Genomic DNA, 55,854 nt, shown 5'->3' with positions numbered 1-55,854 from the left:
GCCCTCGGCCTTGACGTCCTCGCCCCACAGTGCCCGCATTGACTGGACGAGGCGCCGCGGCGGATCGACCTCAAGGTTTTCGCCTTCGCCCAGGGGCGCACCCGCCTTCGGGTTGCCCATCACGAACCGGCCACCGGGGGACCAGTCCGCCTCGATGGTGTTCCCAAACTGGTACTTGCTGCGGATATCGCTGTTCGTGATGGCTTCCCACAGCCGTTCGGGCGTGGTCTTGATGTAAATCTCGAAGATCTTTTCCATGGGACTTTCCAATCTGGATTTGAGGTCGCTGAGGGCAGCGGCCCATGGTTCTGCGTATTTGCTGACCCAGCGGTCGTGGACCAGGCGGATGGGGACCGGATTCAGGAAGTGCAGCTTTTCACGTCCCCGACGGCGGGTCACCACCAGGCCTGCGTCCTCCAGGATGCGGAGGTGCTTGGCGATCCCGAACCGGGTCATGTCGAACCGTGCTTCAAGGGCGCTCAGGGTCTGGCCGTCCTCGCGGAACAGCTTGTCGAGCAGGTCCCGGCGGGTGGGGTCGGAGAGTGCCTTGAACACGTCGTCCATGCCAGCAATGATAGGTGACTGAATGGTCACATATCAAGGGTTTGCCGCCGTCCGATCAGTTGCGCGACGCCAGGTTCCTGTCCCGCTCCTCGAACACCTCGTCGCCGGGACCCGTGAAGGCCCGGGACCGCTCCACTGCCTCGATGGAGCCGGTGAACAACTGTGATTCATGCGGATCTGCGGGCGCGCGGTAGCCGTCGGCAGAGGGCGAACCCAGCCCGCGCAATGGTGCCCTGCGACGGTTGGCGGTGCCGGCGTCGTCCGTTGCCTGCTCCCAGCGCTGGTGGGGCAGGGCTTCCGGATGGTGCTGCTGCAGGAACGTGACCATGGTTTCGCGGACCAGGCAGCGCAGGTCGAAGAGCGCGGCACTGTCCGCCGCGCTGACCAGGATCCGGACCCGGACAAAACCGCCCGTGGCGTCGGTGATCTGCAGGACGCCCACCCGTTCGTCCCACAGTCCGGTTCCGGCGAGGACGCGGCGCAGTTCGGTGCGCATGTCCTCCACGGGGGCGCGCCAGTCGAGGTCGAACTCCACCGTGCCCATCACCTCGGACTGGCGGCGGGTCCAGTTCTCGAAGGGCGTGGTGGTGAAGTAGGTGGACGGCAGGATGAGGCGGCGGTCATCCCAGAGATGCACCACCACGTAGGTGAGGGTGATCTCCTCGATCCGGCCCCACTCCTTTTGCACCACCACCACGTCGTCCACCCGGATGGCATCGGTGAACGCCAGCTGCATGCCGGCGAAGACGTTCACCAGGGACGTCTGCGCGGCGAGGCCGGCAACGATGGAGATCACGCCGGCTGACGCCAGCAGTCCGGCGCCCAGTGCCTGGATGGCCGGGAAGGTCAGCATCGCGGTGCCGGCGGCGAGCACCACCACCAGCGCCACGGCGATCCGGCGTGCCAGGATCATCTGCGTGCGCAGCCGCCGTGCCCGCCGGTTGTCCGCCACGTCCACGCTGTGCCGGTTCAGCACCACGGCTTCCACGATGAGCAGTACTGCGGTGGCCAACCAGGCCACCGCACCTATGAGCGCAATCAACAGGAAATGGTCGACGCCGGCGTGCCAGCTTTCGTGGTCAGCCGTCAGCCCCAGCGCGGTACGGACGCCCGCCAGGCACAGTGTCAGGCGCAGCGGCCGGCGCGCCACCCGGGAGGTGGCCTGCAGCTCTGGCCGTTTCCGGTTCAGCCTCAGGACGACCTTGCGGAGCAGCCAGGACAGCGCCAGTCCGGCCACGACGGCAAGGACAGTGGCGATGAAGGGCAGGGCGGGATTCAGGACGTCTAGCATTCCTTAACCTTTACCAAGCCTGTTACCGGCCTTCGAAATCGGTGGACTGTGGCGTGGCGCCAAACCCTGTCGCCAAGGTTGCCGCTGGTGGGTAGCCTTGGGCCCATGCAGAAGATATCGATCGATGCGCTGGCCCGGCAGCAGCTCGAGGCCGCCATCGGCTCCACCAACGGCAGGGCTGCGGACACTGTGTACGGCGGCCACGAGAAGATCCTTCGCCAGACGGTGATGGCCATGACGGCCGGAACCCAACTGAGTGAGCACCAGAATCCGGGGGACGCCACCGTGTTCGTGATCCAGGGCTGCGTGAGCCTTCGCGCCGGCGGGGAATCCTGGCAGGGCAAGGTGGGCGACCTGCTCATCGTCCCGCCCGGCCTGCACAGTCTTCACGCGGAGGAGGACTCCACCTTCCTGTTCACGGTGGCCAAGTACCGCGACTAAGTCCCATCGATTGCTCCGCAATGGTCGTTTTGAGCCCTGAAAACGACAGGTATGGAGCACTCGATGGTGTTCTGCGCATAAAGTTCGACGGCGGCTGCCGGCTTTCGTTCCGAAGTCCCGCGGTCGTTCTGGATGCCTGCGGATCAGCGTGCCGTGCCTGGCTTGGCCTTGGAGGTGGGAGGCGTCGAGTGTGTGTCCGGCCGGTCTGCCGTCCCTTTGCCGCCGGCCTTTGGTTCGGTGGCATCGATGGCGGGGGCGGCGGCCCCGCCTGCCTCCGGAGGAGTGGCACTGCCGCGTGGTCCTGCGGCCCTGGTACCGGCCCCAGCCTCGCTGCCAACATCTGCCGGCACGCTTGTCGTGGCACTCAAAGGAACCTCCGGTGCATCCGCGCCCCGCTCGTGTAGATCCCGCTGTTCGGCATTAAACGGGGTGGCGGACTGAGCGGGTTCCGAAAGAGGAGCAGGCAAAGGCTCACGGATCAGCGCAGCAGGGGGCATGTCTGATGCAGGAACGGAAACCACTGCGGGCCCGGGCATTGGCGGTTTGGCGGGAAGGGTGGGTGCAGGAGTCGCAGGGGTTGGAGGCGAGAACCAGTCCATGACGGCGCTGACGCTTCCCCCAGCTTCACGGCGGACGTTCTCGTTTCCTGCCGCGGCGCCGCCGGCAATACCGAAGGAAGCGGCCACTGCGAGCGTAGTGATGACGACGTGCTTTTTCTTCCGGGGCTTGCCCGGTTCCAAACAGGTCACGTCGGCCGTTTCGGACCCTCCCAAAAGCGCCGCAAGCTCGGCTGACGGAGCGGGGACTTCGGAAACCCGGAGCGCCCGCAACTGCAGCAACGCTGTCCGAAGTCCCGGGTCGTCCGGGAAGCCTGCCTCTGCCAGCAGGACCTCGACGGATCGTTCGTCGTCTAGCCTGTGCTTCTGCCGGGCCTTGTCTTCAGCCGTCATTACCGTCCTCCCGTAATGGGGTACAGAGTTTGCGGAGGCGGGAGAGGGCCCGGCGCTGCAGTTGTTTGATCGCACCCGGGGTCTTGCCCATGATCTCCGTCGTCGTCTCAACCGAAAGGTCCGCCACGATCCTCAGCGTGATCACATCCTGTTGATCCTGCTGCAAATCACTCAGCAGCGCTTTGACGTTGCCCGAGCTTTCCACCGCCAGCAGATCGTCCTCAGCCGAACTGCTGCAGCGCGGGTCCTGATCGGGGTCGTAGTCCGTGGTGTGTGGCGTCTTCAGCCTGCGCCTGTGCTCGTCTACGTAGCGTGCATGGGCGATGGAGAAGACCAGGGACTTGACGCCCCTCATCCCGCCGCGCACGTCCCCAAGCTGCGGAACGAGGGCCAGGAAGACCTCCTGGGTCAGGCCCTCGGGGTCCTCAACGCCACGTGAGCGCAGGTAGCTGAGCACCCCGGGCGAGAATTCGCGGTAAGCAGCACAAAAGATGCTGTCGTCCGTCTCTCCGGACGGCTCTGCCTCGTGCTCAATCCTTTGCATCCGCCCCCCCTGCGGCAGACTTCCCTGCAACACTCTCCAGATTGGCTGCTGCGCCGGGACGGTAAGCCCGCCCCGGCGCAGCCGAACCATACGACAGCTACCGCTGGCCGTTGTTGGAGTGCTTGGCGCCGTTTCCGGCGTGGTGCCCGGCGCCGTCGGAGGAGGCTGCGCCCTGACGCTGCTCCTTCACCGGCTGCTGTTGCTGGTCCTGCCCTGTTGTGGCAGGCGAGTCGCCGCTCTCAGCGTCATCGCTTTCCGGAGCCGCAACAGTGGCGCAGTAAGCACCGACGCCATCCTCCCCGCCGGCAGCCTGGACCAAGGCGGTGTAGGCCGTGGACGTGGTGCTCAATCCGCCGTTGGTAAAGGCATTGCACAAACCGAAGGCCGCAGGGCCGGTGGCGTCAGGTCCCGCGGCCGTGGATGTAGGCGACGGCTCGGGGTCAGCCGTTTCCGTGGGAGCAGGTTCTGGTGACTCCGTTTCTGTTTCTGTTGGCGTAGGTTCCGGCGCTTCCGTCTCCGTTTCCGTTGGCGTCGGCTCCGGCGCCTCGGTTTCGGTTTCCGTAGGAGTTGGCTCGGGGGATTCGGTTTCCGTTGCCGTGGGGCTTGGCGACGGCGATTCCGTTTCTGCAAGGACGGACGGTGTGTCCGGCAGCGACTCGGCCATGGCGGCCACGCCCGTACCGCCAACCGCCAAGGCTCCTGCTGCAAGGACAGTCATGGCGAGCTTGTTACCCGAAAAAGTGAAGAAAGACATGAGACCCTCCGTTGACGAATTTTATGGATTGCGATCAACTGCGCGGGTTGCCCCGCACTTAGTGGATCGAAACCCCGGTCACAAAGGTTACGGGTTTGCGAAAAACTTTTGACTAACTTGTCATCCCAGCGCCCATCGATTGCTCCGCAGCTGCCGTTTTGGGCCGTGAAAACGGCAGCTGCGGAGCAATCGATGCAGGAATTAAGCCCGGTCCTTGACGCTTTCCTTGATAGGGCGGGGCTCCAGCCAGATGCGTTCGCGGGGGCCCGGCGGGTAGGCGTACCGCTTCCCGGCGAGCGTAATCACAAACGCGGCAACCACGGGTACCGCGGCCGCGGCCGGGACCAGCAGCGGGCCGCCCACCACCAGCGCCGCGGAACCGTACAGCGCACCAACGGTGATGCCCAGCTGGATGGTCAGGACCGTGAGCCCGTTCGCAGCCTCGCTGTACTCGCCGCCGGCCCGCAGGATCGCCGACTGGTTGTAAATACCGATCGCGCCCAGGCCGGCACCCCAAATGGTCATCAGGACCAGGGCCAGGGGCAGGTTCCCCACCGCGAAAGGCAGGAGGAACATCGATGCGGCGATGGCCGCCGTCGTGATCAGCAACGAACGGCGCGGCCGGGAATCCACGGTGAGTCCCGCAACCCAGATGCCCAGCAATCCGGACCCGCCCAGCACCGTGAGGGAGAGGCTGATGGCGTAATCCGGCAAGGCTGCCTCGCGAATGAAAGGCGCGATGTAGGTGAACAGCGCGAAGTGGGCCAGGACCAGCAGCGGCCAAGCAACGGCCACGGACTTCACGCCCGGCTGGCCGATGGCCTTGCGCAGGGACGGACGGGCGGCGTCACTGATGCGCTGGACGCGGGGGAGCAGCCAGAACGCAAGCACGGTCAGGAGCACGCCGAACCCGGCGAGCACCAGGAACGCTGCGCGCCAGCCCAGGAATCCGCCCAGTGCTGTACCCACGGGTGCGCCGATGGCCAGGCCCAGGCTGTTGCCACTGAACACGATCGCCAGGGCTTTGCCCACCTTGTCCGCCGGGACCACGCGGGATACGAACGGCGCCATGGTGGTCCACAGCAGCCCATGCGCCAGGCCGCCTACCAGGCGCGCGATCATCGCCGCGGTGAAATCCGGTGCCAGTCCCACCATGGCATTACTCAGTGCGAAGGTCAGGACCAGCCCCACCAGCAGGGCGTGCCGGGGAATCTTTCCCAACAGTCGGGCAGCCGGAACCACCGTGACGACGATGACGGCGGCGTAGGCGGCGGCAAGGTAGCCGGCCACCGGTTCGGAGACCCCCAGCCCGGTGCTGATCTGGGGCAGCAGGCCGGACGGCAGGAGTTCGGTGGTGATGGCAGTAAAAGCGATGGTGGCAAGGACCATCATGGCGGCATACGGAAAACGGGCAGGCACGGGCGCGGAAGTCGCGGAGGACATTGGGGGTGTGGATCCATTCAAGGGGGAGGGGCGGAATGCGGCGCTGCTCGCCTGACAATTCCTCCCTTAAATTTACCGGATCGAAGGGCCTGTCACGGACATGACACATTGCCCCGCTCCTGCTGTGCGGAGCCACCACACGGTCCCCGAACCGCCCCTCGCAAAGGATGCCTTACCGGCGGCCGAAGTCGGTGTCCGTGTACGAACCTGGCCGGACGGAATCAGCGGCCTGCCGGTTCCGTTGCCTTCAAGGTCTGGTTAAGGCGCGCGTCCAGCAGGCCTGCTGCGACTGCGGGGGCCAGGCCGGGCGCCAGCGGAAGGCGCGGGACCACAAGGCAGTGCCAGAGGTGGTAGATGTCCGCCTTGCCCGACCACACGGTGGACGTGACATTGCCATGCTCGTCGAGTTCCTGCTTCCAGGAACCATGCTCGTAGTCGATGAACCAATCGCGGGCGTGGTCCCAGATCCGCTCGTACCAGTCCGCATACTGCTTCTCCCCGGTGGCGATATACAGCGCTGCCGCACCTCCGATGGCCTCCGCGGGGACCCAGCGGATGCGGGTGGTGACCACCGGCTTGCCTTCCCAGTCCACCGTGTACACAAAACCGGGATTGCCGTCCGGCTGCCAGGCGTCGCGGATGGCGGCGTCGAACAGACCCCGGGCGTCGTCGAGCAGCCAGGCGGGGACGTCCTGGCCGCGGGCTTCGAGTCCGGCCCGGAGGTGGAGGAGCAGACGGGCCCATTCCACCCAGTGGCCGGGGGTTCCGCCGTAGGCACGGAACTGGCTTGCCCGGTCGTCAGTGTTGTATTCCGGCATCGGGTTCCACTCGGGGTCGAAGTGCTCGAATACCCGGTAGTTGTTGTTGCGCGCAAATTTGTGGATGAGCACCTCCGCGATGTGCAGGGCCCGTTCCAGCCATCGGTTCTCCCCGGTTACGTCGGCGACGATCAGGTAGGCCTCGACCGAGTGCATGCTTGCGTTGCCGCCACGGTAGGCCTCGGTTTCCGTGAACTCCCGGTTCCACGAGTCGAAGCACATGTTCGCCTCGTGGTCCCAGAACTTCGTGTCGGCTATCCGGAGCGCCTCGTCCAGTAATTGGCGGGCCCCCGGCCGCCCTGCGGCTACGGCACTGGCAGCGGCCAGGAGTACGAAGGAGTGCTGGTAGCCGGACTTCGTATCGTTCACGGGACCGTTCCCGTCCACCTCGGCGTACCAGCCCCCGAACTCATCATCGTGGAGGGGGCCGTTGAGCGCTGCGATGCCGTGGTCCACAAGGAGTGCAGCGCCAGGCCGTCCCATCAGTGCGGCCACAGCGAAACTGTGCGTCATCCGGGCGGTGATCCAAAGATGGGTGGGCTTATCCGCGAACACTTTGCCGTAGTTATCCAGCCAGCCGAATCCCGTGGGGACCTTGGAAGCCTCGGCGAAGTTAATTAGCCGGTCGGTTTCCGCCTCGAGCCATCGTGCGTGGGCGGCATTGTCGAGCCACGTCATGTTGTTTCCTCTTTCTTTACAGGTGCGGATGTGGGACGGGTGCAGCAATTCTCAGCCAACGGCGTCGAGCACGCCGCGGATGATGGTGGCGGCCGCTCCCAGGTACGCCAGGACGATCAGCAGGATCTGTGCGGCGCGGGCGGGAACGTGTTTGGAGGCAAGATCGCCGAGCACAAGGCCAGCCAGGCAGGCGACGGCCACGGCCACCCACATGGCCAACGGCAGCACGGGGAACGAGGCAGGTGCCGTGATCGCCTTGGAGATCAGGGAGAACGTGCCGATGGTGAAGAAGTACGGCTGCATGGTGGCGGCAAACGATTTGTGCTGCCAGCGGGTGGCAATGGAGTACATGCTGACGGCCGGGCCGCCCACGCCCGCCGCCGTGTTCATGAACCCGCTCAGGCTGCCGGCGGTCAGCAGGTAGCGGCGGTGAGCAGGCAGGGTGGCCGACTTGAGGACCAGCAGGACGGTCAGGCCGACGGCGAGGATCACGCCGATGGAGATCTCAAGGACCGCAGGTGGTATGAAACGGATCAGGATGGCCGCCGGAACGATGCCCAGGAGTGCCGAAGCCGTCAGCGCCCCATAGCGCTTCCAGTCGATGTCCCGCACCACCCGGAAGATGATGGCCCCCGCGGTGACGGCGCCGCACACGTTCACCAGCACCACCCCCTCCACCGGGCCCAGCAGCAGGACCAGGAAGGGCGCGGCCACCAAGGCGAACCCCATGCCCGTGACGCGCTGCATCCCGGCGCCCATCACGACGGCGCCCAGCACCAGTCCGGTTGTCAGCATTTAAGGTCGCCAGGCCACGTACTGGACCTCCTCGAACTCTTCGAGGCCCAGGCTTGATCCTTCCCGGCCAAGGCCCGACTGCTTGGCGCCGCCCATGGGGGCGAAAGCAACGGAGGGCAGGGGATCGTTGACCCCCACAATGCCGGCTTCGAGGCGTTCGGGGATATCCCAGCCGCGCTTGGGGCTGCTGCTCCATACGTAGGCGGCCAGGCCCATCTCCGTGGCGTTGGCCTTGCGGACGGCGTCCTCTTCCGAGGAAAAAGTGACGACGCCGGCCGCCGGGCCGAACACTTCCTCGGTCACCAGTGGCGCGTCGTCGGGGACGTCCGTGAGCAGCGTGGGTGCCATGAAGGTGCCCTGCCCGGGGACATCGGTCCGCTGCGTGACGCGCCGGGCGCCTCGGCTGATGGCGTCGTCCACCAGTGCCTGCACGGCCGATACCCGCTCGGCGTCGATGACGGGACCCAGATCGGGGACCGGTGCGCCGCCGTCGGGAACGCCGTGGCCGATGGTCATGGCATCAAAGCGGGCGCCCAGCTTCTGCGCGAACTCCTCCGCGATGCTCTCCTGGACCAGGAACCGGTTGGCGGCCACGCAGGACTGGCCGGTGTTGCGGAGCCGGCCCAGGACGGCACCGTCGACAGCGGCATCAATGTCCGCATCCTCGAACACAATAAAGGGCGCGTTGCCGCCAAGTTCCAGCAAGGGCCGGACGACGCGCTCTGAGGCCGAAGCCATGATTTGCCTGCCCACGCCCGTCGAACCGGTGAAGCTGACCGCCCTGACGGCCGAATGGGACATCAGGGCGGCGGTGATTTCACGGGAGGGGCCGTGGACCAGGTTGACCACCCCGGCGGGGAACCCGGCGTCGTGCAGGACCTCGAACAGGCCTGTGGCGGCCAGCGGGGCCTTCTCCGACACCCTGCCCACCACGGTGCAGCCTGCGGCCAGCATGGCGGCGAGCTTTCGGGCCTGGATGGAGACCGGGAAGTTCCACGGGGTGAGGCTGAGGGTCACACCGATGGGTTTGCGGGTGCTGAGGTGGCGGCGGCCGTGCAGCTCCGGCGGGCTGACGGTCCCGGTGGCGCGGCGCACTTCCTCGGCGAACCAGCGGAAGTACTCAACGGAAAAGTCCACCTCGCCCTGCGCTTCCGGGAGCCGCTTGCCCGCTTCGAGTGCCAGGGTGTGGGCGAGTTCGTCGCGGCGTTCTGCCAGGAGGTCGGCGGCGTTGCGGAGCAGATCCGCGCGGTTGCGGACCGTGGTGCGGGACCAGGAGCCGAACGCGTCCGCCGCGGCGCCGGCGGCTTTGGTGGCGTCCCCGGCGGAACCCCAGGCCACCTCGCCCACGGTGCTTCCGTTGCCCGGGTCAGTCACGTCCTTGGCGCCTCCGGTGGTATGCCAGCTGCCGTTAATGAGGTGCCGGGCTGATTTGAGATTCATGAATCGTGCCTTTCGTTGGCTGGAAGGGGACTGCCGCCAGCAGAGCCGCCCGTCGTCGTCGTACTCATCCCTTGCTCGCGCCGGCGGTGATGCCGGCAACAAAGTAGCGCTGCAGGAAGACGTAGGCGATCACCACGGGCAGGGATGCCAGGATGACTCCGGCGAACAGCAACGGGTAGTTGGTTTGGAACTCGCCCTGGAAGCTCAGCAGCGCCAGCGGCAGGGTGCGGTTACCCGGAGACTGGATGAACAGCAGCGGGTACAGCAGTTCGTTCCAGTGGATGACGAACAGGAAGATCGCGGCGGCGGCGATCGAGGGTGCCGACAGCGGCAAGGCGATGGAGGCGTAGGTCTTCCACGGCCCGCTGCCGTCGATGGAGGATGCTTCATAGAGTTCCTTGGGCAGTGTCCGCATGAACCCGCCCAGGATGAACACCGCGATGGGCAGCGTGGACACCACGTTGGCCAGGACCAGGCCGGCCAGGCTGTCCAGGAGGCCAAGCCGGCCGAAGAGCACGTAGAGCGGCACCATGTTGGCTTGCGCCGGGATGGCCATGCCCAGCACCAGGAACCCGAAGATGGCCCAGGCCATGAAGCCTTTCAGCCGGGACACGGCATATCCGGCCAGGCTTGCCAGGAACAGGGTCAGGGGTACGGAGATGCCGGTGACAATGGCGCTGTTCATGAAGGACGAGCCCAAGTTCTGGCCACCCACCACTTCTGCAAAATTATCGGGCGAGAGGGAGTGCGGCAGGCTGAACGGCCCGGCGAACAGCTCTTGGGTCGATTTGAAACTGCCGAACGCCACGACGGTCAGCGGAACGATGATGATGACCGCATAGATGGCCAGGATGGCACGGCGGCTTAGTGAGGCGAGCATGCTGCTAGTCCCCCTTCGGGGTCAGCCGGAGCAGGCGGCGCTGGAGCCACGTGACCAGGGCGATCATCGCCATGAAGATGATCGACTGGGCGGCGGCGTAGCCGAACTCCGAGTTGGCAAAGGTGCTGTAAATGCGGGTGGACAGGATGTCCAGCGAGCTCTTGGGCGGGTTGCCCGCGATGCCCAGGATCAGGTCGAACGCCTTGAACGACTGCACGGTGGTGTAGGCCACCACGATGGATGTGGCCGGGGCCACGAACGGCCAGGTGATGGACTTGAACTGTTGCCATTTGTTGGCGCCGTCCATTTCCGCAGCCTCGTAGAGTTCCTTGGGGATGGACTGAAGGCCCGCAATGTAGACCACCATCATCTGGCCGGAGTGGAACCACACCTGGGTGACGGCCACCCAGTACAGGGCCTGGGCGTCGTTGCCGAGGTAGGCGCCGCCGTCCACCCCCACCGTCTTGAGGACGGAGTTGGCCAGGCCGAAGTTGGGGTCGTAGATGAACTTCCAGATGAAGGCCACCGACACCGAGGACAGGATGGTGGGGAAGAAGAACAGGGCGCGGAGCAGGATGCTGCCGCGCGAGTTCTTGGTCAGGAGCAGTGCCAGCACCAGCGAGAACAAGGTCTGGGCGATCACCACCAGCAGCACGAACTTCAGGTTGTTGGTCAGTGCGTTGGTGAACAGGGAGTCCTTGGTGAACGCCCGGACGAAGTTGTCCACACCCACGTAGTTGAAGGCCGCCGAGAAACCGTTCCAGTCCGTGATGGCGTACTGGAAGGCCTGCAGCGTGGGCATCACCAGGAAGAAGGCGACGACGGCGACGGCGGGCAGCGGGAAAAGGTACAGTGCCGGATTCACCCGGGTAGGGGAGCGGCGGCGCACCTTGGCAGGGTTTGCGGGTGCAGGGCTGTCCGGCGCCTTGTGCTTGGCAGCCGTTCCGGGATGGATGCTCATAGCCGTTCGTCAACAATCTTCTGGGCGGCAGCGGCTGCCTGCTCCGGGCTGGTGCCGGAGATGACGGCCGTGGCACTGGCCTCCACCGCGTTGCGGACATCGAGGTTGTTGAACTGGAACCGGGCTGCGAGCGCCGTCTTCTTCTGCAGCCAGGGGCTCAGCCGCTTCAGGTCCGGGTTGGTGTACTCGACCTTGTCCACAGACACATGCTGTGCCGTCTGGTTGGCGTAGTAGCCCGCGTTCTCGGGTTCGGAGAGGAAGTCGATCCACGCGGCCGCGGCGGCCTGGTTCTTGCTGGCCGAGTTGACGCCCAGAATGAAGGTGGCGTTGTAGGCGCCCTCGTACTTGCCGTTGCCGTCGGCTGTGGTGTTGGGAAACACCAGGTCGATGGGGAACTTGGCGCCCAGCCCGCGGACCGCGGCGATGTGGTAGGAGCCGGTGGCCAGCATCGCGGCCTTGCCCTGGGAGAACAGGTTTTGGGCCGGCTCCACCGCGGTGCCGGTGGCATTGGGCTGTACGAACGGGGCCAGGTCCTTGTACTGTCCCAGCATCTTCAGGAACCAGTCATCGGTGCACTTGAGCTTGCCTTGCTCAATCTGGGCGCACATGTCGTCTACCGGGGCGTTGTTGGCGATCATGCAGTTGAACAGCTGCCCGCCGTTTCCGACGTCGCCGCCGGGCCAAGAGATGGGGATGACACCGGCGGAGGCGAGTTTCTCGCACATGGCCAGGAAGGCATCCCAGTTCTTGGGGGCAATCTCGGCGCCGGCCTTGTCGAAGAGGTCCACGTTGGCCATGGGCATGGGGAACACCACCTGGTAGGGCAGGCCCAGCTGGCTGTCGCCGTTCTGTCCGGCGGACAGCAGCCCCTTCTGGTAGTTCTTCACTGCCTGGCTGTCTTTCAGCTCAGTGTAGATCCCGGCTTCGGTGAAGTTCTTGAACTGGGCGCCGCGGAAGGTGGCGAAGGCGTCGCCGATGGAGCCGCCGCGCAGCTTCTGCAGGGCCTGGGCGTTGTAGTCGTTGGAGGTGGAAATGTCCTGGGCGATCTCCACGCCGTCGTGCTTTGCCGCGAAGCGCTTGATGAGCTCGTCAAACACGGCTTTGTCCTCGCCGCGCCAGTGCGCGAAGGAGACCTTGCCGGTAATCGCGCCCGTTGACGGGGCGGCCGGTCCGCTGGCGCCTCCGGGTGCGGTGGAACCGCCTGGCCCGGCGCACGCCGCCGCGGTGGCGCCGAAGCCCAGGGCGCCGAGAATGGCCATGGCCTGCCTGCGTGAAATCTGACTCACAATAATCTCCTCGTTGAGTGTTTGCTGTGCCTTGTTTGCTTGCTACAGAGAGGGGTTGCCCCGGCTACGTTTCGGCGCTCCAACCGCGCCTAGGCGTGGGTCCGTTGGCTGGAAACGACGTCGTCCACCACGGCGCAGAGGCGCTGCAGCCGCCGGACGGCGTCCGTGGAAAGGGATTCGACGACGTCGGGGGCCCCAATGCAGGAGGCCCACACGGCGCGTCCGGAGAGGAAGCCGCTGGCGCCTTCCAGGCAGGCCCAGCGGACGGCGTCGGGGAAGACGTCTTCGGGGACACCCGAGGACAGGACCACCCAGGGCCCGTCGATGGCCTTGGTCAGTTCGGCGCACGCGGCGCGGACCTCGGCTTCGGAGGCCTGGCCCTTGAAGGGGACCTCTGCCTTGTAGAGGTCGGCGCCCAGGCTGCCGAGTTCCTTGGCAGCGGCGAGGATGCCGGCGTTCCAGTCGAAGTCGCCGCCGGCAAGGGGCTTGCGGGAGACGGGTTCGATGATGCTGATCAGTCCGGCGGACCGGCAGCTCTCCACGAATTCGCGGACCATGGACACCCGGCCCTCGGCGGGCTCGTCGGGGCGGTAGAGCACCAGCAGCTTGAGGGCCTTGGCGCCGAGGGCCTTGTACTTGTGCGGCTCCACCAGGCGGTCGATGGTCACTTCGCCCACCAGCTCGTCGTGCGCGGACTCGAAGTGGTCCGCCGAGGCGATGAGTCCGCAGCCGGGGTCCACGACGCCGGCCTCGATGGCCTGGTCAAGGGCAAACTGCCGGTCGATGAGGATTCCCGAGGCATAGGGGCTGAGGATCCGTGCGGCCTCCAGCTTGAAGTCCTGCAAGTCCTGGTCGGTAACGGGCTTGTCCGTGTGCTCGGCGAACATGTTGCGCATGGCTTCGCGCTGGTCCACGGCGAGCATCGCGAAGGCGCCTGAGGGGCGCTGCAGGGGGGAAAGGTCGGTGTGGCTCATGGGCTGCTTCTTTCTGCTTGCTGGTGATTGGCTAGGCAGGTTGGTTGGTGGCAAGTTCGGAGGTGGCGGCCTGGTGCGGGATGGCCGAGCGGCCGTCCAGCCCGGCGCAGGATGCGGCGGCGGTGCGGCCGGCGAACGCGGCGGCCTCCACCAGCGGGAGCCCGGCCGCGACGGCGGCGAGGAGCGCCCCGTGGTAGACGTCGCCGGCGCCCAGGGTGGAAACGATCTCTGCCGGCGTGGCCGGCACGTGGACGGGTTCGCCGCCCCGCTCCAAAACCCAGGCCCCGTCTGCGCCGGCGGTGGCGACGACGGCGGAGGCGCCGTCGTCGACCGCCTTGCCCAGGAGCGCCGCGGGGGAGAGGTCCGCGCCGTACTCGGCGGCGAGCCTTTCGATGGTGGGGACGTAGAGTGCGACGCCGCGGGGGCTGAAGGACGGTATGGGGTTGCCGGCGTCCACGCTGATGTTCAGGGCGGGGGTGCCGTCCAGGGCGTTCCAGCCCAGGTGGTCCGTGTGGACCCATGCGGCTGATTCGAGCAGTTCGAAGAACCGGCTCCCGGCGGGGAAGCTGACCGGGGGCACCGGCCGGGTGACGATGGCGCGGCTTTCGGTGGCCCGGCTGACGATGATCACGCTGGCGCCGGTCTTCACGCCGGGATCGCGGATGACGGCGGAGGTGTCCACGCCCTCGGCCTCAAGGCCGTGGATGATGCGGTCACCCTCCTCATCGGTGCCCAAGACGCCTGCAAAGGCTGTCCTTGCCCCTGCCCGGGCTGCTGCCACAGCTGCGGTTGCCGCCGGGCCGCCGCCGGCCGTCGCAAAGTCCGTGGCAACCGTGCGGCTGTCCGCGGCGGGATAATCCTGCACCAGGGCAATGGAGTCAAGAGTGGCGCATCCTACAAAGAGCAGGGTTCCAGTTGACGGTTGGGGCACGTTCCACCTCGTTGTAGTTCCGGCTGGTACTGAAGAAATATACACACGCCATGTTGGAAAAACAACACTTTCTGTATAGTTGTGTTTGGGATGCAACGCCGCGGTCCCCCCACTCAACTTAGAGAAACGGAGCAGCTCATGTCATTGCCTACTGCGGAATCAGTACGGACAATCCGGTACGGCCTCATCGGAGCCGGCCACATGGCCCGTGAACATGTCAGGAACCTTGCCCTGATCCCGGGAAGCCAGATCACCGCAGTTTCGGATCCCACGCCGTCGTCCCTGGAGGAGACGGTCAAGGAGATCGGCTATGAGGTCCAGACATTTCCTTCCCATCAGGAACTGCTGGCATCAGGGCTGGTGGACGCCCTCGTGATCGCCAGCCCCAACGACACCCACCTGGGCATCCTCAAGGACATTTTCGCCAGCGGAACCAACCTGCCCGTGCTAGTGGAGAAGCCCGTGTGCACCAGCGCGGAGCAGGCAGACGAACTTGAGGTGCTGGCCGCCAACTACTCCGCACCCGTATGGGTTGCCATGGAGTACCGGTATATGCCGCCGGTGCAGGAGATCATCCAGGCGGCCCACGGCGGCAGGCTTGGCAATATCCACATGCTCTCCATCGTGGAACACCGCTTCCCGTTCCTGCACAAGGTGGACGCTTGGAACCGCTTCTCCGAACGGACCGGCGGCACTCTGGTGGAAAAATGCTGCCACTTCTTCGACCTGATGCGGCTGATCCTGCAGGACGAGCCGGTACGGGTCTATGCCAGCGGCGGCCATGATGTGAACCACATGGACGAGGTCTACGAAGGCCGGGTCTCGGACATGGTGGACAACGCTTACGTGATCGTCGACTTCAAGGGCGGTCGCAGGGCCATGCTGGAGCTGTCCATGTTTGCCGAAGGATCCAAGTTCCAGGAACGGATCTCCATCGTGGGGGACGCTGCCAAGATTGAAACCCTCATCCCGGTAGCCGCCAACCACTGGATTCCCGGAGATGAGGCTGAGGCGACTGTTGAATTCAGCCCACGGTCCCCGCTGGGCCCCGAAAAGCATGAGGTTCCGGTCGATGAGGCTGTCCTGGCGGCCGGCGCGCACCACGGCTCCACCTACTATGAGCACCTGGGCTTCCGGAAGGCCATCCTCGGTGAAGGTCCGGTGGAGGTCACTGTGGCGGACGGCCTGCAGTCCGTTCGGATGGGCCTCGCTGCTGAACGTTCTATTACGGAGGGCCGCCCCGTTGAGCTTGGCACTGCCGCCGTCGGGGTACGTTCGTAAGAAGATACGTGTTGGAATTGCAACATCCCGCCAGGCTCCTGCCCGGCGCATTGGGGAGGGAGAACGGCCGATGAGTACCGCACATGAAGAGGCGCCGCTGACACCCCGCCAGCGCACCATCCTGGACGAGCTGGGCCGGAGGGGGTTCATTTCGACGAACGACCTGGCGGAGACATTTGCCGTTTCCGACATGACCGTGCGGAGGGACACCCGCGTCTTGTCCAGGCGTGGACTGGCCCGGGTGGTCCACGGTGGCGTTAGTGCCGTGGACGGGCATGGGCAGAACGCAAACTTCGCGGCGCGCGTCCGTGAGGACGCCGACGCGAAGCTGCGGGTGGCCCGCGCCTGTCTATCGCTGGTGGGCGAGCGGGATGCCATCATCCTCGATGCCGGCACCACCACCTACCAGATCGCGCAGGAACTGCCCACGTCCTTCACCGGCACCATCATCACGCACTCCGCGCCCGCCATTCAGCGCTGCCTGCAGCTGACGGCGGCACGCACCATCTGCCTGGGTGGGGAGTTGCTGCTGGACAGTCAGGCATTCAACGGCCCCATGACCATCAGCGCCGCCGCCGGGCTGCGTGCCAAGACAGCCTTCATCGGAGTCAGTGGCATCCATGATGAGGCCTTCTACATTGAGCGCGATGTTGAGCGCGCCACTAAGATCGCCCTTATGAATTCAGCGGAACAGGTGGTGGTGGTGGCAACCCATCAGAAGATGCTGCGGTACGCACTGGCGCGGCTGGAGGGTTTCGACGCCGTGGACATCCTGGTGACGGATGCGCCGCCGCCGCAGGAAATCGAGAATGCCTTGAGGGCCGCCAACGTCAAGCTGATGGTGGCCGCATGACCGCCCGCCTGCGCGTCTGCCTGCCCGCCCGGAACCTGATGGACGCACTGGCGCCGATGGACGGCGTCGACTTTGTCCTCTGGGACCTGACCGGGCCGGCGCCGGAAGGTCGGCTGGACCTGCTCGTGCCCGGGTACATGGGCAAACCGACCGCGCTCGCCGCGCTGGAGGGCGTCGACGTCGGGCTGGTCCAGAGCCAGTCCATCGGGTACGACGGCGTCGCCTCGGTGTTGCCGCCAGGGGTCACCTTCGCCAATGCGGCGGGAGTCCATGAAACGTCGACGGCGGAACTCGCCGTGGGTATGATGATTGCCGCCCAGCGCGGCATTCCGGACTTTGTCCGTAACCAGGAGGCTGGTGCCTGGGACAACAGCCAGCGGCCCAGCCTGGCCGACCGGCGCGTGCTGCTGGTGGGTTACGGCGGAGTGGGCAAGGCCATCGAGGCCCGGCTCCTGCCGTTCGAAACCGAGGTCACCCGGATGGCCAGCCGCGCCCGGGACGATGAGCGCGGCACCATCCTCGGAATCGACTCGCTCTACGACCAGCTGCCGCTCCACGAGATCGTGGTGGTCAGCGTCCCCCTGAGCGAAGACACCCAGCAGTTGGTGGACGCGAAGTTCCTGGCTGCCATGCCGGACGGCGCCCTGCTGGTCAACGTGGCCCGCGGTCCGGTAGCGGACACCGGGGCGGTGCTGGCCGAGACGTCCAGCGGACGCCTCCGGGCAGCGCTGGACGTCACCGATCCCGAACCGCTGCCCGCTGACCATCCCTTGTGGACAACCCCCGGCGTGCTCATCACTCCGCACGTGGGCGGCGCCAGCTCGGCCATGTTCCCCCGGATGGTCCGGCTGCTCCGGAAGCAGATCGGTCTGCTGCTGGAGGGCAAGGACCCGGTGAACGTGGTCCTTCCTTAACCGCTGCGGCTCCGGCCCCTATGCTTGGCCCATGTCCACATTTGAAGTCCGCCGCAGTACCGTCATCCCTGCCGCCGCCGAAGAGATTTTTCCGCTGGTCAACAACTTCCACGAATGGACCGCATGGTCCCCCTGGGAAACGATCGACCCCGGCATGAGCCGCCGCTACTTCGGCAGTGACTCCGGTGCGGGGGCCGGGTACGAATGGAGCGGCAACCGCAAGGCGGGCAGCGGCACCATGGAGATCGAGGAGTCCCTGCCTTCGAGCCTGGTCCGGATCCGGCTGCAGTTCACCAGGCCCTTCAAGGCACTGAATCCCACTACGTTCAGCTTCACCCCTGTCCAGGGCGGCACCGAGGTGACTTGGCGGATGACCGGGGAGAACAAGGGCCTGGGCAGGGTGTTCGCGCTGTTCATGAACATGGACAAGATGGTGGGTGGCGACTTCGAGCGGGGACTCGCAGCGTTGGCTTCCACCGTTGCGGCACGGAAGAGCTGAGGCGTCCAGGTGGGCGCTGTGGACCAGGCGCTGTCCCAGGTTGAGGAACCGGACCGCAGCTGCCTGCAGCACGTGGTGGAGCTTGCGCGGTCCCTGGCGCCCGACGCCACGGAGGGCATGAGCTACGGCATGCCCGCCCTCAAGCTGGACGGAAAACCACTGGTGGCCGCCATAGCCACGGCAAGGCACCTCTCGATCTTTCCGTTCTCCTCCACCGTGGTGGAGGCGGTGGCGGACCGGCTCGAGGGGTACTCGCTGTCCAAGGGAACCATCCGCTTCACCGCGGACCACCCCGTACCCGACGACGTGCTGGCGGACATCGTCCGGCTGCGGATCGCCGAAATCCGGAAGTAGCAGTGCTGCAGGCGGGACCTATGGTCCTTCCCGCGCGGTGCCTGCATGCCTAGCCTGTTGCCATGGCTGACACTCTCGCGTCCCTTGCAGACTCCTTCAAGAACATGGGCGTTGCCCGCGCATACCGCCCGCCAGTGAACCTGGGCGGGGAGGACATCGTGCCGGTGGCGCTGGTGTCCTTCGGCTTCGGCGGCGGTACGGAGTCGGACCAGGGCGCATCTGGCGGCGGGGGCGGCGGCTTTGTGGTTCCGCTGGGGGTGTACCGGACGGTTAATGGACGCGCTGCTTTCCGCCCCAACACCATCGCCATGCTGGTGTTCCTCGTCCCCTTGGTCTCTGTCGCCGGTGCGGCGATGCGTAGAGCGGTGCGGGCCGCCCGGAAATAGGCCCCCGCCACGTGCCCGGTGACGGTCAAAAAATCCCCTATATCGCCCCGGCGCATTCGGTTCCATAATGGCCTCGTAGACTTCGGGAACCTCCCGCCGCTGTCCTGTGCCACGGCGGAGCCAGAGGTTCCAGGCGGCCGCCCCGGCAATCGGCGGGAAGGACGGCCACGAGGCCCGGCGGGGCACGGCCGGACTGGTTCAGGGGGAGAGCAACGCCATTAACGCACAAGGAGTCCGTCATGCTCAAGGATCTGCAAGTCATGCCTGTACTGCCCGCAAAGGACATTGACAGGGCAAGGGAGTTCTACCGGGACAAGCTGGGCCTCGAACCCACCCAAACCATTGACAACGACAACCTGGTCTACCAGTGCGGCAACGGTACCGGGTTCCTGCTCTACCGGACGGACAATGCCGGTTCGGCGAAGAACACGCAGATGGGCTGGGGAGCCGAAGACGTGGAACGGGAAGTTGAAGAGCTGCGGAGCCGCGGCGTCGTCTTTGAAGAGTACGACATGCCGGGGCTCAAAACCGAGAACGGCATCGCGACCATGGAAGGCATGGGGAAGGGTGCGTGGTTCCTCGACAGCGAGGGCAACATCCTGAACATTTCCTCCATCCCCGTCACGTAGCCAACCCCCCCGCCACCAGGCGCATACTCGAACACCTGGCAGCACAGACAGAATGACGACGCCGGCACTTGCCGCCTAAAGCACCCGCACCCGGGTGCCTGGCAGCGGCAGGCCGGCGCCGCCGTCGTAAGCGGCCTTAAAGGAAGGCACGGGCATGGGTGTGGAAGAAGTGACGCCGGAGACTAAAGGCGTCTCGGTGGAGTTGCTGGCGACCGTTGACCTTGACGGCGAAATCGAAGGAATGGAAGGCCGGCAATTGCGGATGCGGAGGGTCACGATCGAGCCCGGCGGGGTCTTCGGTCCCCTGCATGACCACGTGGGGCGGCCCGGCACTGTGTACATCCTGCAGGGATCCATCACCGACCACCGCGATGGCGAGGCCCGGGAATACGGGCCCGGAGTGGGCTGGCCCGAGGACCGGAACACCAACCACTGGTTGGAGAACCGGGGAACGGTTCCGGCGGTGGAAATCTCCGTGGACATCGTCAACAAGCCTCCGTCATAAATCCACGGGTTGTAGAAACCGGTGGCCTAACGGCTTTGTTCTGGGTATCTTGTCCATACCCGTGGTTGAGCAGTCAGCTGGCAAGTTACTCATGGGAGCTGATGATGGACGCCGCTGCTGACCGACCACCTGCCGGAACCATTCGTGCCGGCGCCCACGCACAGGGCAGGGTGTTCCATGCCTTCCGCCGCTGGCCGCTCGTTCCGGCCGCCGATCTGCTCCTGCTGCGGCACGCACTCGAAGACTGCGATGTCTCCCTGGAACCGGACCAGTCCTACGCCCTCCGATGCCTCGTTGAGGACGAGCTCATGCGCCGCTCGGCGCTTCCGCCCACCCCAGGCGACTAGACCGCCGTGGGCCGGCGACGCGTGATGTTGGGGGACCGGCCCACGGCCAAAACAGAGAACCACGAGCCCGCCGCACGTCAAACGGCGGGCTCGCGGCGTCCCAGCGCCATCCGCAACGCGCCCAGGAGGGTGAGCCGGTTCCGCCTGGTGACCGCAAAAACGGCCGCCATGCCGGCCAGCAGCACCACGACTCCACCGCAGGCCACGGACCAGCGGGCGCCGAACTGGCTTCCGATCCAACCGACCAGCGGCGAACCCAGGGCGGTGCCGCCCTGCAGGATGGCCAGGTACAGGGCCAGCACGCGCCCGCGGAACTCTGGCTCCACGGATAATTGGATGCTGGTGTTGCAGCTGTTCAGGAAGGTGATGGATGCCAGCCCTACGGGAATGAGGATGATGGCGTAGACCCAGAAAGAAGGGGCCACGCTGCCCAGGATCGTGAAAATACCCAGCCCCAGCGCGCCGCCCAGCAGGAACCTCAGCCGCGGACGGGACCGGCGTGCCGCCAGGAGGGCCCCGGCCAGCGTTCCCACCGCCATGATTGACCCCAGAAGCCCGAATTCGCTGGGGCCCATGCGGAACTCGGTGGTGGCCATCAGGGAGTTGATGACGGGGAAGTTCATGCCGAATGCGCCCAGGATGCCCACCAGGACCATGATCAGCATCAGGTCCGGCCGGCGGCGCACATACCGGACACCCTCGGCCACCTGGTGCTTGTTCCGGTCGCCTTTTGCGGGCGTGGCGGGCTGGCTGACGCGGATCCGGAACAGCGAGACCAGGACTGCCGCGAAGCTCGCCGCGTTCAGCAGGAACACCGGGCCGGTACCCACCCAGGCGATAAGTACCCCGGCAATGGCGGGGCCGGTGAGCCGGGCGGTGTTGAAGGATGCGGAGTTCAATGCCACCGCGTTGGAGATGTTCTCCTGCCCCACCAGTTCCGAGACAAAGGCCTGGCGCGCGGGCGCGTCCACCGCACTGGCGACGCCCAGGCAGAAGGCCGCCACGTACGCGTGCCACAGTTGGGCGGTCCCGGTGACCACCAGGAGGCCGATGGCGAGGCCGGTGAACGCCATGGCCAGCTGCGTCCACATGAGGATGATGCGCTTCCTGTACCGGTCGGCGAGCACACCGCCGTAGGGGCCGAACAGCAGCATGGGCAGGAACTGCAGGCCCGTGGTGAGGCCGACGGCGGCGCCGGAGTGGTCGGTGAGGACGGTCAGGACCAGCCAGTCCTGGGCCACGCGCTGCATCCAGGTGCCGATGTTGGAGACGATCGCGCCGCTGGCCCAGATGCGGTAGTTGGGGTTCTCGAGGGCCCGGAACATCGCACTCATTTGCCGCTCATTTCCTGCATGATGCGGGCCGCCCGGCTGAGGGTGAGCCGGTCTTCCTCGCTGAGCCCGGCCACGCGCTGGGCCAGCCAGGCCGTGCGCTGGTTGCGTGCTTCCGCGAGGACCGCCCTTCCCGCGTCGGTGATGTCCACGCGGACCTGCCGGCCGTCGTCGGGGTCGGCGCTTCTGGTAACAAAGCCCTGGTCGGCGAGCGCGTTGACGATCCTTGTCATGGACGGCGCCTGGACGTGTTCACTTTCCGCAAGTGCCCGCAAGGTGCTGGGGCCGCTGCCGTTCAGCAAGGCCAGGACGGTGTACTGGCCCGGGGTGATGATGTCACCGGTTGCCTCGACGCGGAGCCTGCGGGACGTGCGCATCACGGCGGTGCGGAGATCGATGGCGAGGGTGTCCGGGGCGGTGGGGTCTGCAGCTGTCTTGTTCTTCGTTTCGGTAGGGGACATGTATTCGGGTGCGCCTCCTGTTGACGTTCCTTAGCAGTGCTAATTAGTTCTGCTAACTATTATGGTCCGCTTGCTTATCATTGGGCAACAGTCGGTGGAGTGGGTTTGGCAACATTTTCCGTGAGCCGCGGGGGTGATGGCCGTGCCCCCGGCTCTGGCCACTCAGGCTTCGCGGGCGTAGGCTCTGTCCACCATGACCGAGCAGCAGCCCTATGAGTTGATCCGGCGCTATCCGCATTTCGAACTGCGCCGGTATCCGGAGTACGCCGTGGCCGAAGTGACGGTCACGGCGGACTTTGACCGCGCCGGCAACGCCGCCTTCCGGCATCTTTTCAACTACATCAGCGGCAACAATGCTGCCCGGCAGAAGTTGGCCATGACCGCCCCGGTGCTCCAGGAGCCGGGACCACAGAAGTTGGCCATGACCGCCCCGGTGATCCAGAGCGGCCCGCTGCCCGGGTCTTCGGCGCCCGCCGAATTTTCGGTGGCCTTCGTTCTTCCGGCTGGAGTGACTGCTGAAACTGCTCCAGTACCTACGGATCCCAGGGTCAGGGTACGTGCTGTGCCTGGTTCCCTTGCCGCAGTCCTGGGTTTCTCGGGCAGCGGGTCCGCAGCGGCCTTCCAGAAGCGCAACGAGGGACTGCAGGCGGCGCTCACCCTGGCCGGGCTGTCGCCTGCTGGTGCGCCGAGGTTCGCCCGTTTCGACCCGCCGTTCAAGCCGTGGTTCCTGCGGCACAACGAAGTGGTCCAGGATGTGCTCGAGCCTGCACCTGGTGGAGCGGCGCCGCGCGCCTAGCCGGAAGTAGCGGGGCCCTTTCATCCCACCCCAATCCGATACTTTCCTTTATGCTCCGGAAAGATCGGCGGCAGGACAGGTCTGCCCCTAACGTCACCATTCCCATTCAGGGTCCTTTCATGCTGTTTTTCTGCGCCTTCGTCTGCCGCGGCCTGCGCTTAGGAGTCTTCTCCCACTTCTTTTTTCCTGTTGTTATTGCTGAAACTTTACGATAGTTTCTCACTGTGATGCAGGTCGCACTGGTGGGAGCCCGCGGCCAACATGCCAACCAAAGGACGATGATGACCAGCGAGCACAGCATGAGTACCTCGGAACACCGCCTCAAACACCTGCACCAACGGCTGGGCGGCATCGCCTATGGGGGCGACTACAACCCCGAACAGTGGCCCCGCGAGGTGTGGGACGAGGATGTCCGCCTCATGAAGGAAGCGGGCGTCAACCTGGTCACGCTGGCCGTCTTTTCCTGGAGCCGTCTTGAAACGGAGGACGGCGTCTACGACTTTGGCTGGCTGGACGAGATCATGGGCCTGCTGCATGCGAACGGGATAGGCGTGGACCTGGCCACTCCGGACGCCGTCCCGCCGGCCTGGCTGATCACCCGGCACCCGGACATCCTGCCGGTCCTGGCGGACGGTTCCACTTTTGGTTTCGGCTCCCGGCAGCACTTCGATGTCTCCCACCCTGTCTATCGGGAAAAGTCCCTGGCCATGGCGGAGAAGATGGGGGAGCGCTACGCTGCCCATCCGGCCCTGTGCATGTGGCATGTCAACAATGAATACGGGCCGGTGTCCTACGGCCCGCACGCAGACCGCGCCTTCCGGTCATGGCTGCAGGCAAAATACGGGGACCTGGAAAACCTGAACCGCGCCTGGAGCACCGATGTATGGGGCCAGCGCTACTCCGACTGGTCACAGGTCAACGCCCCTGCCCAGCCCCGCACCTGGTCCAACCCGTCCCGCCGCCTGGATTACCACCGCTTCACCTCAGACAGCATGCTGGAGCATTACAAGGCCGAACGGGACATCCTGCGCCGGTACACGCCGGACCTGCCGATCGTCACCAACTTCATGCGCTTCTACAAGAACAACGATTACTGGGCCTGGGCTGCCGAGGAAGACGCTGCCGCCCTGGACATCTATCCGGACCCACGCGAAGAAGACGCCCACGTGGCTGCGGCCCTGAACTTCGACCTGATGCGTTCCCTTCGCCGCGGCCAGCCCTTTCTGGTGATGGAGCAGGCCACCGGGGCAGTCAGCCAATGGCCGGTCAATGTCTCCAAACTCCCCGGCAAGATGCGGCTGGGTTCCTACCAGGCCCTCGCCCAGGGGGCTGATTCCATTCTTTTCTTCCAGTGGCGCCAGGCCAGTGGCGGCACCGAACGCTTCCACTCGGGCATGGTCAACCACGCCGGACCCAATACCCGCATCTTCCGGGAAGTGTGCGAACTGGGCCAGGAACTCAAGGGCCTGGGCAGCATCACAGGGACCCGCTCCAGCGCCAAGGTGGCCCTTGTCTTCGACTGGGACTGTTGGTGGGCCCTGGAATTGGGTAATTCCCCGCGCTCTGACCTGAACTACACCCAGGAAGTCCTCCGCCTTTACCGGCACTTCTTCGACGCCAATATTCCCGTGGACTTCGTGGACACCAAGAGCGACCTCAGCCAGTACACTCTGGTGGTCCTGCCGGCGTCGTACCTGCTGACCGACGAGTCTGTGAACCGGTTTGAGGACTACGTTGCCGGCGGCGGCCATCTGGTGGCCAGCTACCTCTCCGGCATTGTGGACCCGGACAACACCATCCGCCTGGGTGGCTACCCCGGAGCGCTGCGCAACGTCCTGGGGGCCTGGAGTGAGGAGATGCATCCGCTGTCCGGTGAGGGCGAGGCAGTCAAGCTTTCAACAACCGACGGCGGCACGGCCTCAGCGGATTACTGGACCGAACACCTGCACACCACCACGGCGGACGTAATAGCGAGCTACGCCTCCGGCCGGCTGGACGGCTCGCCCGCTGTCACACGTAACAGCTTTGGCGCCGGTACGGCCCTGTACCTCTCAGCCCGCGTGGACAGCACCTTCCTGGCGGAACTGCTCGACGCCGAATGCAGCGCCGCGGGGATCCGTCCCGAACTCGACGCGCCGCTGGGAGTGCAGGCCCGCCGTCGTGCCGGCAACGGACGCAGCTTCCTGCTGGTCCTGAACCACAACGACGCACCCGCCAGGGTGGACGTGAAGTCAGGTGGCAGAGACCGGCTCACCGGAGCGGACATCACCGGCACAGTGGAACTCGCCGCCAATGGCGTCCTGGTGCTGGAGGAAAAACCCATAAACGACGCAACCGCAGGAACGGGCCGGTAGGAGGCAGTCATGGCCATGCGATTGGAAGTACCTCCCGAGGCGGCCTCCGCGGACGCCGACGCGGGAACCGACAAACCGCGGAACAAACCCGGCGGCTGGAAGCTGGCCATCAAACGGGACTGGCGGCTCTACACCCTGGTGCTGCTGCCGCTGGCCTACTTCGCCATCTTCCGGTACCTGCCCATGGCCGGCAACGTGATCGCTTTCCGGCAGTTCCAGCCCGGCGGGAGCATCTTCGGTGAGAAATGGGTGGGCCTGAAATACGTCACCCTGTTCATCGACGATCCCAGCTTCTGGCAGGCATTCCAGAACACCATCATCCTGGGTGTGTTGACGCTGCTGTTCTGCTTTCCCATGCCCATAATTTTCGCGCTGATGCTCAACGAACTGCGCTCGCAGAAGTTCAAGAAGTTCGTCCAGACCGTGGCGTACCTGCCGCACTTCATGTCCGTGGTGATCATCGCCGGCATGATCCTGCAGAACTTCTCCATGACGGGCACGGTGAACCAGATCGCCAACACGGTGTTCGGCACCACGGTGAACTTCACCCAGGACGCCGCCTGGTTCCGGCCCATGTACATCAGTTCGGAGGTTTGGCAGACCATGGGCTGGGGCGCCATCCTCTACCTGGCGGCCCTTACCAGGGTGGACGAGTCCCTGTATGAGGCGGCCCGGATTGACGGCGCGAACCGCTGGCAGCAGACCTGGCATGTGACCCTGCCTGCCATCCGGCCCACCATCATTACCCTGCTGATCCTTAACATCGGCACGTTCATGGCCGTGGGTTTCGAGAAGATCGTGCTCATCTACAACCCGCTGAACTACGAGACCTCCGACGTCATCTCCACCTACCTGTACCGGGTGGGCCTGGAATCCAGCAACTTCAGCTATGCAGCGGCGATCGGCATGTTCGAATCCGTCATCGGCCTCACGCTGATTCTCTCCGCCAACGCCATTTCCAAGCGGCTCGCAGGAACGAGCCTCTGGTGAAGGGGGCAACTGTGAAAGGGACTGCCGTGAAAGCAACCGGCGTGAAAGCAGCACCAAAGGACACCGGTGTCCTGATTAAGGACATGAAGGTTTCACGAAGCATGCAGGTGTTCCGCGTGGTGAACCTGGCCTTCCTGCTGGTGGTGGTGTTCCTGACCGTGTATCCGTTCCTGAACATCCTGGCGCAAAGCTTCTCCAGCGAGGGGTTCATCAACGCCGGCCAGGTCAACCTGTTCCCCATGGGCTTTAACACCGAGACGTACCAGCTGATCCTGGCCGACTCGACGTTCTGGCGGAACTACGGCAACACGGTCCTGTACACAGTGGTGGCAACAGCCATCTCGATGGTGCTCACCACCAGCTTCGCCTACGCCATTGCCAAGAAGGACCTGAAGGGCCGCAGCGTGTTCATCGGCATCGCGGTGTTCACCATGTTCTTCAACGGCGGACTGATCCCCAACTATGTGCTCATCACCTCGCTGGGAATGCGGGACACCCTCTGGGCCGTGGTGCTGCCCAATGCCATCAGCGTCTTCAACCTGCTCATCATGAAGTCCTTCTTCGAAAACATGCCGCGGGAACTGGAGGAAGCGGCGGCCATTGACGGCCTCACCCAGTACGGCGTGCTTTTCAAGGTGGTCCTGCCCCTGAGCAAGGCCATCGTGGCCACCATGGTCCTGTTTTACGCCGTAGCCAACTGGAACTCCTGGTTCCAGGCGTTCCTTTACCTGGACAACCCGGACCTGTTCCCGGTGACCATCTACCTCCGAAACATGATTGCCGGCGTCACCACGGCAGGCTCTGCCGGCGGTACGGCCGAGAACGTGGGCCAGATCGCCGCGAACATCCAGTCGGTCACCATCGTCCTGACCGTCATCCCCATCCTTTGCGTCTACCCGTTTGTCCAGAAGTACTTCTTTTCGGGCGTCATGCTCGGCTCCGTCAAGGAATAACCCGTTATGAAAGGAAAACCCATGATCCGCAGACGAGACTTCCTCGGCCTGTCCGCGCTCGCAGCCTTCGGCCTGGTGATGGCGGGGTGTGACTCCGATTCCGGCAGCAAGGCCGACACCTCCAAGGCCCGCAATGGCGCGATGGACAGCTTCGGCCTGGGGGATACGTTCAAGGCGACGACCCCGCTGAGCTTCACCTTTCTGTTCAGTGACCAGCCCACCTATCCGTACAAGAAGGACTGGCTGCTGTTCACCAAGATGGCCAGCGACAACAACGTCACGCTGGAACCCACCATCGTCCCCAACAGTGACTACGAACAGAAGCGCAGCCTGCTGATCAGCTCCGGCAAGGCTCCGGAGATCATCGCCAAGACCTACCCGGGACAGGAGAGCGCATATGTGTCCTCCGGCGCCGTCCTTCCGGTCAGTGACTACGTGGACCTCATGCCGCACTACCAGGACAAGATCAAGAAGTGGAAGCTGGAACCTGAGATCGCCGGCCTCACCCAGCAGGACGGCAAGTACTATGTCCTGCCCGGCCTGCACGAGGAACTCTGGCCGGACTACACCCTGGCCTTCCGGACCGACATACTGGAAAAGGACGGCATTGCCGAGCCCAAGACCTGGGACGAGTTCCGCGAGGTGCTGCGCAAACTCAAGAAGAACCATCCCGACGTGGTGCCGTTCTCCGACCGGTTCAACGGCAACAGCGTGCTGAATATTGCCGGTACCGCGTTTGGCACCGTCGCAGGATGGGGCCTGGTGGACGGCCTGACGTTCGATGAGGGCAAGAAGGAATTCGCCTTCGGTGCCGGCAGCAGCCAGTTCAAGGACCTGGTGACCTACTTCAACTCCCTGGTCTCAGAGGGCCTGATGGACCCGGAAAGCTTCACCCAGACCGATGACGCTGCCATCCAGAAGTTCACGTCCGGCAAGTCGTTCGTTATCAGCGCCAACTCCCAGAACGTCATCACGTACCGCACCTCGATGGAACAGTCCCTGGGCAAGGGCAACTTCGCCGTCCGCAAGATCACGGTGCCCGGTGGTCCGGCCGGCGACATCATCGGCGGCTCCCGGCTGGAAAACGGCATCATGCTGAACTCATCCGTCAAGGACAAGGACAGCTTCGTGGCGCTGATGCAGTACATCGACTGGCTGTTCTACAGCGACGAAGGCCAGGAGTTCGCCAAGTGGGGCGTGCAGGGCACCACCTACAACAAGGAAGGGGGCAAGCGCGTCCTGGCCAAGGACATCAACTTCCAGGGTCTGAATCCGGCGGGAACCAAGGACCTGCGCGTGGATTACGGTTTTTCGGGCGGCAACTTCGCCTACGGCGGCACCACGGACCTGCTCCAGTCCACCTTCAACGAGGAGGAGCTGGCATTCCAAAAGGCCATGAAGAGCAAGAAGCCCAGGCCCGTTGCCCCTCCCGTGCCGTTCAGCGACACCGATCGGGAACAGGCAACACTGACCCTCACGCCCCTGAAGGACCACGTCAAGCAGAACACCCTGAAGTTCATCACGGGCCAGCGAAGCCTCTCCGAATTCGACGCCTACGTCAAGGAGCTGGACAGCAAGGGCATGGGCAAGTACGTAGAGTTGGCCAACAAGGCCTACAAGGCATACGCCGACAAGAAGTAGGGCGTACGACGGCGGCCGCGGGCTGTCAGCAGTGACCGAAAGGCAGTCAGTGGTTCAGAAGAAGGCGGAGTACGGTGCCGGCCCCCTGTTCAGGGCGGCCGGCACCGTGGCCGGCGTGATGGTGGGCTCGGCGCTGCTGGTGCTCGCCAACGCACTGCTGCTGGTGGCGCTGCCCGCGGTGCCACTCGTTGGGGCGTGGTTGCCCGTCGTCGCCCTCCTCCCGGCGGGACCGGCCCTGGTCGCATGCATGTATGCGTTCAACCGGCTGCTGGCCGGGCAGGAGACCGGGGTGTACCCGGACTTCCTGCGGGGCTACCGGATGAATGCCGGCCCGGCCGTCAAGATCTGGATGCCCTACCTGCTGGTCCTGGCCGTGGTCGGCGTCAACCTGGCAGGGCTGCCCTTCCTGCTGGGTTCTGCCAATCCCGTCGAACCGGCCCTGCGGCTGGCGTTGCTGGTCCTCGGGCTGCTCGTGGCCACCGCGGGCCTGAACGCGCTGCTGCTGTTGTCCCGCTTTTCGTTCCGAACCAGGGACATTTACCGTCTGTCCCTGTACAGCTTCAGTGCAAGCAAACGCGTCTCCTTGGGCAACGCCGGCATCCTCTTCCTGGCCGCAACCCTGCTGCTGATGACCACCACGTACCTGCTCCCCGTCCTCGGCGGCGCGGTGGTGTTCCTGGTGTGCCTGAACTCCCGGCCGCTGCTGCGCCTGGTGGAGGAGAAGTTCACCGCTGCCTAGGACCTATTGCTGCGTCACCGTCACCGGCGTCAGCATCTCCCGCCCGTAACCCACCACGCGGCGCCCGCCTTGCAGGATTACCTCGTGTGTGTGGACGTCTGCGGTGCTGGAGGTTGCAACATGAAGTTTCACCACGCCCGGCGTCACCACCCGCTTCAGGTCCACACCCGTAAATGATGTGCGGTCGGCGTGCACCCTGAACTCCACCCGGGCCGATGCGCCGGAAGCCAGTTCCACCCTGGCGTAGCCAATCAGCTCGCGGACCGGCCGGACCACCTCGCCCACCGGGTCCTCCAGGTACAGCTGCACCACTTCGGCGCCGTCGGCCGGGCCGGTGTTGGTCACCGTAAGTGCCACCGTGACGGCATCCGCGGTCGACATGGTGGGCGCACTGGCCGCGTGGCCGGAGAACTCGAACGAGGTGTAGGAGAGGCCGTGGCCAAAGCCGAACAATGGCGAAGGGTCCAGTGCGCTGACACCGGATGGTCCGGCCAGTCGGCTGTGCAGATAGGTGCCTGGCTGTCCGCCGGAGGTTCGAGGTACGGAAACCGGCAGTTTGCCGGACGGGTTCACGGCCCCGGTCAGGACGTCCCAAAGCGCTTCCGCTCCCTCCTCGCCGGGGAAAAACCCCTGGATGATGGCCCCGGCCCGGTCCGTGAAGTCGCCCAGGGCGTACGGCCGGCCGCTGAGGACCACGACGACGGAGCGTGTCCCCGCAGCCTGGGCTGCGGAAAGCACATGGTCCAGCATGCGGTGCTGGTCACCTGGCAGTTGAAGGTCCGCTGCGTCATTGCCTTCACCCGATGTGCCGCGTCCGAAGAGGCCTGCGTTGTCGCCCACCACGATCACGCAAGTGTCCACCGAGGCGGCAATGTCGCAGGCCTCCTCAATCTGTTCATCGGTGATGTTCTCGCAGGTGCCGGTCGCCGCGCTGCGCAATGATCCGAAGCGTTCCCTGCCGGCCGCGGCCACGGTGGGAACCCGGATGCCCATGGGTACGTCCGGGTGGGACGCGCCCACATGCGCGTCAAAGGAGTAGCAGCCCAGCATGGCGAACGGATCTTCCGCCAGTGGTCCCACCACGCCAAGTGATGCCAGCGCCTGGGCGGGCAGCGGGAGGCTTGGAGCGCCGTCGTGCATCCTGTTGGTCAGCAGTACCAGGGACTGGGCGGCCAGCTCGCGGGCCAAAACGCGGTTGCCGGCCGGGTCCAGGTCGATGGCTCCGGATGCAAGGACCGGGGGAGCGGGGTCAAAATCCGGTGCGAGCAGCCCGGCCTCCTGCTTCTGCCGCAGCACGCGGCGAAGGGCGGTGTCCACCAGGGATTCGGAAACCTCGCCGGACCGCACGCGTTCCAGCAGTGGCCTGCCGTAACAATTCACCGTTGGCAACTCCACGTCGACGCCAGCTGTGAGGGCAAGGGCAGCTGCCTCCCCCGAATCGGCGGCCACGCCGTGGGTTACGTTCAGGAAAGCGACGCCGAAGTAATCCGCCACCACCGTGCCGGCGAATCCCCACTCCTCGCGCAGCAGCGAGGTGAGCAGGGCGCGGTTGGCGGCTGCAGGGATGCCGTCGGTGTCCGTGTAGGCATGCATCACAGAGCGGGCGCCGCCATGTTTGAGTGCCATCTCGAACGGTGGGAGCATCACGTCCGCCAACTCGCGCGGGCCCATGGACACTGGAGCATGGTTGCGTCCGGCACGCGAAGCAGAGTAGCCGACGAAGTGCTTGAGCGTTGCCACGATCCCGGCCCCTTCCAGGCCGGAGACATAGGCGCTGGCCACCGTGCCCACCAGGTAGGGGTCCTCGCCGATGGTTTCCTCCACCCTGCCCCAGCGCAGGTCGCGTACAACGTCCAGCACGGGAGCCAGTCCCTGGTGGACTCCAAGCGCCCGCATCTGCTCACCAATGAGCCCGGCCATCCGCCGCACCAGCGACGGGTTGAAGGTGGCGCCCCACGCCAGCGGGACGGGGAAAGTGGTGGCCTTCCATGCAGCCAGGCCGGCCAGGCATTCCTCATGCACCTGGGCGGGGATCCGGAAACGGGAGGCAGCCATGATCTGTTCCTGCGCCGCGGCAAGCCGCCGGGCACCCTCAAGTGGTTCCAAAGGGACTGTGCCGTACATCCGCGTGATCTGCCCTAGCCCCGACGCGATCATCTCCTCCCAGGAGCGGGAATCTCCGGCCATCTCGTTCTGCAGCGGCGCCACAGAGTCCCCGTCCGTGGACGCGTTGACCCACACGCCTGCCAACTGGGCCAGCTTCTCCTCCAAGGTCATGTGAAGGACGAGATCATCAATGGAGGGACCTTGGGCGTGTTCACCGGGGTTCTTGCCGACGGTTGGTGAGGGGATGACGTGCTTTTCGGCGGCACCGCTGGTCACGGGCGTCTCCTGTGTTCGTAGGACTTTTCTAAGAAAGTATCAGAAACTTAATGTTAGTTTCTAGGTGTAAAGGCATTGACCCGTACCCAAAAAAGCTCCTACGTTAGAGAGCGGAACCGGTGAAAAAGGCAGGAATGGTCAGTGAAACTTTGAGAACTGCTTGGAAAGTTTCCATTCCCCATTGAGGCAAGTGACCCGGCACCTTCGGACCTACCAACATTCACTGCAACGACGGAGAGAACATGCGGACGTACAGAGTGGCCATTGTCGGAACCGGCGGGATCGCGGCGGTCCATGCGGACAACCTGGCCCGAACGGACGGCCGGGCACAACTCGTGGGCGCCTGCGACGTGGACCAGGGACGGTTGGACGCGTTCGCGGAGAAGCACGCGATCCCAGGCACCTACCTGACCCTGGGCGGCCTCCTGGCAGAGGCCAGGCCGGACATCGTCCACCTCTGCACTCCGCCCATGTTCCACATCGACCAGGCCATCGAATGTCTCGAGGCAGGCGTTCACGTCCTATCCGAGAAACCCCCGGCGCTGAGCCTCGCGGACTTCGACCGGCTGGAGACCGCACAGGCAAAGGGCGGAGCACAGTTCTCCTGCGTATTCCAGCACCGTTTCGGAGATGCAGCTGCCGCGGCGAGGCAACTTATTGGTGGAAGTGAGTTCGGCCGTCCCCTGGTGGCACGATGCGACACACTCTGGTATCGGCCGGACAGCTACTGGGACCTGCCGTGGCGGGGTACCTGGAACGCCGAAGGCGGAGGACCCACCATGGGCCACGGCATCCACCAGTTCGATCTGCTCCTGCACCTGCTGGGGCCATGGGAGGAAGTGACCGCCGTCGCCGCCCGGCAGGCGCGTGCCACGTCCACCGAGGACCTGTCCGCCGCCATTGTCAGGTTCCGTAACGGTGCCGTGGCCACCATGATCAACTCGCTGCTCTCGCCCCGGGAAACCTCCGACATCCGGATCGACTGCGAGTTCGCAACCGTGGAACTGAGCCACCTCTACGGCTACAGCACAGACAATTGGACCATCACCGCGGCGCCGGGCCATGAGGACCAGGTCGCAGGAGCCTGGAACGGCGCGCCCTTGGAACGCGGAAGCGGACACTCGGCGCAGTTCCTGGCCATGTATGACGCGCTCGACGCCGCACTCCCACTCCCGGCCGACGCGGCGTCGGCACGGCAAACCCTGGAGCTCGCAGCCGCCATTTACGCTTCCGCCTTCACCGGGCGGGCAGTGCGCCGCGGCGAAATTGTTTCCGGCCACCCGTTCTACGGCGGAATGGACGGCAACGGGCTGGGCGCGAAGGTCCTGGATTCCACGGCCCTCAACCGGCCCGCCGTCGACGCCGCTGTCTGAACACCACACCCAAAGGAGCCACCAGCATGAGCACCCCCATGTCGACCGCCAGATCTTCCGTGTCCCCCGCCAAACTGAGCTTTGACGACGACGGAACGGCCCTCACCTTCAGTGTCAACGGCCGGCCCGTCGCCACCTATACCTACAAGCCGAAGGACGAACAGTACGAGAGCCCCCGGCCGTTCTTCCACCCGCTCACCACCCTGGGCGGGGACGTAGTGACCATTTCACGCCCCTGGGACCACGTCTGGCACAAGGGACTCTCCTGGGCGCTGCCCAATGTGGGTAAGCACAACTTCTGGGGCGGGGCCACCTACACACGCGCCACTGAGTACGCCAACCTGGACAACAACGGCGCCATGACCCATGGGTCCTTTACGGGCATCGACCAGTCCGGCACCGGCATTACGGCGTCGGAATCCCTGACCTGGACCTCACAGGAAGGGGAACCGGTCCTCGCGGAGAGCCGCCGGTTCAGCCTCCAACTGCTTGACGACACGGTGACGGACGGCAGCGAAACCGAAGGGGCCTACGCCATCCTCTTTGAGACCAGGATGAGCAATATCTCCGGCGAGGAGATCCGCATCGGCAGCCCCACCACGGAAGGCCGGCACAACGCCGGATATGGCGGCCTCTTCTGGCGCGGCCCCCGGTCCTTCACCGGCGGCGGGTTCCGCAACCAGGAGGCCACCGGTATGGATGAATTCATGGGCACCCGCTCACCATGGATCGCCTTCACCGGCACGCATGACCTCACCTGCCGGTCCTCCACCATCGCGTTCGTGGAGGACAGCACCAACCCCGGCGCACCCAACCAGTGGTTCGCCAGGTCGTCCATCTTCGCCTGCCTGGGCTCGGCCCCCTTCTTCAGCGAGGAGGTGCCCCTCCACGAGGGGGCGCCGTTGACGTACCGCTACGCCGTGGTGATTGCCGACGGCGGCGTGGATGCCGACCGCGCCCAGGCGCTGGCGGATGCTGCACAGGCAGCGCTTCGCAGCTGGGCGTAGAGCATGGGCTCCACCTTTCCCGGTGCCACCGGGCTCTCCGAGATCAGCATTTATGACTGGCCGGGCGCTGACGGGACCGCCGGCGGATCGCCGCACCTGCACACTGCGTCCACCGAGGCGTACGTGGTGCTCCAGGGATCCGGCCGGCTGGAGACACTGGACTCCCGCGGCTTCACCTCCACACCGCTGGTACCGGGGGTGGTGCTGTGGTTCACTCCCGGCACCGTGCACCGCGCCATTAACGATTCAGGTGATCTGAGGGTCCTGGTGGTGATGCAGAATGCCGGGCTGCCCGAACACGGGGATGCCGTGATGACCTTTCCGCCGGAGTACCTGGCGGACGCCGCCAGGTACTCCCGGGCTGCCGCCCTCGAGCACAAGGATGCAGATGCCGGACTGGCCGAGGCGGAGGAAGCCGCCCGCCGCCGTCGTGATTTGGCCCTGGAAGGCTACTGGTCGCTGAAGCAAGCCGTGCTTGCCACCGGCCCGGCCGCCTTGGCGGACTTCCACGCTGCGGCTGCCCGCCTGGTCTCGGACAGGACCGGGACCTGGGCAGACGTGCTGGCAGCGGGAGCCGCACGGCAGGCGGAGGTCACCCGGCAGCAACTGGCTTCCCTGGACTTGGCGGAAAGTGCCTATCTGGGGAACGCGCGAACTACGATGGGAAAACGGGAAAACCGCAGAACTTACGGCATGTGCGGCCGGATCCAGACGTGGGAACTTTCCGATAACTAGCACCGGGCGCACGACCCGGGTGAAAGGGCGGTTTCCGTGGTGAGCAAGCAGGACACCAGGCGCGCGACGATCAGTGAAATCGCACGTGAGGCAGGGGTTTCCGTTCCCACTGTGTCCAAGGTGCTGAACGGGCACGCCCATGTGGCGGCCGAGACCCGGGCCCGGGTGGAGGAGATCATCGCACGGCGCGACTATGCCCGCCGCCCCGCCAAACGCAGGCAGAAAGCCGGCCTGGTGGATCTGGTGTTTCCGGGACTGGGCTCGGAGTGGGCGTTGGAGATCATCGAGGGTGTGGAACGCGTGGCACAGGACGCGGGCTACGGAACCGTGGTGAGCAGCCTGAACCTGGACGGCTCGCGCATCCGGCCCTGGCTGGCTAACCTCGCGGAGCGGAAATCGGACGGGCTGCTCATGGCCGTCTACCAGCTGGACGCCAAGCAGATCCAGCGCGTCAAATCCCTGGGCATACCCGTGGTGCTGATCGATCCCGTGGGCCAGCCCGGACCGGACCTGATGACTGTGGGTGCGGCGAACTGGGAGGGCGGCTACTCGGCCACGGACCACCTGCTGCAACTGGGGCACAAACGGATCGCCATGATTGGTGGCCGCGAGGACCTGCAGTGCAGCAGCGCCCGCGAGGACGGCTACATCTCGGCACTGCGGCGCGCGGGCATTGCCCTGGACCCGGCGTTGATGGTTCCCGGCGACTTTTCCATCGAAGCGGGTGAGGCGGCAACGCGGAAGCTCCTGGAGCTGCCGGACCGGCCGACGGCGATCTTCACCGGCAATGACGGCCAGGCCCTCGGTGCCTACCGGGCTGCGCGCTCTGCCGGTCTGCGGATTCCGGAGGACCTGTCCGTCGTCGGCTTTGACGACGTTCCGGCTGCCGAGTGGATCGAACCCGGGCTGACCACCATCAGGCAGCCAGTGGTTCAGATGGCCGAAACCGCCATGCGGGCCCTGCTCCGGCACCTGGATGGGGACGAGGAACTGCCACAGCGGATCGAACTGGGCACGGAGCTGGTAGTCCGGGGCTCCACAGCGCCGCCGGCCAAAAAGTAGCCAGCCCCTCCCGGCGCCCGCTCACTTTTGGCAGCGTTTCCGCCGGCGCCCGCGCACTTTTTGGCAGCGTTTCCGCCGGCGCCCGCGCACTTTTTGGGCAGACGCCTTTATGGTTTGTGCGCGTCCCGGATGTCCGGCGGTGTCTGGCCCTGCATGACCCAGCGGTTGCCGTCGGGATCGCTGAAGTAGGCGAAGAGGACCCCGCCGAGGTCCTGGATTTCGCTGATGTCCGCGCCCCGCCTGACCAGTTCGGTTCGGACATCGGCGATGTCCGGGACCACCAGCTGCAGCCCTTCCAGGCTGCCCGGTGCCATGGTGGTCATCCCGGTGCCGATGACCACTGATGTGGCCGAACCCGGGGGAGTCAACTGGACCACCCTCATGCCCGGGATGTGCTCCACGTCGTGGTCCAGCACGAAGCCCAGCTTTTCGGTGTAGAACGCCTTCGACCTGTCGACATCGGAAACCGGGACCTGGACAACCTCGAGCCGCATCTGCATCCGGCCACTCTATCTTTGCGTCCTGCTCCAGGGAATGGCCGCCGCGTAAACGGGTTTTGGCATTGTGAATGCCACAAATTGTTAGGCAGTGAAACCGTATTGCGTCGGCCTTTCCTCAAGGTTCCATCAAGACTGGCTGAATGTTGACCCAGGACGCATTGGGCACCCGTTTTCAGCCTGCAATGGCCCATAAGCTCATGGCGATGAGTTTGCCGGGCTAAGCAGCAGGCGCGGCAAGTGTGGGGTCCCTTTAGGGGACGCCTCGAAAATGGGGAAAGAATGTCCGACTACGAAACCTTTTCGGGGTTTGTTCCACCTGCGCCGGCACCGAAGCCGCCGCGGAAACCACGCATTTCAACGTTCATTGTTGCCAGCCTCACCGCACTCTTCATGCTCTTGGGATCCCTGAGCGGCGGCATCGGCGGAGCCCTGATATTCCTGGGCATTTCGGCTGCACTCACCGGACTGTACGTCCTGCTGACAGGGCGGCGTTCCTGGGCCTGGCTCCCGGCAAAACGGAAGGCCGGGGCCGTCGCGCTCGCCGCGTCCTTCGCCCTCTTCATTGGCGGAGCTGTCGCGTTGCCGCACGTCGCCGGCGCGGACTTGAAGGCGGCATCCTCGGAGAGCACTGCCAAGGCAGCCCCCACCAATGCCAGCCCAACCGCAACAGCCAAGGAATCGCCGTCGTCCACCCCTACTCCCACCGCTGGCAGCGATGGGGAGCCACTGGACCCGGAGAACCCCTACGTCCTTGCGGCCGGCGTCACCGCCACCGCCCCCAACGCACAGCCCGCTTACGCCACAAAGGCGACCGAGCTACTGGCCACCCTTCCCATCAAGGGCCGGGCGCCGAAGACCGGCTATGACCGGGCGCAGTTCGGCCAGGCGTGGGCGGACGTGGACCGGAACGGCTGCGATACCCGCAATGACATCCTCAAGCGCGACCTCGCCGGTATCACCTACACGAACAGTGTTCCCTGCAAGGTCCAGACGGGGACCCTGGCCGATCCCTACACGGGCAAGACCATAAGCTTTGTCCGCGGCTCGGGCACCAGCACTGCCGTGCAGATCGACCACGTGGTGGCGCTCAGTGACGCCTGGCAGAAGGGCGCCCAGCAGCTGAGCACGGAGCAGCGGACGGCGTTCGCCAACGATCCGCTGAACCTGCAGGCCACCGATGGTCCCATCAACCAGCAAAAGGGCGACGGCGACGCAGCCACCTGGCTGCCACCGAACAAGGCCTTCCGGTGCGAGTACGTGGCCCGGCAAATCTCAGTGAAGGCAACGTACGGGCTGTGGGTCACGCAGGCGGAGCACGACGCTATGGCGCGCATCCTTGGCGACTGCTCCGGGCAGCTGGCCCCGACGAACCAGCAGGCCCCGGCTCCCGCGCCGGCAGTGGCTGAACCGGCTCCTGCCGCGGTTGCTCCTGCTCCCGCACCGGTTGCTCCTGCACCGGCTCCGGTCGCACCCGCTCCTGCACCCGTTGCACCCGCCCCCGTCGCGCCAGCGCCGGTGGCACCGGCGCCTGCCGCCGCTTACTACGCCAACTGCGCCGCGGCGAGAGCTGCCGGTGCTGCGCCGCTCTACGCCGGTCAGGCCGGCTACCGGTCCGCCCTGGACCGTGACTCCGACGGCATCGCCTGCGAGTAGGCCCACCTTGTCCGGATTCTCCGGACGCACCTTTACCACCATCACGCATTCCTAGGGGGAATCATGAAAGTAAATCCCAGTCCTGCACTCACCAGGATGAACAAGACGCTGGCGCTGGCTGTGCTGGCCGGCCTGATGCTGACGGGTTGCGGCGGCAAGGAAGCGGCAACTCAGACCACCGCAACGGCAACCGCTGTGGCTGCGGTTGCGGAGACTGTTGCCGTTCCCGGCGTAACCGGCCTGACCCTGGACAAGGCCACGGAGCAGCTGGAAAAGCTCGGGTTCAAGGTTGAGGCTGTGGACACCGTCAAGGGCAAGTCGATCGTCCTTAAGAAGAACTGGGAGGTGACAACCCAGGACCCCGCCAACGGTACACAGGCCGCGAAGGGCTCCACCGTGCATCTCGGTGTCAGGAACCTCGACGACGTGGCCGCTGAGAAGGCTGCTGCCGAAAAGGCGGCAGCTGACAAAGCTGCGGCTGAGAAGGCTGCAGCGGACCAGGCGGCTGCGGCGAAGGCTGCTGCTGAGAAGGCCGCAGCGGATAAGGCCGCTGCCGACCAAGCCGCCGCCGCAAAGGCTGCAGCTGACCAGGCCGCGCGGAACGCGGCCGCGAAGCTTGCTGCGGATCAAGCGGCTGCTCAACAGGCAGCGCAGAAGGCCGCACCCGTTCAGGCCCCAGCAACTGCCTACTACGCCAACTGCACCGCCGCGAAGGCCGCCGGCGCCGCGCCTCTCTACAGGGGACAGGCAGGATACAGCTCTTCTCTCGACCGCGATGGCGACGGGGTTGCCTGCGAGCGGTAGCCAACCGGGCAGAACTGAGGCGAGCCGCGGTGCCTCCTTTTGGGAGGTGTCCGCGGCTCGTCCAGTTTAAGAACTACTGCAGGACAGGAAGCCCCGGAGGGGGAGAAACGGGGCCAGGCGTTCTGTGCTGCAGCACACAGAAGGGAATTACGACGGCGGGAGGCGGCTTGGGTACCTCGGTGACCGTTTTTGGCCCGGAATTCCGGGGATCTTTAGTCCCCAGGAGCCGATTTGCGGTGGGGGTTGTGTGCGGGTATTGTTTTCTGAGTCGCCGCCGCTGAAGCGGAAAGATAGCGGCCAAACCCCTTACCAGACAGCCTGAAAATGGTTCGCCTCTTGGCGTGCCGGACGTGGGTGGGGCCGGTTTCAGAGTGAAGAAGATCGCGGAAACGCTGATTTGCGAAGCTCGTTGAAACCGGGTAAGTTTGGAAAGTTGCTCCGGAGCGATCCTGAACGAGGGTTTGGGTGGTGCCGGGTGTGTCTGTTGTTTGAGAACTCAATAGTGTGCCAAGTTTGTTGATACCGATTTTTTATAAATTGGTTGAATTTGCCAAGCCGTGCCGCCCCTGTGGTGTGGTTTGGTGTTTTTAGCTGGTTTCAAATTTTGTGCAGCCGTTTCCGCCGTTATTTCCGGTGGTTGTGGTTGTGTCTGTTTTACTTCAACGGAGAGTTTGATCCTGGCTCAGGATGAACGCTGGCGGCGTGCTTAACACATGCAAGTCGAACGATGAAGGGAGCTTGCTCCTGGATTAGTGGCGAACGGGTGAGTAACACGTGAGTAACCTGCCCTTGACTCTGGGATAAGCCTGGGAAACTGGGTCTAATACCGGATATGACCGACTATCGCATGGTGGTTGGTGGAAAGCTTTTGTGGTTTTGGATGGACTCGCGGCCTATCAGCTTGTTGGTGGGGTAATGGCCTACCAAGGCGACGACGGGTAGCCGGCCTGAGAGGGTGACCGGCCACACTGGGACTGAGACACGGCCCAGACTCCTACGGGAGGCAGCAGTGGGGAATATTGCACAATGGGCGCAAGCCTGATGCAGCGACGCCGCGTGAGGGATGACGGCCTTCGGGTTGTAAACCTCTTTCAGTAGGGAAGAAGCGAGAGTGACGGTACCTGCAGAAGAAGCGCCGGCTAACTACGTGCCAGCAGCCGCGGTAATACGTAGGGCGCAAGCGTTATCCGGAATTATTGGGCGTAAAGAGCTCGTAGGCGGTTTGTCGCGTCTGCCGTGAAAGTCCGGGGCTCAACTCCGGATCTGCGGTGGGTACGGGCAGACTAGAGTGATGTAGGGGAGACTGGAATTCCTGGTGTAGCGGTGAAATGCGCAGATATCAGGAGGAACACCGATGGCGAAGGCAGGTCTCTGGGCATTAACTGACGCTGAGGAGCGAAAGCATGGGGAGCGAACAGGATTAGATACCCTGGTAGTCCATGCCGTAAACGTTGGGCACTAGGTGTGGGGGACATTCCACGTTTTCCGCGCCGTAGCTAACGCATTAAGTGCCCCGCCTGGGGAGTACGGCCGCAAGGCTAAAACTCAAAGGAATTGACGGGGGCCCGCACAAGCGGCGGAGCATGCGGATTAATTCGATGCAACGCGAAGAACCTTACCAAGGCTTGACATGAACCGGACCGCCGCAGAAATGTGGTTTCCCCTTTGGGGCTGGTTTACAGGTGGTGCATGGTTGTCGTCAGCTCGTGTCGTGAGATGTTGGGTTAAGTCCCGCAACGAGCGCAACCCTCGTTCTATGTTGCCAGCACGTGATGGTGGGGACTCATAGGAGACTGCCGGGGTCAACTCGGAGGAAGGTGGGGACGACGTCAAATCATCATGCCCCTTATGTCTTGGGCTTCACGCATGCTACAATGGCCGGTACAAAGGGTTGCGATACTGTGAGGTGGAGCTAATCCCAAAAAGCCGGTCTCAGTTCGGATTGGGGTCTGCAACTCGACCCCATGAAGTCGGAGTCGCTAGTAATCGCAGATCAGCAACGCTGCGGTGAATACGTTCCCGGGCCTTGTACACACCGCCCGTCAAGTCACGAAAGTTGGTAACACCCGAAGCCGGTGGCCTAACCCCTTGTGGGAGGGAGCTGTCGAAGGTGGGACTGGCGATTGGGACTAAGTCGTAACAAGGTAGCCGTACCGGAAGGTGCGGCTGGATCACCTCCTTTCTAAGGAGCACCTACAAACACCCTGCCTCATGTATATGAGTGTGGTGGGTTTGTCAGGAAGCAAAGCCCGTTGCGCAGACGCAAGTTCTGCGGCGGGTGCTCATGGGTGGAATATCAGCAAATAGCGGCCGCGTTGTTTCCTTCTTGTCCTAGTACGAGCCAGTGATGGTTCTGGAACGGTGGGTGGGGTGCGGGGTGGGTAGTGTTTGGCACACTGTTGGGTCCTGAGGCAACAGGACCACGGGGTTTCCCGTGGGTTTGTTTGTTTCTGGTTTCCCTGCCATGACGCCTTCACGCATGCTGGCTCCCTTTTGGGGGTTGTGTGTGGGGTGTGTGGTGTGGGGTTGTTGTTTGAGAACTACATAGTGGACGCGAGCATCTTGTATAAGAAGCAATTTCCAAGATAATGAACCTGGATCTGGCTGCGTTGTTGATGCCTCTTTGTGGGGTGTTGGGAGCGTGGTTGGTTTTCATGGTTCTCTCGAAAAATGTTTTTGATCTTTGTGGTCAAGTTTTTAAGAGCACACGGTGGATGCCTTGGCATTAGGAGCCGAAGAAGGACGTAGGAATCTGCGATAAGCCTGGGGGAGTCGATAACCGGACTGTGATCCCAGGGTGTCCGAATGGGGAAACCCCGCTGAGCGCGCGAGTGACTTGGTGACCCGTACCTGAACACATAGGGTGCGTGGGGGGAACGCGGGGAAGTGAAACATCTCAGTACCCGCAGGAAGAGAAAACAATAGTGATTCCGTTAGTAGTGGCGAGCGAACGCGGATCAGGCTAAACCGTTCCATGTGTGATAGCCGGCGGGCGTTGCATGGTCGGGGTTGTGGGACTTTCCATACCAGTTCTGCCGGGCTGGTGGGGTGTGATGTGCGCGCATAGGTGAACGGTTTTGAAAGGCCGGCCAGAGAGGGTGTTAGTCCCGTAACCGTAATGTGTTTGTACCGCCTGTGAGAGTATCCCAAGTAGTACGGGGCCCGAGAAATCCCGTGCGAATCTGTCAGGACCACCTGATAAGCCTAAATACTCCCTAATGACCGATAGCGGACCAGTACCGTGAGGGAAAGGTGAAAAGTACCCCGGGAGGGGAGTGAAACAGTACCTGAAACCGTGTGCTTACAATCCGTCGGAGCAGCCTTTGTAGTTGTGACGGCGTGCCTTTTGAAGAATGAGCCTGCGAGTTAGTGTTACGTCGCGAGGTTAACCCGTGTGGGGCAGCCGTAGCGAAAGCGAGTCTGAATAGGGCGTTGCAGTGGCGTGATCTAGACCCGAAGCGAAGTGATCTACCCATGGCCAGGTTGAAGCGACGGTAAGACGTCGTGGAGGACCGAACCCACTTCAGTTGAAAATGGAGGGGATGAGCTGTGGGTAGGGGTGAAAGGCCAATCAAACTTCGTGATAGCTGGTTCTCCCCGAAATGCATTTAGGTGCAGCGTTGCGTGTTTCTTGCTGGAGGTAGAGCTACTGGATGGCTAATGGGCCCTACAAGGTTACTGACGTCAGCCAAACTCCGAATGCCGGTAAGTGAGAGCGCAGCAGTGAGACTGTGGGGGATAAGCTTCATAGTCGAGAGGGAAACAGCCCAGACCACCAACTAAGGCCCCTAAGCGTGTGCTAAGTGGGAAAGGATGTGGAGTTGCCCAGACAACCAGGAGGTTGGCTTAGAAGCAGCCACCCTTAAAAGAGTGCGTAATAGCTCACTGGTCAAGTGATTCCGCGCCGACAATGTAGCGGGGCTCAAGTACACCGCCGAAGTTGTGGCATTCACATTTTAGCTAAGCCCTTGTGGTTCAGGCGTGTGGATGGGTAGGGGAGCGTCGTGTGGGCGGTGAAGTCGCGGTGTAAACCAGCGGTGGAGCCTACACGAGTGAGAATGCAGGCATGAGTAGCGAAAGACGGGTGAGAAACCCGTCCGCCGAATGATCAAGGGTTCCAGGGTCAAGCTAATCTGCCCTGGGTAAGTCGGGACCTAAGGCGAGGCCGACAGGCGTAGTCGATGGACAACGGGTTGATATTCCCGTACCGGCGAAAAACCGCCCATGCTGAGCGGGGGATACTAACTGCCCGATACCTGCCCGATCACCCTTGTGGTGTGAGGGTTTTGGTGGAGCGCAGGACCTGATCCCGGGAGGCAAGCGTATTAACAGGTGTGACGCAGGAAGGTAGCCGAGCCGGGCGATGGTTGTCCCGGTCTAAGGATGTAGGGCGAGTGGTAGGCAAATCCGCCACTCACATAGCCTGAGATCTGATGGGACCCCCGTTTGGGGGGATTTGGTGATCCTATGCTGCCGAGAAAAGCATCGACGCGAGGTTTTAGCCGCCCGTACCCCAAACCGACACAGGTGATCAGGTAGAGAATACCAAGGCGATCGAGAGAATTATGGTTAAGGAACTCGGCAAAATGCCCCCGTAACTTCGGGAGAAGGGGGGCCCCAACCTTGAAGGAACCTTGCGTTCTGGAGGGGATCGGGGCCGCAGAGACCAGGGGGAAGCGACTGTTTACTAAAAACACAGGTCCGTGCGAAGTCGCAAGACGATGTATACGGACTGACTCCTGCCCGGTGCTGGAAGGTTAAGAGGACCGGTTAGCCGCAAGGCGAAGCTGAGAATTTAAGCCCCAGTAAACGGCGGTGGTAACTATAACCATCCTAAGGTAGCGAAATTCCTTGTCGGGTAAGTTCCGACCTGCACGAATGGAGTAACGACTTCCCCGCTGTCTCAACCATAAACTCGGCGAAATTGCAGTACGAGTAAAGATGCTCGTTACGCGCAGCAGGACGGAAAGACCCCGAGACCTTTACTATAGTTTGGTATTGGTGTTCGGAGTGGCTTGTGTAGGATAGGTGGGAGACGTTGAAGCCCGGACGCCAGTTCGGGTGGAGTCATCGTTGAAATACCACTCTGGTCACTTTGGACATCTAACTTCGGCCCGTAATCCGGGTCAGGGACAGTGCCTGATGGGTAGTTTAACTGGGGCGGTTGCCTCCTAAAAAGTAACGGAGGCGCCCAAAGGTTCCCTCAGCCTGGTTGGCAATCAGGTGTCGAGTGTAAGTGCACAAGGGAGCTTGACTGTGAGAGAGACATCTCGAGCAGGGACGAAAGTCGGGACTAGTGATCCGGCGGTACATTGTGGAATGGCCGTCGCTCAACGGATAAAAGGTACCTCGGGGATAACAGGCTGATCTTGCCCAAGAGTCCATATCGACGGCATGGTTTGGCACCTCGATGTCGGCTCGTCGCATCCTGGGGCTGGAGTAGGTCCCAAGGGTTGGGCTGTTCGCCCATTAAAGCGGTACGCGAGCTGGGTTTAGAACGTCGTGAGACAGTTCGGTCCCTATCCGCTGCGCGCGCAGGAAATTTGAGAAGGGCTGTCCTTAGTACGAGAGGACCGGGACGGACGAACCTCTGGTGTGTCAGTTGTACTGCCAAGTGCACCGCTGATTAGCTACGTTCGGATGGGATAACCGCTGAAAGCATCTAAGCGGGAAGCTCGCTTCAAGATGAGATTTCCATACACCCTCGGGTGTGAGAGGCCCCCAGCCAGACCACTGGGTTGATAGGCCGGATGTGGAAGCGAGGACTAACGACTCGTGAAGCTGACCGGTACTAATAGGCCAACAACTTACACCACACAGATATATACACATTCTGCTTGCGTCCACTATGTGGTTCCCAACCAACAACCCCCAACACCAGGGTTTTGGCAGGAACCAACACAATTGAATAACAACACCACAATGTTGTAACCACACAGTTTTCCCACACCCACCAAGGTGTGCGGACAAAGGGTTACGGCGGTCATAGCGTGGGGGAAACGCCCGGTCCCATTCCGAACCCGGAAGCTAAGACCCACAGCGCCGATGGTACTGCACCCGGGAGGGTGTGGGAGAGTAGGTCACCGCCGGACATAAATTGAGTAGGACCCTGACAAAGGAATGTCAGGGTCCTACTGCTTTAACCCGACATCCACCCAACAAACCCCCACGCCGGAACCCAGGCAAACCCGCAGGAACTGATGAAGCGTTACAGGAAAACCTGTCAAAGGTGAGCGGGCGTCTCGGGGAAGGAACACCCGTCAGAGGGCAGTCACACTCCGTCCCGTGGGCGCCTGGTGTGCATCCGGGAGTTCCGTCGCGTTAGTCTTGCTGCACCACGCGCCGAGTGCGTGACCTGGGAGCAGCGGGCAGGGTTGTAATGAGCTGACCATCCGCCCGCGAGCCCAAGGAAACCGATGCGCCAGCAGTCCACCACCTGCCCCTCAGACCCTGCACCGGCAGGAGAACCCAGCACGCTTCGGCCCCGGAGGAAGCGGACCAGGCATCCACGGCTGGCGGTGGGGGACCGGGTCCGGTTCGCCGAAGGAACATTGGCCGGCACGGGCGTGGTGGATGCCGTCACGTCCGACTACTCCATCATCTGGGTGTGGACGGACGAAGGCCAGGGCCGCCGGATGTTCCTGCAGGGTTACGGAAGCATCGTGTCCGGGCTGCCACACGAATCCGCGGCCCCCGACGAGGACATTTACAGCAGCTGAACGTCCTCCTCAGGCCAGTACTCCTGAATGCCGGCAGCGGCGTCCCGCAGCCGCCCGCCGTCGAGCATCACCGAGGTTTCCGCCAGGCCGAAGTCCGTCCACTGGGCAACCAGCCGGAGATCGCCAGCCGGGGGAAGGGGCCAGAGCCAGAGCGTGCCGGTTCCCGAGAACTCGTCCTCGCCGCCGCTGCCCCCGCCATTGTTCAGCCCCAGGACGGGAGGCTCGGGCTGCTGACCATGTTCCATGAAGACGTGCGGCCCCAGGGCTCCGGTGCTGGCCTTGGAACCATCGGGGAACTGGACGCCGAACATCAGGCCGGTCTGCTGCCCACTGCCGCGGCGTATGCCCATCCCCGGCTGGAAGAACAGGTGCTGCAGGTCGGCCCAGTCCTCGTCGGATTGACTGCTGCGGCGGAAGAGCCAGGACAGGCTGAATACGCAGCCAGTGGAGAACACGTCCGCGCTCTTGACCGCCAGCACCATCCCCGGAGTCCGGGAGACAAACATACCCACGTGCACCACGGCCGGCAGTTCGTAGGCCGGAGCGGCGGCCCAGGGCGGCGGGACGTACCGCTGTGAGCGTGGCCGGGGTGGCAGGGGAGGGACGGTAAAGTCCTGGAAGAAAGTCATGGTGATCCTTGGGGTCCGCTGGCTGCGACCGACCAGCGGAGCAGCGGCACCGCCGCCGTGGATCCCCCAATCCGTCCTTACCGGGCCAGTCTAGCCCTCCGTGTTTGCGTGCCGTCCGTTTGACGTTCAGGACCGGGACGGGGGCGACTCGGCCAGGGCTGACTGCCGCTGTTGGTGGGAGAATGGACCCAGGACAACTGCCACGGGGCCGGCCCGGCACCGGCATGTCCGGCTCAGTCAAACAGGAGGGGATCCTGATGGACCCCACCATTATTGTTCTCGTCGTTCTCGTCGTCCTGCTGCTCATCGTGGCGAAAATGGCCATCCGGATCGTACGCCAATATGAGAAGGGCGTGCTCTTCCGGCTTGGCAGGGTGGTGGGCATCAGGGATCCGGGCCTGCGGCTGATCATCCCGGTCATCGACCGGCTGCCGCTGGTCAGCCTGCGGATCGTCACCATGCCCATCCAGTCCCAGGGCATCATCACCCAGGACAACGTGAGCGTGGACGTGTCCGCGGTTGCCTATTACCGGGTTGTGGACGCAGTGAAGTCCGTCATCGCAATCGAAAACGTGGCCGCGGCGATTGACCAGATTGCCCAGACCACATTGCGCAAGGTCGTGGGCCGCCACACGCTGGACCAGACCCTGTCCGAGACCGAACGGATCAACGTCGACATCCGGGAAATCCTCGATGTGCTGACGGTCGAATGGGGTGTGGAGGTCACCCTGGTGGAATTGAAGGACATCCAGCTGCCCGAAAGTATGAAGCGCGCCATGGCCCGCCAGGCTGAGGCGGAGCGTGAAAAGAGGGCGAAGATCATCGCCGCCGAAGGCGAAGCCATCGCCGCTGCAGCCCTTGGTGACGCCTCCGACACCATGATGGCCCACCCGCTGGCGCTGCAGCTGCGTAACCTGCAGTCCCTGGTTGAAATCGGCGTCGACAAGAACACCACCGTGGTCTTCCCGGCCCCGCTCATGAGCACCATCGGCGAGCTCTCAGCATTCCTGGCCCGCGAAAGCCAGGCCGCGTCCTCCGGCAGCAAGTCACCGGTGAAGGCGGCCTGACCCGTACAGTCCAGCACCAGGAGGACGCTAAGGTCATTTCATGACCACTGCTGCTCTACGTCCTGTCTACTTCCTGTCGGACAGTACCGGCATCACCGCGGAAACACTGGGGAATACGCTGCTGACGCAGTTCCCCGTGGACAATTTTGACCGCGTCACCATTCCGTTCATCACCACCCCCGAACAGGCAAGGTCCGTGGTGCGCACCATCGACGGCCTGGCCGCCGCCGGACCCCGGCCCCTGGTGTTTTCCACCGCGGTCAACGGCGAGATCCGGCAGATCCTGGCCGGCTGCAACGCTGTGATCGTGGATCTGATCGGCACCCACGTGGGCGTCCTGGAACAGGCACTGGGCACGCCCGCCAGCGGCGAGCCCGGCCGGGCGCACGGGCTGGGGAACGCCGCTCGCTACCAGTCCCGGATGGCTGCCGTCGAATACGCCATGGAGCACGACGACGGGCAGAGCCTGCGTGCGCTGGAGAAGGCCCAGGTGATCCTTGTGGCCCCGTCGCGTTGTGGAAAAACGCCCACCACCATGTACCTGGCGCTGCAGCACGGGATCTTCGCCGCCAACTTCCCGCTGGTGGATGAGGACTTCCAACGGGACGGGCTGCCCAAACCGCTGCGGCCTTTCGTGTCCAAGTGTTTCGGCCTGTCCTCCAACCCGCTGCGCCTGAGCCAGATCCGTACGGAACGGCGGCCAAGTTCGCCGTACGCGTCCCTGCGGCAGTGCGGGTTTGAGCTGCGCAGCGCCGAGCAACTGTACGTCTCCCACCGGATTCCCTACCTGAACTCCGCCACCGTCTCGGTGGAGGAAATGGCCGCCACCATCCTGCAGCGGATGAACCTCAAGCACTAGTGGTTGTTTCACAAACGTGGCGTGGACCACATCATGTGGAAAGTACGCTGCAGACCTGAAACTGTTAGCAGGGTTTTTCTTCCGGCCGGCACTACCGTGGCGGCCGGCATTGCCTACGCCACCCACCACTGCAAAGGAGCAGCAATTATGACGACAGACGTTCTGTGGTTCTCTGAACTTGGACTCAAGGACCTGGACAAGGTGGGCGGCAAGAACGCCTCCCTGGGCGAGATGGTGCAGAACCTCACCTCCGCCGGCGTCCAGGTCCCGGACGGCTTCGCCACCACGGCAGACGCCTACCGCCGGTTCCTGGCCGATTCGGGCCTGGACCAGAAGATCGCCGACCGGCTCGTCGGACTGGACACCGATGACGTGACGGCCCTGGCCTCGGCGGGCCAGGAAATCCGCGCCCTGGTCCGGGACACCCCGTTCCTGCCCGACTTTGAGGCACAGGTCCGCGAGGCGTACCAGCAGCTGGTGCACAAGCATGCCGGCTCCGCCGACCTGTCCTGGGCGGTCCGGTCCAGCGCCACGGCGGAGGACCTGCCCGATGCCTCGTTCGCCGGGCAGCAGGAGACGTTCCTGAACGTCCGCGGGATCGGGAACATCCTGCAGGCCATCAAGGACGTCTTCGCGTCGCTTTATAACGACCGCGCCATCGCCTACCGGGTGCACCACAAGTTCGAACACGCCGACGTGGCACTCTCGGCGGGCATCCAGCGCATGGTGCGCTCCGACGTCGGCGCGTCCGGCGTCATGTTCACCATGGACACCGAGTCCGGCTTCCAGGACGCCGTCTTCGTCACCTCCTCCTACGGGCTGGGCGAAGCGGTGGTGCAGGGCGCCGTGAACCCGGATGAGTTCTACGTGTACAAGCCCGCCCTGGAGGCAGGCCGTCCGGCGATCCTCAAGCGCGGCCTGGGCGAGAAGGCCCTGCAGATGACGTACACCAACAACAGCGAGATCGGCCGCACCATCGACTTCGTGCCGGTGGAGGCTTCCCTGCGGTCGCGCTTCAGCCTGACGGACGACGACGTTGAGCAGCTTGCACGCCACGCCATCGCCATTGAGAAGCATTACGGCCGTCCGATGGACATTGAGTGGGGCAAGGACGGCATTGACGGGGGCCTGTACATCCTGCAGGCCCGCCCGGAAACCGTGCAGTCCCGCCGCGCTCCGGGCAGCCAGAGCCGCTTCCGCCTGAACGCCACCGGCCCTGTGCTGGTGGAAGGCCGCGCCATCGGCCAGCGGATCGGCGCCGGCAAGGTCCGGATCCTCACGGCGATCGACCAGATGGCCTCGTTCCAGACCGGCGACGTGCTGGTGGCGGACATGACCGACCCCGACTGGGAACCGATCATGAAGCGCGCCTCCGCCATCGTCACCAACCGCGGCGGACGCACGTGCCACGCGGCCATCATTGCCCGCGAACTGGGGATCCCCGCAGTCGTCGGCACAGGCAACGCCACCGACGCGCTCTCTGACGGCCAGGAAGTCACCGTGTCCTGCGCCGACGGCGAGACCGGGAGCATCTACGACGGCCTGCTCGACTTCAGCGTGGAGGAAACCGGCGTTACCCAGCTGCCCGAGGCGCCGGTGAAGGTGATGATGAACGTGGGCACCCCGGAGCAGGCCTTCACCTTCGCGCAGCTGCCCAACCACGGCGTGGGCCTGGCCCGGCTGGAGTTCATCATCAACCGGCAGATCGGCATCCACCCCAAGGCCCTGCTCAACCTGGACAGCCAGCCGGCGGAAGTGGCCGCGGAGATCCGGGAGCGGATCAGCGCCTACAGCAGCCTGCGGGACTACTACATCAAGCGGCTGGCCGAGGGCGTGGCCACCATCGCCGCCGCGTTCGCGCCGGAGCCCGTGATCGTCCGGATGTCCGACTTCAAGTCCAACGAGTACGCCAACCTGATCGGCGGCCCGGCCTACGAGCCGCACGAAGAGAACCCGATGATCGGTTTCCGCGGCGCGTCACGGTACCTGGAGCCGTCCTTCCGGGACTGCTTCGACCTTGAATGCGAGGCGCTGTCCTTCGTGCGCAACGAGATGGGCCTGACCAACGTCAAGCTCATGATCCCGTTCGTGCGAACCCTGGACGAGGCGCGGGGCGTCATCGACCTGCTTGCCGAGAACGGGCTCCGCCGCGGCGAGAACGGCCTTGAAGTGATCATGATGTGCGAGCTTCCATCCAACGCGCTCCTGGCCGACGAGTTCCTGGAATTCTTTGACGGCTTCTCCATCGGCTCCAACGACATGACCCAGCTGACCCTTGGCCTGGACCGGGACTCGGCCATCGTGGCCAACAGCTTCGATGAGCGGGACGCGGCCGTGAAGAAGCTGCTCAGCATGGCCATCAAGGCCTGCCGGGCGCGCGAAAAGTACGTGGGCATCTGCGGCCAGGGCCCCAGCGACCACCCCGACTTCGCCGAGTGGTTGGTGAAGGAAGGCGTCAACTCCATCTCCCTGAACCCGGACACTGTGGTGGACACCTGGCTCCGGCTTGCCGGGGTATCAGAGGATGCGTCCGCCGGCGTGGAGGTTGCCGCTGCCGTCTGACCGGTAGCGCTGCTGCTTTAGGGGGCGGCTCCGCCACGGCCGAAACGCCGTGGGGGAGCCGCCTCTTTACTGTTTGGACAATTCAGGAAGCAGCCCCAGCTGGCCAAGAAGCTCCAGCTGGTCGAAGTAGGCGTGGTGGGTGCTGATGAGGCCTGCCTCCACCTTGGCCACGTCGCAGCTTCGTACCCGGGCCTGCCTGCCAGTGGCCGGCAGCGTCCCGCCGGTGGGCAGGCTCAACGGCCCGGTGTTCGTGCCCGCCACGAAGCCCTCGACGATCACTACGTTCCCCGCCTCGTGATGGGCCAACTGCTCGTACCTGACATCCGGCATGGCCTCCCAGAAGTGGACGAAGTAGTTAGCGATCGCGTCACGGCCCGAGACCTCGCCCTGGTCAGGGGTCTGGATCACGGCGTCAGGGGCGTAACAGCCTGCCAGTGCCTCCCGGTCCTTTACGTTCATGGCCGTCATCAGCCGGTCCATGACCTCGCGTGCCTGTCCCATTGCAGCCTCCCTTAGTGCGTCAACGCCGAGCCTGGTGCGGCGTCCATGGAGGAAACGTACGACGGCGGTAAGCACCGGCACGATCCCCCCGCCGGGGGTTTCGGGGTGCTTGGGAAACCCCAAAATGGGGGATTGCCGCACTGCCTGCCGGGACGATACTGGAGGTATGTGGGAGGAGCGCGCGGTGCGTGCCCGGCGGGACATTGCCGCCATGGCCGCCGGCGGGATGGACCTGCCTGGCCTCTACGCCTCGGCGCTTGCCGTGGTGCAGCGGGAGGTGCCCTTCGAGCAGGGGTGCTGGGCCGGCGTCGACCCCGCCTCGATGGTGATGACCTCCGTGACCAACTGGCGGCCTTGGCCGGTGGGGGAGCACCAGTTCAAGGAGTACTTCCTCCGTTTTGCCCATTCCGAGTACACGGGCCAGGAGCCCAACACCTTCGTGGAGTTGCTGCACCGTCCGCGTCCCATCGCCAGGATTTCGGATGCGCCGCACCGGGAGGTGGTGCGCAGCGTGCGGATCAATGACCTGCTCAAGCCCCTGGGCCTGGAACACGAGCTGCGTGCCGCGTTCCGGGTGGATGACCTGTGCTGGGGCGTGGGCAGCATTTTCCGGGAAGGCGGCAGCGACTTCACCGACCGGGAGGTGGAATTCCTGGGCGCGGTCACGGCCACTCTGGCTTCGGCCACCAGGGCGGCTGTCCGCGTGGCGCACCTGGCCGGACCCGCCGCCGTCGGGCCCGTCATTGTCCTTGCCGGGCTGCACGGCGACCTGCACGCCGCCACGCCCGCCGCCGCCTCCTGGCTTGCCCGTGTGGAGGACGCCGCACCCGCCCGGTTCAGCCAGACGCTCTATTCGGTGGTGGCCCAGGCGCACGCGGCCGCGTCGGGGACGGCGCGGGCCAGGATGCGTGACGCCACGAACAACTGGGTGGTGCTGCAGGCCAGCCGGCTGATCACCGGCGATGACCCCGACCAGATGGTGGTCACCGTGGAACAGGCAACCACCCACGATCTCGTGGCCCTGCTGCTGATGGCGTTCGGCGTCACCGCGCGGGAACGGGACGTCTGCCTGGAGGTACTGGCCGGAAGTTCAACTGCGGAGATCGCCGGGCACCTGTTCATCTCCCCGCACACCGTGCACGACCACTTGAAGTCCCTCTTCGAAAAGGTAGGCGTGGGCAGCCGGGGCGAGCTGGTGGCCCGGCTCACGGCATGACTGGCACTGTGACTTGGCGTCCTACAGCCGGACGCCGTGGTTCACCCGCCGCTGCGCAAAACGGAGCGGCGTCCTGGTGGCCCAGTAGCCGATCATCAGCCCGGCAACCGTGGCGCCCCCGGCGTAGGTGAACAGCGACGTCCAGGACCCGGGCTGGTTGGGAAGGGCGATGGCCAGGACGACGGCGGCCGCGGCCAGGAAGATCTCCAGGGCCGGACGAAGGGGCTTTTCGCGGTAGTACGGGTGGGCGACACGGACCAAGCTGATCACCGGAAGGAGGAGCACGGCAGGTGCGAAGAGGAACAGGTAGAAGCCTGTCAGCACCAGGACCAGGGAGCCCACAACCAGCAATCCCAGGAACGTGAGGATCCGGGTTGTGGGGAGTCTCCCTTCTGTGGGCCACCGGGCGAGCAGCACACCCCAGCCCGGGAGTCCCAGCAGCCACAGCCCACACCAAAAGCCTGCCCCGAGGAGCGCAAGGAGGGCCAGCACCACGCCCGGCAGCAGGAATGCCGCGGCTTGCGCCAGTGACGGCCACTTCCCGTCGGGGCCAAAGATGCAGGCGCCGATGAGGAGGTAGGCCGCAAAATACACCGGCGTTAACGCGTCCGCCGGACCCCAGGACAGCCCGAACAGCAGGACCGTCATTGCGATCACCATGATGCACAACGCGGCGAACGTCCAGGGGCGGCCTTCGCGTGTCATGGTCCACACCCTACCGGGTGCCCCTCACGGCTTCCCGCCTCCGCCTGGATGGTGCGCTGAGTCTACGCCCGGCCCCTAAGGCAACAACGGGTTCGTCCCACGGCCGGACAGGATCACGCCGTCGCTTTAGCCCGCGCTTCTACCCGCCAGGATCTGTTCGCGCAGGATGTCCGCGTGGCCGCAGTGCTGGGCCAGTTCCCGCAGCATATGCAGGTATACCCAGCGCAGCGGAACCGGTCCCCGCCGGTTGCCGGTCACGATGTCCTCCAGGCCAAGAGGGGCTGCCGCCGCCCGGGACGCGGCGCAGGCCTCCCGGTGGGCTGCCTGGACCGATCCGATGGTGTCGCCGTCGGCCAGGATGAAGGATTCGTCCGGGGTGGCGGGGATGCCGATCTCACTGCGGGGGCGGCCGGTGAAGGCCTCGTCGAACCAGACCTTCTCCACGAAGGCGGCATGCTTCACCAGCCCCAGCAGGGTGGTGCGGGAAGGAACCAGCCTCCGCCGGGCCTGCTCCTCGGTCAGCCCGTCCAGGCAACCATTCAGGGCCGCGCGGTGCTCGTCCAGGAAGAATTCGAACTGGACGCGCTCGGGTTCGTTGATGACATCGTCCATGGAGTGGAAGTGGGAAGCCATAGGCAGACCCTAGCAAGCCGGGCGCGGCCGGAGTTGGGGTTATGGCCGCGGTTCCGGGGGCCGCCGGTGCCGGTGGTGGAGCTCGTAGTGGTCGAACACGTCGGAGGACGTGCTGCCCACATGGCCGAACTTCCCTCGCAGGACTTCGGCCAGGTCCTCCAGCGCCCCGGAGAGCATCCGTCCGGCGAACCGAAGCTCAGGGTTGTCGCTGCCCTGAGCGTCCGAGGCCAGCTGGTGGGCGTAGGCGATGGTGGCGGGAAGCGAGCCCCGCTGCTCCACCTCATGGAAGTAATAGGTCTCGTGGAAGGAAAGAAGATCAATGCTGACGGACGCCACGTTTTCCGCCATCGATTCCAGCAGCCCAGCCGCATGCCGTGCCTCCAGCGAGGCGATCCCGGACGGTCCCGCCGCTTCCCGGAACAGGTTCAACTGGTGGGCCAGCGCGCGCCGGCGGCTCAGGGCGGGATAGGTCTGCAGGATCCACGAGACGGTGGCGGTCAGCAGGCCAAAGCCGGCCACGGCCTGGAACGCCATCACCAGCCGGAGCAGAGGGTGCGTGGCCACGATCTCGCCAAATCCCGCGGTGGAGAGGGCCACCAGCGAAATGTACAGTGCCTCGGCAAAGTCAGCCTGCTGGGGCACGTTCGCCGAGTAGGAGAATCCGTCCGTCAAGTGGGGGAGGTACAGCAGCGCCCACCCCACAGCAGCCAGGGCGGCCCACGCGGCGATGACGGCCGCCATGGCCAGCGGCGCGGCCACCGAAGAGGCCCCGCCCCTGAGCTTCCTGGACAGCAGCCAGAACCCGCGCATGATGGTCCGGCCCACCGGACCCGAGCCGTGGGGGTACAGCAGGGTATGGAACACGTCGGCGACCATCAGCAGAATCAGCGCGGCGCCAACCGCCGTCAGGAGCGCGTCCTCAAAGGTCATGCCTCATCTTAAGTGCCCGGGACCGCAGCCTAAGTGCGCAGGACCTTTGGCCGAGGGGTGGGGCATGGCGGAGGGTACGACGGCGGCGCACGGCTTGGGAGCGTCACTGGTTAGGCTGGCGGAATGGACTTTCAGCTTCGCCAGGCCACGCCCGAGGACGCGGAGGCGGTGGTGCTCATGCAGACGCAGGCGCACGAGGAGTGCTACCCGCACCTGCTTTCAGCGGAATTCTTCCGCCGCCGGAGGGCCAGCGTCCCGGAACGGGTGGAGCGCCGGCGTACGTTCCTGGCCACCGACCAGCCGCGGATCCTCGCCCTGGACGCCAACAACCAGGTTGTGGGCTACGCGGACGCGGGGCCGGGCCGGGATGATGACTCTCCTGAAGCGCTCGAACTCTACTCGATCTACACCCTCCGGCACACCTATGGGATGGGCCTGGGGGCAGCGCTGGTGAGTGCCGCCGTCGGCTCCGGCCCGGCCTATCTTTGGGTGGTGGAGGACAATCCCCGCGCCCTGGCCTTCTACATGAAGCAGGGGTTCCGGCCCGACGGCAAGCACAACACCCTTCCGCCCGAGTGGGAGGCGCTGCCGGAATTCCGGCTGGTCCGGCGCGGCCGGCACTAGCCTTTGGAACGAACCCTGTTTACAGTGCGCGGGCCAGGGCCCGGCCGACGGTCAGGCCGGTAAAGAGGCAGCCGCCCAGGAACGTCCCTTCCAGCGCGTTGTAGCCATGG

Annotated in this window: 52 protein-coding genes and 3 rRNA genes (2 of these 55 cut by a window edge); 31 read left to right on the top strand and 24 right to left on the bottom strand. The window is 64.5% G+C overall.

Annotation, left to right across the window (positions count from 1 at the left end; all coding sequences use genetic code 11):
• A protein-coding gene (locus QFZ60_RS15880; protein WP_307091699.1) for a metalloregulator ArsR/SmtB family transcription factor crosses the window boundary here: on the bottom strand, window positions 1-564 show its 5' portion. It extends 189 nt beyond the left edge of the window; 564 of the gene's 753 nt are visible here — the first part of the coding sequence; the start codon lies at window positions 562-564; the stop codon falls past the left edge of the window.
• A gap of 55 nt (window positions 565-619) precedes the next feature.
• Window positions 620-1,855 carry a mechanosensitive ion channel family protein gene (locus QFZ60_RS15875; protein WP_307091697.1) on the bottom strand — a complete coding sequence of 412 codons (1,236 nt, stop codon included), beginning with the start codon at window positions 1,853-1,855 and terminating at the stop codon, window positions 620-622.
• A 105-nt stretch (window positions 1,856-1,960) separates the two neighbouring features.
• On the opposite strand from QFZ60_RS15875, the gene QFZ60_RS15870 reads away from it, so the two are divergent.
• Window positions 1,961-2,296 (top strand): cupin domain-containing protein, encoded by a 336-nt coding sequence (locus QFZ60_RS15870; protein ID WP_056331862.1) that lies wholly within the window; start codon window positions 1,961-1,963, stop codon window positions 2,294-2,296.
• A gap of 143 nt (window positions 2,297-2,439) precedes the next feature.
• On the opposite strand, the gene QFZ60_RS15865 is transcribed toward QFZ60_RS15870, so the two are convergent.
• The 12 genes from QFZ60_RS15865 to QFZ60_RS15810 form a co-directional block, all read right to left on the bottom strand.
• Window positions 2,440-3,246: a hypothetical protein gene (locus QFZ60_RS15865; protein ID WP_307091695.1), complete on the bottom strand. Its 807-nt coding sequence runs from the start codon at window positions 3,244-3,246 to the stop codon at window positions 2,440-2,442.
• Window positions 3,236-3,790 carry an RNA polymerase sigma factor gene (locus tag QFZ60_RS15860; RefSeq protein ID WP_307091693.1) on the bottom strand — a complete coding sequence of 185 codons (555 nt, stop codon included), beginning with the start codon at window positions 3,788-3,790 and terminating at the stop codon, window positions 3,236-3,238. The genes QFZ60_RS15865 and QFZ60_RS15860 overlap by 11 nt, the downstream gene beginning before the upstream one ends.
• Window positions 3,791-3,887: 97 nt before the next feature.
• Window positions 3,888-4,544, bottom strand: a complete 657-nt coding sequence (locus QFZ60_RS15855; RefSeq protein WP_307091692.1) for a hypothetical protein — start codon at window positions 4,542-4,544, stop codon at window positions 3,888-3,890.
• A gap of 201 nt (window positions 4,545-4,745) precedes the next feature.
• Window positions 4,746-5,987, bottom strand: coding sequence for an MFS transporter (locus tag QFZ60_RS15850; protein ID WP_307091689.1), 1,242 nt, complete (start codon window positions 5,985-5,987; stop codon window positions 4,746-4,748).
• A gap of 221 nt (window positions 5,988-6,208) precedes the next feature.
• On the bottom strand, window positions 6,209-7,483 hold the full coding sequence (locus QFZ60_RS15845; RefSeq protein ID WP_307091687.1) for an AGE family epimerase/isomerase: 1,275 nt from the start codon (window positions 7,481-7,483) through the stop codon (window positions 6,209-6,211).
• A gap of 51 nt (window positions 7,484-7,534) precedes the next feature.
• A complete protein-coding gene (locus QFZ60_RS15840) occupies window positions 7,535-8,278 on the bottom strand; it encodes a sulfite exporter TauE/SafE family protein (RefSeq protein WP_142120211.1) in 744 nt (247 codons plus the stop codon).
• A complete protein-coding gene (locus QFZ60_RS15835; RefSeq protein ID WP_307091685.1) occupies window positions 8,279-9,718 on the bottom strand; it encodes an NAD-dependent succinate-semialdehyde dehydrogenase in 1,440 nt (479 codons plus the stop codon).
• A 64-nt stretch (window positions 9,719-9,782) separates the two neighbouring features.
• Window positions 9,783-10,598 (bottom strand): carbohydrate ABC transporter permease, encoded by an 816-nt coding sequence (locus QFZ60_RS15830; protein WP_307091683.1) that lies wholly within the window; start codon window positions 10,596-10,598, stop codon window positions 9,783-9,785.
• A gap of 4 nt (window positions 10,599-10,602) precedes the next feature.
• Complete coding sequence (locus QFZ60_RS15825; RefSeq protein WP_307091681.1) at window positions 10,603-11,559, bottom strand: carbohydrate ABC transporter permease; 957 nt, start codon at window positions 11,557-11,559, stop codon at window positions 10,603-10,605.
• Complete coding sequence (locus QFZ60_RS15820; RefSeq protein WP_307091678.1) at window positions 11,556-12,845, bottom strand: ABC transporter substrate-binding protein; 1,290 nt, start codon at window positions 12,843-12,845, stop codon at window positions 11,556-11,558. Before QFZ60_RS15820 ends, QFZ60_RS15825 begins: the two co-directional genes overlap by 4 nt.
• A gap of 89 nt (window positions 12,846-12,934) precedes the next feature.
• Complete coding sequence (locus tag QFZ60_RS15815) at window positions 12,935-13,819, bottom strand: aldolase (RefSeq protein ID WP_307091676.1); 885 nt, start codon at window positions 13,817-13,819, stop codon at window positions 12,935-12,937.
• Window positions 13,820-13,850: 31 nt separating this feature from the next.
• The gene (locus QFZ60_RS15810) at window positions 13,851-14,750 is read right to left on the bottom strand and encodes a PfkB family carbohydrate kinase (RefSeq protein WP_307091674.1); all 900 of its coding nucleotides are present in this window, start codon (window positions 14,748-14,750) and stop codon (window positions 13,851-13,853) included.
• A gap of 138 nt (window positions 14,751-14,888) precedes the next feature.
• Between QFZ60_RS15810 and QFZ60_RS15805 the strand changes: the two genes are divergently transcribed.
• From QFZ60_RS15805 to QFZ60_RS15765, 9 genes are all read left to right on the top strand, one after another.
• Complete coding sequence (locus QFZ60_RS15805; RefSeq protein ID WP_307091672.1) at window positions 14,889-16,031, top strand: Gfo/Idh/MocA family protein; 1,143 nt, start codon at window positions 14,889-14,891, stop codon at window positions 16,029-16,031.
• Between the two features lie 70 nt (window positions 16,032-16,101).
• Window positions 16,102-16,884 (top strand): DeoR/GlpR family DNA-binding transcription regulator, encoded by a 783-nt coding sequence (locus QFZ60_RS15800; protein ID WP_142120227.1) that lies wholly within the window; start codon window positions 16,102-16,104, stop codon window positions 16,882-16,884.
• Window positions 16,881-17,798, top strand: coding sequence for a 2-hydroxyacid dehydrogenase (locus QFZ60_RS15795; RefSeq protein ID WP_307091670.1), 918 nt, complete (start codon window positions 16,881-16,883; stop codon window positions 17,796-17,798). Before QFZ60_RS15800 ends, QFZ60_RS15795 begins: the two co-directional genes overlap by 4 nt.
• A gap of 31 nt (window positions 17,799-17,829) precedes the next feature.
• On the top strand, window positions 17,830-18,297 hold the full coding sequence (locus QFZ60_RS15790) for an SRPBCC family protein (RefSeq protein ID WP_307091668.1): 468 nt from the start codon (window positions 17,830-17,832) through the stop codon (window positions 18,295-18,297).
• Window positions 18,298-18,306: 9 nt separating this feature from the next.
• Window positions 18,307-18,651, top strand: coding sequence for an iron chaperone (locus QFZ60_RS15785; RefSeq protein ID WP_307091666.1), 345 nt, complete (start codon window positions 18,307-18,309; stop codon window positions 18,649-18,651).
• Window positions 18,652-18,713: 62 nt separating this feature from the next.
• On the top strand, window positions 18,714-19,037 hold the full coding sequence (locus QFZ60_RS15780; protein ID WP_307091665.1) for a hypothetical protein: 324 nt from the start codon (window positions 18,714-18,716) through the stop codon (window positions 19,035-19,037).
• Window positions 19,038-19,276: 239 nt separating this feature from the next.
• Entirely contained in the window at window positions 19,277-19,666 is a 390-nt protein-coding gene (locus QFZ60_RS15775) for a VOC family protein (RefSeq protein WP_056331924.1), read from the top strand.
• Window positions 19,667-19,820: 154 nt separating this feature from the next.
• A complete protein-coding gene (locus tag QFZ60_RS15770; RefSeq protein WP_307091662.1) occupies window positions 19,821-20,171 on the top strand; it encodes a cupin domain-containing protein in 351 nt (116 codons plus the stop codon).
• 65 nt (window positions 20,172-20,236) lie between these two features.
• Window positions 20,237-20,518 carry a hypothetical protein gene (locus tag QFZ60_RS15765; protein WP_307091661.1) on the top strand — a complete coding sequence of 94 codons (282 nt, stop codon included), beginning with the start codon at window positions 20,237-20,239 and terminating at the stop codon, window positions 20,516-20,518.
• A gap of 77 nt (window positions 20,519-20,595) precedes the next feature.
• Here the strand turns inward: QFZ60_RS15765 and QFZ60_RS15760 are convergent, their stop codons facing one another.
• Together QFZ60_RS15760 and QFZ60_RS15755 are read right to left on the bottom strand one after the other, a co-directional pair.
• A complete protein-coding gene (locus tag QFZ60_RS15760) occupies window positions 20,596-21,852 on the bottom strand; it encodes an MFS transporter (protein ID WP_307091659.1) in 1,257 nt (418 codons plus the stop codon).
• Window positions 21,849-22,310: a MarR family winged helix-turn-helix transcriptional regulator gene (locus tag QFZ60_RS15755; RefSeq protein ID WP_307091658.1), complete on the bottom strand. Its 462-nt coding sequence runs from the start codon at window positions 22,308-22,310 to the stop codon at window positions 21,849-21,851. Before QFZ60_RS15755 ends, QFZ60_RS15760 begins: the two co-directional genes overlap by 4 nt.
• 193 nt (window positions 22,311-22,503) lie before the next feature.
• Between QFZ60_RS15755 and QFZ60_RS15750 the strand changes: the two genes are divergently transcribed.
• The 6 genes from QFZ60_RS15750 (at window position 22,504) to QFZ60_RS15725 (ending at window position 29,783) form a co-directional block, all read left to right on the top strand.
• A complete protein-coding gene (locus QFZ60_RS15750) occupies window positions 22,504-23,106 on the top strand; it encodes a heme-binding protein (protein ID WP_307091656.1) in 603 nt (200 codons plus the stop codon).
• Between the two features lie 299 nt (window positions 23,107-23,405).
• Window positions 23,406-25,460 carry a beta-galactosidase gene (locus QFZ60_RS15745; protein ID WP_307091654.1) on the top strand — a complete coding sequence of 685 codons (2,055 nt, stop codon included), beginning with the start codon at window positions 23,406-23,408 and terminating at the stop codon, window positions 25,458-25,460.
• A 9-nt stretch (window positions 25,461-25,469) separates the two neighbouring features.
• Window positions 25,470-26,450, top strand: coding sequence for a sugar ABC transporter permease (locus tag QFZ60_RS15740; RefSeq protein ID WP_307091652.1), 981 nt, complete (start codon window positions 25,470-25,472; stop codon window positions 26,448-26,450).
• Between the two features lie 83 nt (window positions 26,451-26,533).
• Window positions 26,534-27,403: a carbohydrate ABC transporter permease gene (locus tag QFZ60_RS15735; protein WP_235008953.1), complete on the top strand. Its 870-nt coding sequence runs from the start codon at window positions 26,534-26,536 to the stop codon at window positions 27,401-27,403.
• Window positions 27,404-27,409: 6 nt separating this feature from the next.
• Window positions 27,410-29,044, top strand: coding sequence for an extracellular solute-binding protein (locus QFZ60_RS15730; protein ID WP_142120249.1), 1,635 nt, complete (start codon window positions 27,410-27,412; stop codon window positions 29,042-29,044).
• Window positions 29,045-29,093: 49 nt separating this feature from the next.
• Window positions 29,094-29,783 (top strand): DUF624 domain-containing protein, encoded by a 690-nt coding sequence (locus tag QFZ60_RS15725; RefSeq protein WP_307091649.1) that lies wholly within the window; start codon window positions 29,094-29,096, stop codon window positions 29,781-29,783.
• A 3-nt stretch (window positions 29,784-29,786) separates the two neighbouring features.
• Here the strand turns inward: QFZ60_RS15725 and QFZ60_RS15720 are convergent, their stop codons facing one another.
• Entirely contained in the window at window positions 29,787-32,165 is a 2,379-nt protein-coding gene (locus QFZ60_RS15720) for a glycoside hydrolase family 3 N-terminal domain-containing protein (RefSeq protein WP_307091647.1), read from the bottom strand.
• Window positions 32,166-32,407: 242 nt separating this feature from the next.
• Here QFZ60_RS15720 and QFZ60_RS15715 point away from each other — a divergent pair, with 242 nt between their 5' ends.
• Genes QFZ60_RS15715 through QFZ60_RS15700 form a run of 4 tightly spaced genes read left to right on the top strand, consistent with a single transcriptional unit; the run spans window position 32,408 to window position 36,342 of the window.
• Entirely contained in the window at window positions 32,408-33,538 is a 1,131-nt protein-coding gene (locus tag QFZ60_RS15715) for a Gfo/Idh/MocA family protein (RefSeq protein ID WP_307091646.1), read from the top strand.
• Window positions 33,539-33,564: 26 nt separating this feature from the next.
• A complete protein-coding gene (locus tag QFZ60_RS15710; protein ID WP_307091644.1) occupies window positions 33,565-34,545 on the top strand; it encodes a PmoA family protein in 981 nt (326 codons plus the stop codon).
• Between the two features lie 3 nt (window positions 34,546-34,548).
• Entirely contained in the window at window positions 34,549-35,280 is a 732-nt protein-coding gene (locus QFZ60_RS15705) for a cupin domain-containing protein (RefSeq protein WP_307091643.1), read from the top strand.
• A 36-nt stretch (window positions 35,281-35,316) separates the two neighbouring features.
• Window positions 35,317-36,342 (top strand): LacI family DNA-binding transcriptional regulator, encoded by a 1,026-nt coding sequence (locus QFZ60_RS15700; RefSeq protein ID WP_307091641.1) that lies wholly within the window; start codon window positions 35,317-35,319, stop codon window positions 36,340-36,342.
• 107 nt (window positions 36,343-36,449) lie between these two features.
• Here the strand turns inward: QFZ60_RS15700 and QFZ60_RS15695 are convergent, their stop codons facing one another.
• On the bottom strand, window positions 36,450-36,842 hold the full coding sequence (locus tag QFZ60_RS15695; protein ID WP_307091640.1) for a VOC family protein: 393 nt from the start codon (window positions 36,840-36,842) through the stop codon (window positions 36,450-36,452).
• Window positions 36,843-37,121: 279 nt separating this feature from the next.
• Between QFZ60_RS15695 and QFZ60_RS15690 the strand changes: the two genes are divergently transcribed.
• From QFZ60_RS15690 to QFZ60_RS15665, 6 genes are all read left to right on the top strand, one after another.
• Window positions 37,122-38,495, top strand: a complete 1,374-nt coding sequence (locus QFZ60_RS15690) for a DUF1524 domain-containing protein (RefSeq protein ID WP_307091638.1) — start codon at window positions 37,122-37,124, stop codon at window positions 38,493-38,495.
• Window positions 38,496-38,558: 63 nt separating this feature from the next.
• A complete protein-coding gene (locus QFZ60_RS15685; RefSeq protein WP_307091636.1) occupies window positions 38,559-39,299 on the top strand; it encodes an excalibur calcium-binding domain-containing protein in 741 nt (246 codons plus the stop codon).
• A gap of 659 nt (window positions 39,300-39,958) precedes the next feature.
• Window positions 39,959-41,481, top strand: a 16S ribosomal RNA gene (locus QFZ60_RS15680).
• A gap of 505 nt (window positions 41,482-41,986) precedes the next feature.
• Window positions 41,987-45,115: ribosomal RNA gene (locus tag QFZ60_RS15675) — 23S ribosomal RNA — on the top strand.
• Between the two features lie 159 nt (window positions 45,116-45,274).
• A 5S ribosomal RNA gene (gene rrf / locus QFZ60_RS15670) occupies window positions 45,275-45,391 on the top strand.
• Together the 16S, 23S and 5S rRNA genes form the textbook arrangement of a ribosomal RNA operon.
• 324 nt (window positions 45,392-45,715) lie before the next feature.
• Entirely contained in the window at window positions 45,716-46,018 is a 303-nt protein-coding gene (locus QFZ60_RS15665; protein WP_307091635.1) for a hypothetical protein, read from the top strand.
• On the opposite strand, the gene QFZ60_RS15660 is transcribed toward QFZ60_RS15665, so the two are convergent.
• Window positions 46,006-46,647 (bottom strand): hypothetical protein, encoded by a 642-nt coding sequence (locus QFZ60_RS15660; RefSeq protein WP_307091633.1) that lies wholly within the window; start codon window positions 46,645-46,647, stop codon window positions 46,006-46,008. The two genes, QFZ60_RS15665 and QFZ60_RS15660, sit on opposite strands and share 13 nt — an antisense overlap.
• 257 nt (window positions 46,648-46,904) lie before the next feature.
• Here QFZ60_RS15660 and QFZ60_RS15655 point away from each other — a divergent pair, with 257 nt between their 5' ends.
• The 3 genes from QFZ60_RS15655 (at window position 46,905) to ppsA (ending at window position 51,135) form a co-directional block, all read left to right on the top strand.
• Window positions 46,905-47,714: a slipin family protein gene (locus QFZ60_RS15655; protein WP_307091631.1), complete on the top strand. Its 810-nt coding sequence runs from the start codon at window positions 46,905-46,907 to the stop codon at window positions 47,712-47,714.
• Window positions 47,715-47,754: 40 nt separating this feature from the next.
• A complete protein-coding gene (locus QFZ60_RS15650; RefSeq protein ID WP_142120270.1) occupies window positions 47,755-48,573 on the top strand; it encodes a pyruvate, water dikinase regulatory protein in 819 nt (272 codons plus the stop codon).
• Window positions 48,574-48,720: 147 nt separating this feature from the next.
• Window positions 48,721-51,135 carry a phosphoenolpyruvate synthase gene (gene ppsA, locus QFZ60_RS15645; protein WP_307091628.1) on the top strand — a complete coding sequence of 805 codons (2,415 nt, stop codon included), beginning with the start codon at window positions 48,721-48,723 and terminating at the stop codon, window positions 51,133-51,135.
• A gap of 66 nt (window positions 51,136-51,201) precedes the next feature.
• Here ppsA and QFZ60_RS15640 read toward each other — a convergent pair whose 3' ends face one another.
• Window positions 51,202-51,636, bottom strand: coding sequence for a nuclear transport factor 2 family protein (locus QFZ60_RS15640; RefSeq protein ID WP_307091626.1), 435 nt, complete (start codon window positions 51,634-51,636; stop codon window positions 51,202-51,204).
• Between the two features lie 166 nt (window positions 51,637-51,802).
• Between QFZ60_RS15640 and QFZ60_RS15635 the strand changes: the two genes are divergently transcribed.
• Window positions 51,803-52,852, top strand: coding sequence for a LuxR family transcriptional regulator (locus QFZ60_RS15635; RefSeq protein ID WP_307091624.1), 1,050 nt, complete (start codon window positions 51,803-51,805; stop codon window positions 52,850-52,852).
• 21 nt (window positions 52,853-52,873) lie between these two features.
• On the opposite strand, the gene QFZ60_RS15630 is transcribed toward QFZ60_RS15635, so the two are convergent.
• From QFZ60_RS15630 to QFZ60_RS15620, 3 genes are all read right to left on the bottom strand, one after another.
• Window positions 52,874-53,557, bottom strand: coding sequence for a hypothetical protein (locus QFZ60_RS15630; RefSeq protein ID WP_307091622.1), 684 nt, complete (start codon window positions 53,555-53,557; stop codon window positions 52,874-52,876).
• A gap of 126 nt (window positions 53,558-53,683) precedes the next feature.
• Complete coding sequence (locus QFZ60_RS15625; protein WP_307091621.1) at window positions 53,684-54,190, bottom strand: DinB family protein; 507 nt, start codon at window positions 54,188-54,190, stop codon at window positions 53,684-53,686.
• Between the two features lie 39 nt (window positions 54,191-54,229).
• On the bottom strand, window positions 54,230-55,120 hold the full coding sequence (locus tag QFZ60_RS15620) for a potassium channel family protein (RefSeq protein WP_307091619.1): 891 nt from the start codon (window positions 55,118-55,120) through the stop codon (window positions 54,230-54,232).
• Between the two features lie 123 nt (window positions 55,121-55,243).
• Here QFZ60_RS15620 and QFZ60_RS15615 point away from each other — a divergent pair, with 123 nt between their 5' ends.
• On the top strand, window positions 55,244-55,744 hold the full coding sequence (locus QFZ60_RS15615) for a GNAT family N-acetyltransferase (protein WP_307091617.1): 501 nt from the start codon (window positions 55,244-55,246) through the stop codon (window positions 55,742-55,744).
• A gap of 19 nt (window positions 55,745-55,763) precedes the next feature.
• On the opposite strand, the gene QFZ60_RS15610 is transcribed toward QFZ60_RS15615, so the two are convergent.
• Window positions 55,764-55,854, bottom strand: partial view of an FAD-binding dehydrogenase gene (locus QFZ60_RS15610; protein ID WP_307091616.1) — the 3' end only. 1,586 nt of this gene lie beyond the right edge of the window; 91 of the gene's 1,677 nt are visible here — the last part of the coding sequence; the start codon falls outside the window, past its right edge — the gene reads right to left on this strand; it ends in the stop codon at window positions 55,764-55,766.

Source organism: Arthrobacter sp. B2I5, assembly GCF_030816735.1.
Classification (GTDB): Bacteria; Actinomycetota; Actinomycetes; order Actinomycetales; family Micrococcaceae; genus Arthrobacter.
Note: the sequence above shows the minus strand (reverse complement) of the source record. Positions and strands in the feature narration are given on the sequence as shown.

Excerpts from the sequence above, each read along its gene's own strand:
- QFZ60_RS15790 (WP_307091668.1), top strand. The coding sequence starts at position 17,830 with ATGTCCACATTTGAAGTCCGCCGCAGTACCGTCATCCCTGCCGCCGCC.
- QFZ60_RS15690 (WP_307091638.1), top strand. The coding sequence starts at position 37,122 with ATGTCCGACTACGAAACCTTTTCGGGGTTTGTTCCACCTGCGCCGGCA.
- QFZ60_RS15730 (WP_142120249.1), top strand. The coding sequence starts at position 27,410 with ATGAAAGGAAAACCCATGATCCGCAGACGAGACTTCCTCGGCCTGTCC.
- QFZ60_RS15750 (WP_307091656.1), top strand. The coding sequence starts at position 22,504 with ATGACCGAGCAGCAGCCCTATGAGTTGATCCGGCGCTATCCGCATTTC.
- QFZ60_RS15875 (WP_307091697.1), bottom strand. The coding sequence starts at position 1,855 with ATGCTAGACGTCCTGAATCCCGCCCTGCCCTTCATCGCCACTGTCCTT.
- QFZ60_RS15660 (WP_307091633.1), bottom strand. The coding sequence starts at position 46,647 with ATGACTTTCTTCCAGGACTTTACCGTCCCTCCCCTGCCACCCCGGCCA.
- QFZ60_RS15850 (WP_307091689.1), bottom strand. The coding sequence starts at position 5,987 with ATGTCCTCCGCGACTTCCGCGCCCGTGCCTGCCCGTTTTCCGTATGCC.
- QFZ60_RS15615 (WP_307091617.1), top strand. The coding sequence starts at position 55,244 with ATGGACTTTCAGCTTCGCCAGGCCACGCCCGAGGACGCGGAGGCGGTG.
- QFZ60_RS15735 (WP_235008953.1), top strand. The coding sequence starts at position 26,534 with ATGAAGGTTTCACGAAGCATGCAGGTGTTCCGCGTGGTGAACCTGGCC.
- QFZ60_RS15640 (WP_307091626.1), bottom strand. The coding sequence starts at position 51,636 with ATGGGACAGGCACGCGAGGTCATGGACCGGCTGATGACGGCCATGAAC.
- QFZ60_RS15650 (WP_142120270.1), top strand. The coding sequence starts at position 47,755 with ATGACCACTGCTGCTCTACGTCCTGTCTACTTCCTGTCGGACAGTACC.
- QFZ60_RS15760 (WP_307091659.1), bottom strand. The coding sequence starts at position 21,852 with ATGAGTGCGATGTTCCGGGCCCTCGAGAACCCCAACTACCGCATCTGG.
- QFZ60_RS15740 (WP_307091652.1), top strand. The coding sequence starts at position 25,470 with ATGGCCATGCGATTGGAAGTACCTCCCGAGGCGGCCTCCGCGGACGCC.
- QFZ60_RS15840 (WP_142120211.1), bottom strand. The coding sequence starts at position 8,278 with ATGCTGACAACCGGACTGGTGCTGGGCGCCGTCGTGATGGGCGCCGGG.
- QFZ60_RS15775 (WP_056331924.1), top strand. The coding sequence starts at position 19,277 with ATGCTCAAGGATCTGCAAGTCATGCCTGTACTGCCCGCAAAGGACATT.
- QFZ60_RS15710 (WP_307091644.1), top strand. The coding sequence starts at position 33,565 with ATGAGCACCCCCATGTCGACCGCCAGATCTTCCGTGTCCCCCGCCAAA.
- QFZ60_RS15620 (WP_307091619.1), bottom strand. The coding sequence starts at position 55,120 with ATGACCTTTGAGGACGCGCTCCTGACGGCGGTTGGCGCCGCGCTGATT.
- QFZ60_RS15845 (WP_307091687.1), bottom strand. The coding sequence starts at position 7,483 with ATGACGTGGCTCGACAATGCCGCCCACGCACGATGGCTCGAGGCGGAA.
- QFZ60_RS15625 (WP_307091621.1), bottom strand. The coding sequence starts at position 54,190 with ATGGCTTCCCACTTCCACTCCATGGACGATGTCATCAACGAACCCGAG.
- QFZ60_RS15755 (WP_307091658.1), bottom strand. The coding sequence starts at position 22,310 with ATGTCCCCTACCGAAACGAAGAACAAGACAGCTGCAGACCCCACCGCC.
- QFZ60_RS15695 (WP_307091640.1), bottom strand. The coding sequence starts at position 36,842 with ATGCAGATGCGGCTCGAGGTTGTCCAGGTCCCGGTTTCCGATGTCGAC.
- QFZ60_RS15635 (WP_307091624.1), top strand. The coding sequence starts at position 51,803 with ATGTGGGAGGAGCGCGCGGTGCGTGCCCGGCGGGACATTGCCGCCATG.
- QFZ60_RS15830 (WP_307091683.1), bottom strand. The coding sequence starts at position 10,598 with ATGCTCGCCTCACTAAGCCGCCGTGCCATCCTGGCCATCTATGCGGTC.
- QFZ60_RS15780 (WP_307091665.1), top strand. The coding sequence starts at position 18,714 with ATGGCTGACACTCTCGCGTCCCTTGCAGACTCCTTCAAGAACATGGGC.
- ppsA (WP_307091628.1), top strand. The coding sequence starts at position 48,721 with ATGACGACAGACGTTCTGTGGTTCTCTGAACTTGGACTCAAGGACCTG.
- QFZ60_RS15800 (WP_142120227.1), top strand. The coding sequence starts at position 16,102 with ATGAGTACCGCACATGAAGAGGCGCCGCTGACACCCCGCCAGCGCACC.
- QFZ60_RS15855 (WP_307091692.1), bottom strand. The coding sequence starts at position 4,544 with ATGTCTTTCTTCACTTTTTCGGGTAACAAGCTCGCCATGACTGTCCTT.
- QFZ60_RS15870 (WP_056331862.1), top strand. The coding sequence starts at position 1,961 with ATGCAGAAGATATCGATCGATGCGCTGGCCCGGCAGCAGCTCGAGGCC.
- QFZ60_RS15715 (WP_307091646.1), top strand. The coding sequence starts at position 32,408 with ATGCGGACGTACAGAGTGGCCATTGTCGGAACCGGCGGGATCGCGGCG.
- QFZ60_RS15865 (WP_307091695.1), bottom strand. The coding sequence starts at position 3,246 with ATGACGGCTGAAGACAAGGCCCGGCAGAAGCACAGGCTAGACGACGAA.
- QFZ60_RS15705 (WP_307091643.1), top strand. The coding sequence starts at position 34,549 with ATGGGCTCCACCTTTCCCGGTGCCACCGGGCTCTCCGAGATCAGCATT.
- QFZ60_RS15655 (WP_307091631.1), top strand. The coding sequence starts at position 46,905 with ATGGACCCCACCATTATTGTTCTCGTCGTTCTCGTCGTCCTGCTGCTC.
- QFZ60_RS15745 (WP_307091654.1), top strand. The coding sequence starts at position 23,406 with ATGAGTACCTCGGAACACCGCCTCAAACACCTGCACCAACGGCTGGGC.
- QFZ60_RS15665 (WP_307091635.1), top strand. The coding sequence starts at position 45,716 with ATGCGCCAGCAGTCCACCACCTGCCCCTCAGACCCTGCACCGGCAGGA.
- QFZ60_RS15805 (WP_307091672.1), top strand. The coding sequence starts at position 14,889 with ATGTCATTGCCTACTGCGGAATCAGTACGGACAATCCGGTACGGCCTC.
- QFZ60_RS15835 (WP_307091685.1), bottom strand. The coding sequence starts at position 9,718 with ATGAATCTCAAATCAGCCCGGCACCTCATTAACGGCAGCTGGCATACC.
- QFZ60_RS15815 (WP_307091676.1), bottom strand. The coding sequence starts at position 13,819 with ATGAGCCACACCGACCTTTCCCCCCTGCAGCGCCCCTCAGGCGCCTTC.
- QFZ60_RS15825 (WP_307091681.1), bottom strand. The coding sequence starts at position 11,559 with ATGAGCATCCATCCCGGAACGGCTGCCAAGCACAAGGCGCCGGACAGC.
- QFZ60_RS15795 (WP_307091670.1), top strand. The coding sequence starts at position 16,881 with ATGACCGCCCGCCTGCGCGTCTGCCTGCCCGCCCGGAACCTGATGGAC.
- QFZ60_RS15770 (WP_307091662.1), top strand. The coding sequence starts at position 19,821 with ATGGGTGTGGAAGAAGTGACGCCGGAGACTAAAGGCGTCTCGGTGGAG.
- QFZ60_RS15630 (WP_307091622.1), bottom strand. The coding sequence starts at position 53,557 with ATGACACGCGAAGGCCGCCCCTGGACGTTCGCCGCGTTGTGCATCATG.
- QFZ60_RS15685 (WP_307091636.1), top strand. The coding sequence starts at position 38,559 with ATGAAAGTAAATCCCAGTCCTGCACTCACCAGGATGAACAAGACGCTG.
- QFZ60_RS15860 (WP_307091693.1), bottom strand. The coding sequence starts at position 3,790 with ATGCAAAGGATTGAGCACGAGGCAGAGCCGTCCGGAGAGACGGACGAC.